This is a genomic window from Rhodanobacter sp. AS-Z3, assembly GCF_029224025.1.
Classification (GTDB): Bacteria; Pseudomonadota; Gammaproteobacteria; order Xanthomonadales; family Rhodanobacteraceae; genus Rhodanobacter.
Genome location: NZ_CP119392.1, coordinates 971714 through 1028729 on the forward strand (window position 1 = coordinate 971714; position 57016 = coordinate 1028729).

At 63.3% G+C, this 57016-nt stretch carries 48 protein-coding genes (2 of these 48 cut by a window edge); 21 read left to right on the forward strand and 27 right to left on the reverse strand.

Annotated features, from left to right (window positions below; translation table 11 throughout):
• Positions 1-36 carry the final stretch of a DUF4156 domain-containing protein gene (locus PY254_RS04060; protein WP_281014194.1) on the forward strand. It extends 366 nt beyond the left edge of the window, so only the last 36 of its 402 coding nucleotides appear in the window; the start codon falls outside the window, past its left edge; the stop codon is at positions 34-36.
• Between the two features lie 55 nt (positions 37-91).
• Here the strand turns inward: PY254_RS04060 and PY254_RS04065 are convergent, their stop codons facing one another.
• Complete coding sequence (locus tag PY254_RS04065; protein WP_281014195.1) at positions 92-3649, reverse strand: patatin-like phospholipase family protein; 3558 nt, start codon at positions 3647-3649, stop codon at positions 92-94.
• A 201-nt stretch (positions 3650-3850) separates the two neighbouring features.
• On the opposite strand from PY254_RS04065, the gene pssA reads away from it, so the two are divergent.
• Complete coding sequence (pssA, locus tag PY254_RS04070; RefSeq protein WP_281014196.1) at positions 3851-5251, forward strand: CDP-diacylglycerol--serine O-phosphatidyltransferase; 1401 nt, start codon at positions 3851-3853, stop codon at positions 5249-5251.
• A gap of 66 nt (positions 5252-5317) precedes the next feature.
• Here the strand turns inward: pssA and PY254_RS04075 are convergent, their stop codons facing one another.
• The gene (locus PY254_RS04075) at positions 5318-5920 is read right to left on the reverse strand and encodes a GNAT family N-acetyltransferase (protein ID WP_281014197.1); all 603 of its coding nucleotides are present in this window, start codon (positions 5918-5920) and stop codon (positions 5318-5320) included.
• Between the two features lie 20 nt (positions 5921-5940).
• The gene (locus PY254_RS04080) at positions 5941-6147 is read right to left on the reverse strand and encodes a YdcH family protein (RefSeq protein WP_281014198.1); all 207 of its coding nucleotides are present in this window, start codon (positions 6145-6147) and stop codon (positions 5941-5943) included.
• A 136-nt stretch (positions 6148-6283) separates the two neighbouring features.
• Between PY254_RS04080 and ttcA the strand changes: the two genes are divergently transcribed.
• From ttcA to PY254_RS04100, 4 genes are all read left to right on the forward strand, one after another.
• Positions 6284-7144, forward strand: coding sequence for a tRNA 2-thiocytidine(32) synthetase TtcA (gene ttcA, locus PY254_RS04085; RefSeq protein WP_281014199.1), 861 nt, complete (start codon positions 6284-6286; stop codon positions 7142-7144).
• 35 nt (positions 7145-7179) lie between these two features.
• The gene (locus PY254_RS04090) at positions 7180-8382 is read left to right on the forward strand and encodes an amino acid aminotransferase (RefSeq protein WP_281014200.1); all 1203 of its coding nucleotides are present in this window, start codon (positions 7180-7182) and stop codon (positions 8380-8382) included.
• 83 nt (positions 8383-8465) lie between these two features.
• Positions 8466-9383 (forward strand): recombination-associated protein RdgC, encoded by a 918-nt coding sequence (locus PY254_RS04095; RefSeq protein ID WP_281014201.1) that lies wholly within the window; start codon positions 8466-8468, stop codon positions 9381-9383.
• Between the two features lie 115 nt (positions 9384-9498).
• Positions 9499-10269 (forward strand): M48 family metallopeptidase, encoded by a 771-nt coding sequence (locus PY254_RS04100; RefSeq protein ID WP_281014202.1) that lies wholly within the window; start codon positions 9499-9501, stop codon positions 10267-10269.
• 23 nt (positions 10270-10292) lie between these two features.
• On the opposite strand, the gene PY254_RS04105 is transcribed toward PY254_RS04100, so the two are convergent.
• The 7 genes from PY254_RS04105 to PY254_RS04135 all read right to left on the reverse strand — a co-directional run bounded on the left by PY254_RS04105 (position 10293) and on the right by PY254_RS04135 (position 19954).
• Complete coding sequence (locus PY254_RS04105) at positions 10293-10937, reverse strand: sterol desaturase family protein (protein ID WP_281014204.1); 645 nt, start codon at positions 10935-10937, stop codon at positions 10293-10295.
• Positions 10938-11035: 98 nt separating this feature from the next.
• Entirely contained in the window at positions 11036-11980 is a 945-nt protein-coding gene (locus tag PY254_RS04110; RefSeq protein WP_281015152.1) for an alpha/beta fold hydrolase, read from the reverse strand.
• A 110-nt stretch (positions 11981-12090) separates the two neighbouring features.
• Positions 12091-13944, reverse strand: a complete 1854-nt coding sequence (locus PY254_RS04115; protein WP_281014205.1) for a M1 family metallopeptidase — start codon at positions 13942-13944, stop codon at positions 12091-12093.
• Positions 13945-14142: 198 nt separating this feature from the next.
• Complete coding sequence (pip, locus tag PY254_RS04120) at positions 14143-15096, reverse strand: prolyl aminopeptidase (protein WP_281014207.1); 954 nt, start codon at positions 15094-15096, stop codon at positions 14143-14145.
• 13 nt (positions 15097-15109) lie between these two features.
• Positions 15110-16798, reverse strand: a complete 1689-nt coding sequence (acpA, locus tag PY254_RS04125; RefSeq protein WP_281014209.1) for an acid phosphatase — start codon at positions 16796-16798, stop codon at positions 15110-15112.
• Between the two features lie 25 nt (positions 16799-16823).
• Complete coding sequence (locus PY254_RS04130; protein WP_281014210.1) at positions 16824-18377, reverse strand: S10 family peptidase; 1554 nt, start codon at positions 18375-18377, stop codon at positions 16824-16826.
• Positions 18378-18391: 14 nt separating this feature from the next.
• The gene (locus PY254_RS04135; RefSeq protein ID WP_281014211.1) at positions 18392-19954 is read right to left on the reverse strand and encodes a S10 family peptidase; all 1563 of its coding nucleotides are present in this window, start codon (positions 19952-19954) and stop codon (positions 18392-18394) included.
• A gap of 147 nt (positions 19955-20101) precedes the next feature.
• Between PY254_RS04135 and PY254_RS04140 the strand changes: the two genes are divergently transcribed.
• Positions 20102-21019: a DMT family transporter gene (locus tag PY254_RS04140; RefSeq protein WP_281014212.1), complete on the forward strand. Its 918-nt coding sequence runs from the start codon at positions 20102-20104 to the stop codon at positions 21017-21019.
• 22 nt (positions 21020-21041) lie between these two features.
• Entirely contained in the window at positions 21042-21740 is a 699-nt protein-coding gene (locus PY254_RS04145; RefSeq protein ID WP_281014213.1) for a glutathione S-transferase family protein, read from the forward strand.
• A gap of 64 nt (positions 21741-21804) precedes the next feature.
• Here PY254_RS04145 and PY254_RS04150 read toward each other — a convergent pair whose 3' ends face one another.
• The 6 genes from PY254_RS04150 to PY254_RS04175 all read right to left on the reverse strand — a co-directional run bounded on the left by PY254_RS04150 (position 21805) and on the right by PY254_RS04175 (position 28886).
• The gene (locus PY254_RS04150; RefSeq protein ID WP_281014214.1) at positions 21805-22419 is read right to left on the reverse strand and encodes an FmdE family protein; all 615 of its coding nucleotides are present in this window, start codon (positions 22417-22419) and stop codon (positions 21805-21807) included.
• Complete coding sequence (locus PY254_RS04155) at positions 22419-22685, reverse strand: DUF2249 domain-containing protein (RefSeq protein WP_281014215.1); 267 nt, start codon at positions 22683-22685, stop codon at positions 22419-22421. Before PY254_RS04155 ends, PY254_RS04150 begins: the two co-directional genes overlap by 1 nt.
• A gap of 77 nt (positions 22686-22762) precedes the next feature.
• Positions 22763-23530, reverse strand: coding sequence for a bifunctional demethylmenaquinone methyltransferase/2-methoxy-6-polyprenyl-1,4-benzoquinol methylase UbiE (ubiE, locus tag PY254_RS04160; protein ID WP_281014216.1), 768 nt, complete (start codon positions 23528-23530; stop codon positions 22763-22765).
• A gap of 47 nt (positions 23531-23577) precedes the next feature.
• Entirely contained in the window at positions 23578-24948 is a 1371-nt protein-coding gene (locus PY254_RS04165; protein WP_281014217.1) for a metal-dependent hydrolase family protein, read from the reverse strand.
• A 74-nt stretch (positions 24949-25022) separates the two neighbouring features.
• Positions 25023-27686, reverse strand: a complete 2664-nt coding sequence (gene plsB, locus PY254_RS04170) for a glycerol-3-phosphate 1-O-acyltransferase PlsB (RefSeq protein ID WP_281014218.1) — start codon at positions 27684-27686, stop codon at positions 25023-25025.
• Positions 27687-27986: 300 nt separating this feature from the next.
• The gene (locus tag PY254_RS04175) at positions 27987-28886 is read right to left on the reverse strand and encodes an HAD family acid phosphatase (RefSeq protein ID WP_281014219.1); all 900 of its coding nucleotides are present in this window, start codon (positions 28884-28886) and stop codon (positions 27987-27989) included.
• A 135-nt stretch (positions 28887-29021) separates the two neighbouring features.
• On the opposite strand from PY254_RS04175, the gene PY254_RS04180 reads away from it, so the two are divergent.
• The 3 genes from PY254_RS04180 (at position 29022) to PY254_RS04190 (ending at position 35364) form a co-directional block, all read left to right on the forward strand.
• Entirely contained in the window at positions 29022-30053 is a 1032-nt protein-coding gene (locus PY254_RS04180; protein ID WP_281014220.1) for an AI-2E family transporter, read from the forward strand.
• Positions 30054-30297: 244 nt separating this feature from the next.
• On the forward strand, positions 30298-32325 hold the full coding sequence (locus PY254_RS04185) for an alpha/beta hydrolase family protein (RefSeq protein ID WP_281014221.1): 2028 nt from the start codon (positions 30298-30300) through the stop codon (positions 32323-32325).
• 120 nt (positions 32326-32445) lie between these two features.
• Positions 32446-35364, forward strand: coding sequence for a TonB-dependent receptor domain-containing protein (locus tag PY254_RS04190; RefSeq protein WP_281014222.1), 2919 nt, complete (start codon positions 32446-32448; stop codon positions 35362-35364).
• A gap of 207 nt (positions 35365-35571) precedes the next feature.
• On the opposite strand, the gene PY254_RS04195 is transcribed toward PY254_RS04190, so the two are convergent.
• Positions 35572-37554, reverse strand: a complete 1983-nt coding sequence (locus PY254_RS04195; protein ID WP_281014223.1) for a UvrD-helicase domain-containing protein — start codon at positions 37552-37554, stop codon at positions 35572-35574.
• A gap of 174 nt (positions 37555-37728) precedes the next feature.
• Between PY254_RS04195 and PY254_RS04200 the strand changes: the two genes are divergently transcribed.
• Both PY254_RS04200 and PY254_RS04205 read left to right on the forward strand, forming a co-directional pair.
• Positions 37729-38361 carry a thymidine kinase gene (locus tag PY254_RS04200; protein ID WP_281014224.1) on the forward strand — a complete coding sequence of 211 codons (633 nt, stop codon included), beginning with the start codon at positions 37729-37731 and terminating at the stop codon, positions 38359-38361.
• Between the two features lie 22 nt (positions 38362-38383).
• Positions 38384-39154: a hypothetical protein gene (locus tag PY254_RS04205; RefSeq protein WP_281014225.1), complete on the forward strand. Its 771-nt coding sequence runs from the start codon at positions 38384-38386 to the stop codon at positions 39152-39154.
• 59 nt (positions 39155-39213) lie between these two features.
• On the opposite strand, the gene PY254_RS04210 is transcribed toward PY254_RS04205, so the two are convergent.
• From PY254_RS04210 to PY254_RS04235, 6 genes are all read right to left on the reverse strand, one after another.
• Positions 39214-39813 (reverse strand): nitroreductase family protein, encoded by a 600-nt coding sequence (locus PY254_RS04210; protein WP_281014226.1) that lies wholly within the window; start codon positions 39811-39813, stop codon positions 39214-39216.
• A 247-nt stretch (positions 39814-40060) separates the two neighbouring features.
• The gene (gene mutM / locus PY254_RS04215; RefSeq protein ID WP_281014227.1) at positions 40061-40888 is read right to left on the reverse strand and encodes a bifunctional DNA-formamidopyrimidine glycosylase/DNA-(apurinic or apyrimidinic site) lyase; all 828 of its coding nucleotides are present in this window, start codon (positions 40886-40888) and stop codon (positions 40061-40063) included.
• Positions 40889-40901: 13 nt separating this feature from the next.
• Positions 40902-41399, reverse strand: coding sequence for a hypothetical protein (locus PY254_RS04220; protein WP_281014228.1), 498 nt, complete (start codon positions 41397-41399; stop codon positions 40902-40904).
• 3 nt (positions 41400-41402) lie between these two features.
• Positions 41403-42758 (reverse strand): GldG family protein, encoded by a 1356-nt coding sequence (locus PY254_RS04225; protein WP_281014229.1) that lies wholly within the window; start codon positions 42756-42758, stop codon positions 41403-41405.
• Positions 42758-43528 (reverse strand): ABC transporter permease, encoded by a 771-nt coding sequence (locus PY254_RS04230; RefSeq protein ID WP_281014230.1) that lies wholly within the window; start codon positions 43526-43528, stop codon positions 42758-42760. The genes PY254_RS04225 and PY254_RS04230 overlap by 1 nt, the downstream gene beginning before the upstream one ends.
• Positions 43525-44286: an ABC transporter ATP-binding protein gene (locus tag PY254_RS04235; RefSeq protein ID WP_281014231.1), complete on the reverse strand. Its 762-nt coding sequence runs from the start codon at positions 44284-44286 to the stop codon at positions 43525-43527. The genes PY254_RS04230 and PY254_RS04235 overlap by 4 nt, the downstream gene beginning before the upstream one ends.
• 173 nt (positions 44287-44459) lie before the next feature.
• Between PY254_RS04235 and PY254_RS04240 the strand changes: the two genes are divergently transcribed.
• A complete protein-coding gene (locus PY254_RS04240) occupies positions 44460-45653 on the forward strand; it encodes a DesA family fatty acid desaturase (protein WP_281014232.1) in 1194 nt (397 codons plus the stop codon).
• Positions 45654-45728: 75 nt separating this feature from the next.
• Positions 45729-46841 (forward strand): saccharopine dehydrogenase family protein, encoded by a 1113-nt coding sequence (locus tag PY254_RS04245; RefSeq protein ID WP_281014234.1) that lies wholly within the window; start codon positions 45729-45731, stop codon positions 46839-46841.
• On the opposite strand, the gene PY254_RS04250 is transcribed toward PY254_RS04245, so the two are convergent.
• From PY254_RS04250 to rpmB, 4 genes are all read right to left on the reverse strand, one after another.
• The gene (locus PY254_RS04250; protein ID WP_281014235.1) at positions 46831-47247 is read right to left on the reverse strand and encodes a thiol-disulfide oxidoreductase DCC family protein; all 417 of its coding nucleotides are present in this window, start codon (positions 47245-47247) and stop codon (positions 46831-46833) included. The genes PY254_RS04245 and PY254_RS04250 overlap by 11 nt on opposite strands.
• Positions 47237-47812, reverse strand: coding sequence for a DUF4166 domain-containing protein (locus PY254_RS04255; protein ID WP_281014236.1), 576 nt, complete (start codon positions 47810-47812; stop codon positions 47237-47239). The genes PY254_RS04250 and PY254_RS04255 overlap by 11 nt, the downstream gene beginning before the upstream one ends.
• 86 nt (positions 47813-47898) lie before the next feature.
• On the reverse strand, positions 47899-48066 hold the full coding sequence (gene rpmG / locus PY254_RS04260; RefSeq protein WP_007810357.1) for a 50S ribosomal protein L33: 168 nt from the start codon (positions 48064-48066) through the stop codon (positions 47899-47901).
• A 10-nt stretch (positions 48067-48076) separates the two neighbouring features.
• Positions 48077-48313: a 50S ribosomal protein L28 gene (rpmB, locus tag PY254_RS04265; protein ID WP_281014237.1), complete on the reverse strand. Its 237-nt coding sequence runs from the start codon at positions 48311-48313 to the stop codon at positions 48077-48079.
• Positions 48314-48606: 293 nt separating this feature from the next.
• On the opposite strand from rpmB, the gene secB reads away from it, so the two are divergent.
• From secB to PY254_RS04295, 6 genes are all read left to right on the forward strand, one after another.
• Entirely contained in the window at positions 48607-49113 is a 507-nt protein-coding gene (gene secB, locus PY254_RS04270; RefSeq protein WP_281014238.1) for a protein-export chaperone SecB, read from the forward strand.
• A 7-nt stretch (positions 49114-49120) separates the two neighbouring features.
• Positions 49121-50146 carry an NAD(P)H-dependent glycerol-3-phosphate dehydrogenase gene (locus tag PY254_RS04275; RefSeq protein ID WP_281014239.1) on the forward strand — a complete coding sequence of 342 codons (1026 nt, stop codon included), beginning with the start codon at positions 49121-49123 and terminating at the stop codon, positions 50144-50146.
• 110 nt (positions 50147-50256) lie between these two features.
• Positions 50257-53274 (forward strand): DEAD/DEAH box helicase, encoded by a 3018-nt coding sequence (locus tag PY254_RS04280; RefSeq protein ID WP_281014240.1) that lies wholly within the window; start codon positions 50257-50259, stop codon positions 53272-53274.
• Positions 53275-53289: 15 nt separating this feature from the next.
• Positions 53290-54030, forward strand: a complete 741-nt coding sequence (locus PY254_RS04285; protein WP_281014241.1) for an ABC transporter ATP-binding protein — start codon at positions 53290-53292, stop codon at positions 54028-54030.
• Positions 54014-55909 (forward strand): HlyD family secretion protein, encoded by a 1896-nt coding sequence (locus PY254_RS04290; RefSeq protein ID WP_281014242.1) that lies wholly within the window; start codon positions 54014-54016, stop codon positions 55907-55909. Before PY254_RS04285 ends, PY254_RS04290 begins: the two co-directional genes overlap by 17 nt.
• Positions 55906-57016 carry the 5' portion of an efflux RND transporter periplasmic adaptor subunit gene (locus PY254_RS04295; protein WP_281014243.1) on the forward strand. 92 nt of this gene lie beyond the right edge of the window, so the window shows 1111 of its 1203 coding nt (coding positions 1-1111); its start codon is at positions 55906-55908; its stop codon lies off the right edge, out of view. The genes PY254_RS04290 and PY254_RS04295 overlap by 4 nt, the downstream gene beginning before the upstream one ends.

A 57016-nucleotide genomic window follows, 5' to 3' on the forward strand; every position in this document is an offset into this window, starting at 1 on the left:
GCGGGCAACGCGCAAACCTTCCCGATCAAGCATTGAACCCACTCGTCGGCTGACCGCGCCGATGCTGGGTGGCGTGGTCTGCTCGGTCAGTTCATGGCGTCTTCGCGCTGGGAATCCATAGCTCGATGACGTTCGGCTCGCCGCGGATGGATAGCGGGAACGGCACGGCTTGGGCCGGCTTGGTCGAGGCGAAGGGCCGGGTGCCATCAAGCCAGGCACTGATGGCCGAGGCGCATTGGGTACCGCTGCCGCTGTAGAGCACCGTCGGCGTGTGCCACTGGAACGGCAGGTTGCGACCGTGGCTGGCTGCGCTGGCGGTAACGTTTTCGATGCCTGGTGTGGCCACGCCAAGATCGCGCAGTTGCGGCAACACCGCCTCGGCGCTGGCGCGTTCCGTCTCGTCATAGATCTGCGTGTAGACCACGAAACGCCGCGATACCCCCTGGGTGCAGGCGCGACGCGCCGCTTCGGCCAGCGCGGCGGGATCGGCCCGCGATGTGGGCGCGACGGCGACAGTCGCCGCGCCGCCGTGCTCAGCGGAAGTTCGATCCGGCCGCAAGGAACGCGTCGGTGCGGGTTCTGCCGGCGCGGCTGCCATTGGCGGCGGTGGCGGTGGCGGCATCGGCATCGGCTCAGCATCCGCTGCTGGCATCGGTGCTGCTGCGACGCTGTCAGCGTGCCCTTGCCTCACCACGCCCGGTGCGGTCTCAGTCGGTACGTCGTGCGTGGGCAACGGCGGGACCGGCATCGTATTGGTTGCGATGGATGCGTCGGGATTGAGCGCAACCACGGGCGGCCAATCACGGTAGCCGACCATGGCGCGGTCCCAGCGCGTCAGCGTCGGCCCGTCGCCGAGAAGGGTGAGGTCGTTGTTGCACGCGATGGCAAGCTTGCCGGGCGACAGCTCGGCGCATTTCGTCTGCAGCGTATCGAGCAGGCCGTCGACCATCAGTCGAATAGAGTCGGGATAAGGTGGTGCGCCGGCCTGCGAGCGGAACAGCTGCACCGAGGCGTCCATCTCGGCATCGAAACCCATGTCGGAGCCGATCTCCTTGCCAAGATCGCGTGCCGCGTCGGTAACCAGCTTCTGCTGCTCGATGCCTTGTTGCAGGTGCGCATCCCATGCCTGCCAGCCAGCCAGCGCCAGGCCGATGATGGCACTCAGGCCCAGCGATGCGCCGACCGTTGCAGTAACCCGCTGGCGCAACGACATCGCGCCCTGCTGCACTTCCGGCGCAAGCGGGCCGATGCGAGCGGCATCGCCGGCCAGTACCAACGCCGGAAACGCATCCAGCGCCGCGCCGTTCAGCGGTCGGCCGAGCAGTTCGCCGAGCTGGCAGTAGCTTTCCCACTGTGCCTCGTCGAAAAACTGGTCATCCGTGCCTTGCTGCGGAAAACGCGTATCCCGATTGGCGTAACCGACCAGGTCCAGCGGAGAATCCGGCGGTTGGCGCGGCTTTACCACCAGCAGCGCGCCGGTGTTGCCACTGCGATAACGGATGCGGGCAAGCAACAGGCTTTGCTCACCCGGCCCCGGCATCACGCTGTCCGGTGTGCCAAGACGAGCAAGCAGCGCCGGATCAATGCGATCCGCTGGCAGTGTGGCCGGATCAATGAATTCAATCGTGGCGGCGTAGTCGATGCGGGCCTTGCGAATCAGGCTTTCGGCGTCGGCAAACAGGTAGTTCGGATCGGCGCCACAGTCGGCGAGCACGATCAGTTTCAACTCGCGTTTGAGCAGGGCGTACACGCCGGTGTTGTCAAAATGGCCGCCGTCAGACAGATACCACACCGGCCCCTGCAGGCCCGGAAAGCGCGCCAGCATTTCCTGCAGCGCCGCGCGCGATTTGCCGAGCAGCGACCATGACAGGGATGGCTTGCCGAGCCGATTGCGCCACCAGTAACCCAGTCGGAATCCGCTCAGGAAGGTGAGCACGGCGATTCCGGGACGCGTCATCGAGCCCATGCCGGAGCCGGCAGCCGCGCCGGAAATGGCGATCCACTCCGCCAGCGTGGTGCCGCGCAGCGGTTCGACACTTCCGACGGCGACGGCGACGGTGCGCGCCGGCTGGGTGCCGGTTTCCACGCCGAACGGGCCGATGGTAAGACAGATGCCCTTGCGGTCGGCGTTGAACGCTTCGGTACGATCGTCGACGGTCTGGTTGATGCAGCAATTGATCAGATGGATCGGGCCACCGTGCACATGCGGTGCGTAATCGGTCAGCGCCACGTCGTCGTGATCGAGCAGTTCGGTCACCTTGACCACCGCCTGCGCCGCGGCCGAGTCTTTTGACTGCAAGGGCGAGAACGGGAAGCGGGTCGGTCCCGCGGCGGCTGCCGGCTGGTTGCCGACGGCGACATAAGTGCGTGCGATGCGTGAGCGGTAGAACGCATGCAGCGACGAGCGGTTGATTGCCTGCAAATTGCGCCCGGTCAGTCCCGCATAAGCCAGGCACGGCAGCACCACCGCCAGCCAGCGCATCCAGGCTTGCGCGGCCGAGGTGGTCGTGCCCATGAAGAACAACAGGTATTGCAGTGCGCTCAACCAGCACAGCAACAACAGGCCTAGCAGCAGCAAGCCACACAGATTGGCGATCAAGGCCAGCGGCAGGCGCGCCAGACTGGGCTTGTCGTTACGTGGTTGCAGCGCCGGCAGGGCGAAACGGGCTACCGCCACCAGCAGTGCCAGCAGGCCTGCACCGCTCAACGCCGGGCTGCTCAAGGTGCCCGATTGCAGCAGCCAGGCAAGAAACCAGCTGAGCAGATCGGCCACTCCCAGCACCAGCAACAACAACAACCCCTTCAGCACGAAGGTGAGACTGATCGTGTAGCGCACCCGCTGCTGGGCGGGATGGCTGCCGCGGATTCGTGTCCACAGCCAGGTCAGCGGAATCGCCAGCAGGATCACGCCAACCGTCGGCAACAGTCCGGGGCCGTGATTGGCGTCGAGCGGCCCGGCCTGCCACACCAGATAGCCGCCCAGTGTGGCAGTAACGAAGACGATCGCCAGATCGCCCGCCAGCGATCCGTCTTCCGGGTCGCGCGACCACCAGTAGGCGAAAGCACAGGCCGCCGCCAGCCAGCCAAGCATAGCCATCCCCAACCACCACAGATTCATGGTCAGCCACGGCAGGTGCTGCGCGTAAACCGGATAGCAAATGAGGTGCGGCAACACCACGATGGAGGCCACCAGCGCCAGCAGCACGGCGACCTCGAACTGGGTGGCGACGAAACCGCGCAACTGTCCGGCCGCCGCCTGCAGCAGGTCGCTGGCGCCAGCCGGCGTGAGATAACGGCCATTGCTGCGCAACCACCACAGCAACAGCGAGCGATCATTGGCCAGTCCTTGCTCAACTTGCTGCGGCGTCGTACTCGCATTGAACAGACGTCCAAACGCCGCGCCGATATAGCCGCCGCCAGAGACCGTCGACAAATAGTCGAAACGGTGCAGCACGCCATTGCGCGCCAGCGCCCGCAACAGGCCAAGGCAGAAGGTGGCGCTACGCACGCCGCCGCCCGAAAGCGCCAGACCGATGGTGGGTGCCTGAGGATCAACCGCGGCCCGCTCGCGCCGGGTCTCCAACGATCGCTGTTCCGCCATTGCCGCCGATGCGTCAGGCGGCGCCAGTGCTTCCTTCGTCTGACTCATCGCTCGCTCTCCCCGGGCGTTGTCATCCATGCCATGCGGCAGGAGAGGTTATGCGCCTGCGCCATGCTTCCGACAAGTGTCGTGGAAGGTATGCCCAGCCTTCCCATCCGGGTGTCGGCTCCAGCGGTGAAGATGCGGCACGGCGGTAGGCGTAGCCGTCGCAGTTTGCGATCATTCGCGCTGTCATCCATGCTCGTACCCATGAACAAGCTGATGTCCGCACCCGGTCGCCTCGCGCGGCGCATGTTGCCTTTTCCACGCAAGCACAAGCCAGGCCTGCTTCCGCTGGCGCTGCCGTCATTCGCTGTTCCGGCGACTGCCATCGAGGTACTGCCTGATCCTGTGGCGTTCCGCGAAATACTGCTGCAGCGCATCGCTCAGGCCACTCGCCGCATCGTGATCGTGACGCTGTACCTGCAGGACGATGATGCCGGGCGTGAGTTGCTGGAAGCCTTGTATGCGGCCAAAGCACGTGCCCCCGGTGTGCAGATATCCGTGTTCGTCGACTGGCACCGGGCACAGCGTGGCCTGATCGGCAAGCAGAAGAGCGAAGGCAATGCGGGCATGTATCGCGAGTACGCCCGTCGGCTCGGCCCGGGCGTCGAGATTTATGGTGTGCCGGTGCAAACCCGTGAAGTGTTCGGCGTGCTGCACCTGAAGGGCTACGTGATTGACGACACCGTGCTGTACAGCGGCGCCAGCCTCAACGACGTGTACCTCGCACGGCACGGGCGCTACCGCCTCGATCGTTATCACCTGCTGCAACACGCCGGTTTGGCCGACGCGATGGCCGCCTTTGTGCAGACGTATTTTGTCGACAGCGCCGCGGTGCGCAGGTTGAATGTCGCCGAGGTGCCTTCCACGAAGTCGCTGCAACCGGCGATTCGCGAATTTCGTCAGGGCTTGCAGCGGGCGAGCTATACGGTGCCGCAGGACGTGCTGACGGCAGGTCAGGTGGCGGTGACGCCGCTGCTCGGCTTCGGTCGCAGTGACAACGCCTTGAACGATGCGCTGCTGGCCTTGCTGCGCGGCACGCGCGAGCGGCTGATCGTGTTGACACCGTACTTCAATCTGCCGCGACCGGTGCGGCTGGTGCTGGGCCAGTTGCTGCGGCGTGGTTGCCGCATCGACATCATGGTCGGCGACAAGACCGCCAACGATTTCTACATCCCGCCGGGTGAGCCGTTCAAGACCATCGGCTTGCTGCCCTATCTCTACGAAAACAATCTGCGCCGGTTTGCTCGTGCGCATCGTCGGCAGATCGACAGCGGACAGCTCAACCTGCATCTGTGGCGCGACGGCGACAACAGCTACCACCTGAAAGGGTTGTTCATTGACGACGACGTCGCCGTGTTGACCGGCAACAATCTCAATCCGCGCGCGTGGTCACTGGATCTGGAGAATGGCTTGTTGCTGCGTGATCCGGAACATCTTTTGCACGCCAAGCACGCGGCGGAATGGGCGGCATTGCGCAAGCATGCGACGCGTCTGGACGGCTATCAGTCGCTGGAAAGCCCGCGGCACTATCCGCCCGAGGTACGCAAGTTGCTGAAGCGGCTCAAGCGCACCCAGCTCGATCGGCTGCTCAACCGACTGTTGTAGGAGCGCATCCTGTGCGCGAACGCTTTTGTGTCACGTCACGAAAAAGCTCGCGCACAGGGTGCGCTCCTACGAGTTGGCGGCCAACCTGTTCAAGCGCATGCCCAGCCAGTTCTCCACGTTCGGCCACTCTTCGGCGAGGATGCTGAAACACACGGTGTTGCGCAGGCTGCCGTCGCCGCGGCGCTTGTGTGCACGCAAGACGCCTTCACGCTGCGCGCCGAGGCGCTCGATCGCACGCTGGGAATCCTCATTCAGTTCGTCGGTGTGGAAGGCCACCGCGGCGCAGTCCAGGGTTTCGAACGCGTGCTCGAGCAACAGGCGCTTGCAGGCGGTGTTGAGATGGCTTTTCTGCCAGCGTTTCGCATACCACGTGTAACCGATGGCGAGCCGGGGCAGGCTGGCGTCGATCTCGTAATAGCGCGTGCTGCCAACGATGTCGCCGCTGCTGACCTCACGCACCGCGAAGGGCAGCATGTGGCCATCGAGCTGGCCTTGCAGCGCCCTTGCCACGTAATCGTGGGTGTGGCCGGGCGCGGGCACGCTGGTGACATGGAAATTCCACAATTCGCCGTCGGCAGCGGCGGCTTCCAGTGCGGGCACGTGGTCCAGGCACAGCGGTTCCAGCACGACGTAATCGTCATGCAGGCGGGTCGGGGTAAACGGGTTCATCGGAAGTCCAGGCAGGCGGTTCAGGCGTCGAGATCGGGGATCAGCTTGCTCTCGAGCCGCGCAATATGGTCTTTCAGCAGCAACTTCCGCTTCTTCAGCCGGGTCAGCTGCAATTCGTCGTTGCCAAAGGCAAAAGTGCGCTGGTTGATGGTGGCATCAAGATCACGATGCTCCAGCCGCAACTCGGCGAGCAAATGGACGATTTCGGCGTGATCCTGAACCGGCATGATGACGATAAGGCTGGCTGGTAATCCCCCAAGTGTAGCGCTGATTAACCCTCTTGTTTCAGTGACCTGCCGGAAGCCCGGTGGCGCGGCGTCGGGGCCGCTACAATGGCAGGCTCACGCCTTTCGATCGGTTGTCATGTCCACCCCGCTACAGATCTTTCGCCCACCCGCTGTGGATACCGGCAAGCTGGCCCGCCGCCTGCGTCGTCAGGTGGGGCAGGCCGTGGGCGATTTCGGCATGATCGACGACGGCGACAAGGTGATGGTGTGCCTGTCCGGTGGCAAGGATTCGTACACCTTGCTGGACCTGCTGCTGCAATTGCAGGCGAAGGCGCCGGTGCGCTTCGAGCTGATCGCGGTGAACCTGGACCAGAAGCAGCCGGGCTTTCCCGAGCATGTGCTGCCGGATTACCTGCGCGCCCGCGGCGTGCCGTTCCATATCATCGAGCAGGATACCTACAGCACGGTGACGCGGGTGATTCCCGCGGGCAAGACCATGTGCAGCCTGTGCTCGCGGCTGCGTCGTGGCGCGCTGTATACGTGGGCGGCGGCGAACGGCATCAGCAAGATCGCGCTCGGCCATCATCGCGACGATATCCTCGCCACGTTTTTCCTGAACATGTTCTACCAGGCGCAACTGAAGGCGATGCCGCCGAAGCTGCGTTCGGACGATGGTCGCCATGTGGTGATTCGCCCGCTGGCGTATTGCCGCGAAGACGACATTGCAGAATACGCCGCGCAGCAGCAGTTTCCGATCATTCCGTGCAACCTGTGCGGCACGCAGGACAACCTGCAGCGGCAGGCGGTGCGGCGCATGCTGGGCGAATGGGAACAGCAACAACCCGGCCGCAGCGAGAACATCTTTCGCTCGCTGACCCATGTGTCGCCCTCGCAACTGGCCGATCGCCAGCTGTTCGATTTCAACTTCGGTGCATCGGCCGTCCCGTTCGAATGGGCCGCCGACGCAGCCGATGAGACCACCATCACGCAGGCTTGAACCCTCCACTCCCACCTCACCGTCGAGTAACCGCCGTGTCCTTCTTTGCTTCCGTTGAAATGGCTCCGGGCGATCCTATCCTGGGCCTTACCGAGACTTACGTTGCCGATCCGCGGCCGGGCAAGATCAATCTTGGCGTGGGTATTTATGTCGACGAACAGGGGCGTATTCCGCTGTTGCCGACCGTGCGTGAAGTGGAGCAGGCGCTGGCTGCGGACGCCAAACCGCGTGGCTATCTGCCGATTGAAGGTCTGGCTGCCTACAACCAGCTGACCCAGCAACTGGTGTTCGGTGCGGAATCACCGCTGCTGGCCGCTGGCCGCGTGGCCACCGCGCAAACCATCGGCGGCAGCGCGGCGTTGCGCGTGGCGGCCGACTTGCTCAAGCTGGTTCGCGGTGCCGGCGCCAAGATCGCGATCAGCAACCCGAGCTGGGGCAATCATCATGTGGTCTTCCGCACGGCCGGCTTCGAACTGCTGGAATACCGCTACTACGACGCCGCCACGCATGGTCTGGATTTCGCCGGCATGTTGGAAGACCTGGGTCGGCTGGAGCCGGGTACAGTGGTGCTGCTGCACGCCTGCTGTCACAACCCAACTGGCGTCGATCTGGACGCGACGCAATGGAAGCAGCTGATCGAGCTGCTGAAGGAGCGCAAGCTGCTGCCGTTCGTCGATATGGCCTATCAAGGCTTCGACAAAAGCACCGAGGCCGACGCCATGGCCGTCCGTCTGCTAGGCGAGTCCGGTATCGACGCGTTCGTGGTCGCCAACTCGTATTCGAAATCGTTCTCGCTGTACGGCGAACGTGTTGGTGCATTGTCGATGGTGGGCGCGGATCGTGACGAAGCCGCACGGCTGCAGTCGAAGATCAAGCAAGTCATCCGCACGATCTATTCCAGCCCGTCGACGCACGGTGCCGCGCTGGTGGCTGGGGTACTCGGCAGCAGCGAACTGCGGGTACGCTGGGAACAGGAGCTCGGTGAAATGCGTGGACGCATTCACACGATGCGCGCGGGCCTAGTCGATAAACTGGCCGCGCTTGGTGCGCCGGAGTTTGGTTTCATCAATCGCCAGGCCGGCATGTTTTCGTACTCCGGCCTGAGCAAGGCCCAGGTGCATCGGCTGCGCGACGAGTTCGCCATCTACGCGCTGGACAGCGGCCGTATCTGCGTGGCCGCATTGAATCATTCGAATCTCGACACTGTGGCTGCCGCCGTGGCTGCCGTGACACGTTGAGTTTCTCCTATGCCCGTCGTTCCGGCTTGCGCTGGAGCGGCGTTGGAAAATCTGCCTGACGGCCATACACACCCGGATACTGAATGTTCTTTCGCAATCTCACGCTGTTCCGCTTTTCCCCCGCCGTTGCCACCGATCTCGACCGTCTCGACGAGGCGCTGGCCGAACATCGGCTGCGTCCGTGCGGCCCGATGGAAATGTTCACCAAAGGTTTTGTGCCGCCGGTGGGCCGCGGTGAGCATGAGCCGCTCACTCACTCGGTAAAGCAATGCACCCTGCTTACGGTCGGTGGTGAAGACAAGCTGCTGCCGGCCGCGGTAATCAACGACGAGCTGCATCGCAAGGTGCAGAAAATCGCCGAGGAAGAGGACCGCAAGGTTGGCGGCCGCGAGCGCAAGCGGATCAAGGAAGACCTGCTCAACGAACTCTTGCCGCGCGCCTTCGTGCGCAACTCGCGCATGTCGGCCTATGTCGACAAGAAGAATGGCTGGCTGGTGCTGGATACCTCCAGTCGCAAGTCGGCCGAAAACGCGCTGAGCCAGGTGCGCGAGGCGCTGGGCAGTTTCCCCGCGGTGCCGCTGGCGCCGGAAGAAGGCCCGCGTGTGCTGATGACCGATTGGCTGGCCACCGGCAACCTGCCGGCCGGGTTGACCCTGGGCGACGAATGCGAGCTGCGCGACCCGGCCACTGCCACCGGCGCGATCGCGCGCTGCCGCCGGCAGGATCTGGATGCGGAGGAGGTCAAGGAGCACCTGCGCAACGGCAAGCAGGTGTTCATGCTTGGTCTCACCTTCGATGAGCGCATTACCTTTGTGCTGGGTGAGGATCTGATCGTTCGCAAGCTGAAATTCCTCGACGTGGTGATGGATGAAATGGGCGACAGCCAGCAGGACGCCCAGGCCGAGCTGGACGCCAGTTTTGCCTTGCTGACGCTGGAACTCGAGCGCCTGCTGGGCAAACTCGAAGAGTGGTTCGGCCTGCCGCGTCCTGCCGATAGCTGAACGAAATATCCATACCCGTTTCACCTGCGCCCGCGCCATACTGGGAACCCCGCCGCCTTCCGGCAGCGGGGTTCCCGTTCGATCAACATGAGCCCAGGCGAGAGCAGGCAGGATCATGGCGCAGCATCTGGAAGGCGACTGGCTGGAACTGGCCACGGTGGGCGGCAGCCTGATCCGGGTGCTGAAGTCCGCCCATCCGCGCGCGCGCCGTCTGCGACTCACCATCACGCCGCAAGGTGCGCGGGTGACCTATCCGGTGGGCACGCATCCGGCCCAGGTCAGTGCGTTCCTGCGTACCCACGCCGAGTGGCTGGAGCAGAAGCTCGACGAGTTGCATCTGATCGTCGAGCCGTTGCCACCATTGCGGGTGGGCTATCCGTGCAGCTTCCCGCTGCGCGGCGAGACGATGTCACTGGATTGGGCTGAAGGTCCGTATCCGAAGATCGAGGCGCAGGCCGAAGGGCTCACCTTGGTGATTCCGCGACCGCATACGCGCGCACTGCCGATCGCCCGTGGACTGCTGGCTTCGCATCTGGAATCGCTGATTCGGCGCGATGTCTCGCGCTGGCTGGCGGGCTATGTGCCGCTGCTGGGGCTGGCGCCTACCTCACTGCGCATCCGTCCGATGAAAAGCCTGTGGGGCAGTCTGGACACGCGCGACCGCATCAACCTCGACCTCTCGCTGGCGCTGGCACCGCCCGCCGCGCTGCGTTATGTGCTGGTGCACGAGTTGTGTCACCTGAAGGTGCGCAATCATTCGCCGCGTTTCTGGAATCAGGTGGAAAACCTGTTGCCAGGCTGGCGCGAACAGCGTGACTGGCTGCGCCAGCACGGCGCGATGCTCAAGGCGGAACTCGACCGGCTGGTCGATGACATGGCCGACTGATATCCAGCCGGCCTGGATGCAACTCAGTCCAGCTTGCGCGCCTGCCGCACGTACTTCGTGCCCAGCAACACATCCCACAGCGACGAAGTCACCCCGAAATTCGTTTCCGGGTGATAGTGGTGCACGTGGTGCGCACCGGCCCAGCGCCGCAGCAAGGGCTGCTTGAAGCGCACGTGGTGAATGATGAAATGGCTGAGGCCGTAGAGGATGTAGCCAAAGGTGATCGCGCTGGCCAGCAGCAGGCCAAAACCCGTCGGCATGATCAGCACGAACAGGCCGGCCAGCAGCAGCAGCACCACCGGCGGCAGGAAGAACGGCAGCGAGTCGTAGCCCAGCGGCCTGGCGTGGTGCAGGTCATGACCCTGGGTGAACAGCGGGATGCGGGTGTGGAACATCCAGCGGTGGAAAAAGTATTCGATGAAGCTGAAGGCGAACAGGCCGATCGCCAGCGCCAGCAGCGCCGTCAGCGCACCGCCGGTGTGCCGGTTCCAGCCAACCACCAGCAACAGCAGGCACAGCGCGCTGTCCAACACGACTTCGGCCCAGTAATTGGTCCGCGTGGAAGACATGCGCACGATGGCGTCCACGCCCGTGCTCCAGATGCTTTGCTCGATCGGTCGCTGCATTGTTCCCTTGCCGTGCGTCGACACGCCGGGATGCGGCGCCATTGGGCATTCTCCCATGATGTCAGCTGCAATTCACGTTACCTGCACCGCCTAATTGGACTTTATTCAGCATTGGAAGCACGTGTCTGCGGCCCGGATCGTCAGTGTGACAGCGCAAAGCCGGTGAGAATTTGCGCCGTCTGCTCGGGTTTTTCCAGCATCGGCATGTGATTGCAGCCATTGATCGTGCTGCTGCTGATCGCGCTGGAGGCGCTCAATCCGCTGCGCAGGCTGTCCAGTGCGGAGACGTCGATGATCCGGTCATCGTGGCACCACAAACCCAATACCGGCATGGTCAGCTGGCCCAGCCGGTTCTGCACGGAAAGCGATTGCGACGGCTGCAGCAGTGCCGCAAAAGTACGGCGGATGAAGTCCTGATCGCGCTGGTTACGCTTCACCATGACGTCGACGAAACGTCCGGGGAGCTCGGGCGGCTGTTCGAACGCGAGCGACTCCAGATGCATGAAGCCGGCGCGATCGTTGTAGACGAACGGGTTTTTCCCGGCCACGACCTCGCGCCCGAGTGCACTTTCAGCGGATTTCAGACCGAACGCATCGACCAAGGCCAATTCGGCGACATGATCAGCGTGGTCGGCGGCATACACGGCCGCCACGGCACCGCCCATCGAATGGCCGACCAGGACGAAACGGCCCAAGTGCAGCGTCTGCACAAAGGTATCCAGACGCGCTGCCTGCGCATCGATGCCGTAGTCGGCGCCGGCAATGCGCGAAGAATCCCCCCAGCCAGGCAGATCCGGAATCACCAGATGGAAATGGGCCGTAAGCAATTTCGCCACGGGCAGCCACACGGTGTTGTCGGAAGTGAAACCGTGCAACAGCACGATGGTTGGCCCTTCACCGCCTTCGTAATAGCTCCAGCGGGTATCGCCGGCCTGCACCGAATGCTTCTCCAGATGTGCAGCCATCGCCTCACGCTTGATGTTCGCCTGCAGCAGCCATTGCGGCGCAAAGACATAGCTGCCGCCCAGCACAATCACCAGCAAGGCAACCAGCCACGCCAGAAATTTCAGACGCCGAAACAGCATGCGCTTCCAGAGTGGGGTGGTCTTGTTCGTCGATGCTTGCATGGGATTTGGTGTCGGCTGGTGGATGGATCACAGAACGTCCCCCTGCAGCGCAGGGGGACGTTCTGTGCTTACTTGGCTTTCTTCGCCTTGGCGATGACGCTTTCTACCACCTGCTGGGTCAGCGGGTGATAGCCGTCCTTCGCCTGGGCATAAACCTGCTCCGCAAAAGCGAGGCCTTCCGGTGCGTTCACCAACGCCTTGTACAGCGGCACCGTGAGATACATCCGGCCGATCCGCGTCATGTGTTCGGCAGCCGCCGGCCATACCGTCTTGTCGCCGGCGGCGATCGCGTGGATGTACCAGCGCATGCCGATCTCGGCGTTCGGTGTGCCGGTGAGGTGCCAGGCGGCGTCGAGCTGCTGCATCTTCGCCAGCGGCGGCGCATCGGGCAGGCGGTCGAGGAAGTACATCCATTCCTGCGTGTTCCAGCCTTTCGCGTCGAGTTTGTCGGCGGCGAGCGTGCCGGCGAGGAAGTCGCTGCGCTCCTGGTCGATCGTGTTGAAGCGTGGCGAGGCGGGTAGTGGCGCATCCTTCGGAATACCTTCGCCATAGACCCAGGCCTTGACCTCGTCCCAGCTCATCTTGCCGGGATACTTTTCGATCAGGTTCGGCTTCATGTAGTCGAGCATCTGCTCGGTGGTGATGCTGTGCCAGGCGAAGTGCGCGAAGTAGCCCTTGAGATAGTTGTCGAAGTTCTCGCGGCCGAAGCGTTGCTCCAGGGTGCGCAGGAACCACGAACCCTTGTCGTAGGCCACGTCGGACAGCGAATCATCTGCGCCGACACCACGCGGATCGGGGGCCAGTTTCTGCGAATTGGCCGCCATGCCGCCGATACTCTTCTGCAGTGCGCGCGCCGACAGCAGTGCCTCCTCGTCCGCCAGCACCTTGCCGTAGACCGCCTCGGTGATGCGACCCTGCACGTAGGTGGTGAAGCCTTCGTTGAGCCAGATGTCGCGCCACGCGGCAGACGTCACCAGGTTGCCCGACCACGAATGTGCCAGCTCATGCGAAACCAGTGAGACCAGACTCTTGTCGCCGACCAGTACGGTTGGCGTCGCGAACGTCATGTTCGGGTTTTCCATGCCGCCGTACGGGAACGACGGTGGCAGCACGAGGATGTCGTAGCGACCCCAGGCATAGGGGCCGTAAAGCTGTTCGGTGGTGGCGATCAGCTTCTCGGTGTCCTCGAACTCGTGGGCGGCCTTGGCGACCACCGACGGTTCGGCGTAGACGGCCGAACGCGGCCCGGTCTCCTTCACTGCGATATCGCCGGCGGCAATCGCCAACAGGTACGACGGGATCGGATGCGGCTGGTCGAAGCGGAAGTCGCCATCCAGCGGATGCTTGGCGTCGTTGATCGCGCTCATCACCACGCGCACGTCCTTCGGCGCCTTGACGTGGGCGTCGTAGGTGAAGCGGATCGCCGGTGAATCCTGCAGCGGCACCCACGAGCGCGCGTGGATCGATTCGGACTGCGAGAACATGAACGGCAATTTCTTGTCCGCCGTCTGCGCCGGGGTCAGCCACTGCAGGCCGGAGGCCTCAGGCGACGTGGTGTAGGCGATGCGTACCTGCGCCGGATGCTTCGGCGCGGTGATGGTCAATTTGCTGCCGAGCTGTTTGTCGCGCGGCGCCAGCGCATATGGCAGCGCGCGCGTCTTGCCACTCGCCTCCACGGCCTCGACTTTTGCAATCTTCAGGTCGCGCGTATCCAGCACCAGCGAGGATGCGGCGGAATTCTTCCAGTCCAGCTTGAGCGTGGCCACGCCATCGAGCTGCTTGTGTGCGAAATCAATCTTCAGATCAAGATCGAGATGCTTCACTACCACCTGGTCGGGCTGGGCGTAGGAATTCGGATCGGTGGCCTGGGCTGCCAGCGGCAGTACCAGCGTAGCAAGGGCGAGAACGGGAAGCAGGCGCATGGAATGGGACACTCTCGGCTCAATGAATCCCGAGTATGCCATCGCTGCTGCGGGCGCCGCCTGTGACAAAAGCACCGCACGGAGGCGCAATGAAGTTCTACCGGCGCTCTGGGCTGAGCGCAGGCTGGTCGGTTAGCTGGCTCTGATCGAAGGCCGCACCATTGAGGCATCGCGCGGCCGTTGACCCGCGCGACAAGCTCAGGCGTAGCGATCCGCCAGCCGGTCGGCTGCTTGCACGAGTTGATCGACGATTGCCGGGTCGGCCGCGCTGTGACCGGCCAGCACCATGTGCAACTCGGCTTCCGGCCAGGCCTGGCTCAGGTCCCACGCGCTGACGGCGGGGCAAATAATGTCGTAGCGGCCCTGCACGATGGTGGCGGGGATGTGACGGATGCGATCGATGTCACGCAACAGCTGGTTGGGTTGCAGAAACAACGCATGGCGGAAGTAGTGCGCTTCCATCAGGGCGAGGCTGACGGCATGGTGCGGGTCCTCGAAAATGCCGCCCGCATCGGGTTCATGCACGAGCGTGGTACTGCCGCCTTCCCATGCGCTCCATGCCTGCGCCGCGGCGAGTCGGGTGGCTTCGTCGTTGCTGTTGAGCCGGCGCCAGTACGCATCCAGCATCGAGCCGCGTTCGGCTTCGGGAATGAAGGCGAGGAAGCGCGCCCACCGTTCCGGAAAAATTTGTGCGGCGCCGCCATCGAGTTCGTTGAACCAGCGCAGTTCCGGCTCACGGCCGAGGAAGATGCCGCGCAGCACGATACCCAGAGCGCGCTCGGGATGCGTTTCCGCGTAGGCCAGCGCCAGTGTGGAACCCCACGAGCCGCCGAACACCACCCAGCGTTCGATGCCGAGCTTTTCGCGGATCGCTTCGATGTCGGCGACCAGATGCCAGGTGGTGTTGTCGGTGAGTTCGGCGAACGGCGTGGACTGACCGGCACCGCGCTGATCGAACAGCACAATGCGATAGCGCGCCGGGTCGAAGAAACGGCGATGGTAAGTGGACAGGCCGGCACCCGGACCACCATGCAGAAAGATCACCGGCAGGCCATCCGGATTGCCGCACTCCTCGACATGCAAGGTGTGCAGCGCATCGACAGCGATGCGCTGGGTCCGGTACGGTTCGATTGCGGGATAGAAGTCGCGCATGGCTTTTCCTGGTTCAGCTGAACTGCAGTGCCGCGGTGAGATCACCGGGCGGCGGGCCGCCGGCAGCGATCATCGAGGCATCGCGCAGTTTCAGACCCGGCAGTTGCCGCAGGCTGAAGCGACGGGTGATGAAGCGCAGGATCGAGCCGGTGTCGTAGATAGTGTGGTCGACGAAACCTTTCTTTGCGTGCGGTGACACGATGATTGCCGGAACCCGCGTGCCCGGTCCCCAGCGGTCGCCCTTGGGCGGCGCCACATGGTCCCACCAGCCGCCGTTCTCGTCGACGGTGATCACCACCAGCATGTTCGGCCACTGTGGGCTGGCCTGCAATGCCTCGATCACTTGCGTGAGGTGTTCGTCACCAGCCGCCACGCTGGCGTAGCCAGCGTGCATATTGAGGTCACCTTGCGGCTTGTAGAACGCCACCGGAGGCAGCGTGCCGGCTTGGATCGCGGCAATGAAATGGTTGCTGTCGGCACCGCTGCCCACGCCGGCATCGCGCAGATGCTGCTGACGCGCTGGCGTGCCGGGCGCAAAGTTGCGGAAATAGTTGAACGGCTGGTGATGGGGTTGAAAGTTGGGGACTTCCGGGAACACCTTGTGATCGCCGTCGCCATGCCCGTCCAGCGCCAGCTGCCAGCCGCCCGCGTACCAGGCCCAGTCGATGCCCGCCTCGGACAGTACATCACCGATGCTGGCATGAATCTGCGGTGGCAAGGTGTTGTGCTTGTCCGGATCGGCGAAGCGCGGATCGTGCGGGTCCTGACTGAATGCAGGTGCATACGCCGGCCCCAGCGTGTTGACTGCCCACAGATCCGGCGTCAGTGCATCGCGCGAGGCGAACGTTGGCCGTCCCTGCATCGCGCTGGCCGGCGAGTCATCGGCCAGTACCAGACGCGTACCGCCCGGATCATTGCCCTCGACCCGGGCGATCTCCGTTTTCGCGGCGTGCTGATCGGCATGCGGAAAATACGGCGGTTGCGCAGCCGCGAGGTATTGATGATTGAGGAACGAACCGCCGAACGCGCCCATGAAGAAGTTGTCGCACAAGGTGTATTGGCTGGCTAGCGTCCACAGCCGCAGGTTGCCCGCATTGTCGGCGTAATGACCCATCGTCATCGCACCGGTGTTGCCCCAGGCGACGAAACCGTCGTTCTTTCCCCCGTTGATCTGCTGCTGGTTTTCATAGAAGCGATGCACCAGGTCGCGGGTCACCACGCCATGTGGCAGCGTAGCGCCGTCAGGTGTGTGCAAGGCGAACGGTCGGTTGGGCAGGCCGGTGATCGCGTCTTCACCGATCTGGTAGTGACGCCCGTTCACTGTTTGCGCATGCGGCGCCAGACCACCCCATATCGGCGGCAACTCGTTGAGCCACTGGCCATCGCGGTCGCGCTGGCGATACTCGGGCGAGTCAAGTGCTTTCAAAGGTTGCTGCAGGCCCGGGAAGCCGGCGAACAGATTGTTGAAGCTGCGATTCTCGGCGTACAACACCACCACCGTCTGGATGTGCTCGCGCAGTTGGGCGTCGACTACGGCATCGTTCGCTGTCGTCGACGTATCGCGCGTGCCATCGATGCGGCAGCCAGCCAGCGTGGCTGCCGCCGCCCCCGCCAGCGCCAGACCGCCGAGCAGGCGGCGGCGTTCCGGATTGCTGGGTGCTTCCTCGGAAGCGCTGGTGGGAGCGTCTGTTTTGTCAGTCATCAGTGGCAGGCTTTGGCAGGAAACGTCAGGAATGAGGCGTGGCCTCGTCGTAGAAACGCGCCAGGTCAGCCTTGACCTGCTTCAGCGCGTCGACATCAAAGTAGATCATGTGGCCGGATTGATAGAAACCGAACTCGATGTTCTTGCGGATCGCCGGGTCCAGGCCGAGATGGCCGAGATCAAACTCGGTGGCGTAGAACGGTGTGGCCAGATCGTAGTATCCGTTCGCGGAAAACACCTTCAAATGCGGGTTTTGGCGCATGGCCGTGGCCAGATCACGGCCCACGTACGGTGAGCTGGTGAACTGCTGGCCCTTGCGCTTCCAGTCCCAGCTACGGCCGACCACCGGATAATTATTCGGCAGGTAGGCATCGTCACTGCTGTAGTGCAGCGTGCCATCGATGTACTGATTGAATGCCGCATTGTAGGCGCCGGTTGCGGCATCGCTGGCGGCATCGCCGTCAGGCGTTTCGCCAGCGGCATCGCCGTCGATACCTTCGAAACGGCCGTCCAGACGGCCGACCGTGCGGCGCTGGTCGCGCAGCAGTTCCTTGCGGAAGCGGCTGGGATCAATGCGCAGGTTGGCTTGCTTGATGTAGCTGGTGGAAAGGCCGGTGTATTGGTTGAGCTGGTCGGCAATGCGATCGGCTTCCGCGGGCGAAAGCGCATCGCCTTTGGCCAGCGCCAGCATGTAATCCGTACTGGCAAAACGGCGCACGCCATCAATGAAGCTGGCGATGTCGGCCGGTTTGTTGGGAACCTTGTTGTGATACCAGGCGATCGCCGCCTCGGTGGGCAGGTTCACGATATAGGCATGGTCGACACCGGTGGTGGACCAGACATTGAAATCGAGGATCGACGACATCAGCACGATGCCGTTGAGCTCCATGCCCTGCTCCTGCAGTACCTGCGCGAGCACCGCCGAACGCGTGGTGCCATAGCTTTCACCGAACAGGAACTTCGGTGAGTTCCAGCGATGGTTGTCGCCGACGTAGCGGGTGATGAATTTCGCGAACGCAACGGCGTCCTGATCGATGCCGTAGAAGTCCTTGCCCTTGGCGTCGCCGACCAGTCGTGAATAGCCGGTGCCGGGTGCGTCGATGAACACCAGGTCGGACTTGTCCAGCAGGCTGTACTGATTAGGCACGGTGTCGTAAGGCGGTGGCGGGATCGGCTTGTCGCCCTGGTTGGCCACGCGCACCGGCCCGAACGAACCCATGTGCAACCACATGCTGGAGGAGCCGGGGCCGCCGTTGTACAGGAAGGTCACCGGTCGATTGGCTGCTTTGCCGCCATCGACGGTGTACGCCACGTAGAACACGCTGACCGTGGGCTTGCCCTTGTCGTCCTTGATCAGCAAGGTGCCGGCCGTCGCCTTGTAGGCGATGCTGCGACCGTCAATGGTGACGCTGTGCGAGGTCACTGCACTGTGTTCGGGCGGGATCGGCAGTTCGGCCTTCTTGTCGGCTTTATCTGGCTGGACCTTGGCGTCGTGTTTGGATGTGTCGGCGGCGTGGAGTGGTGCGGCCAGACCGATCAGTGCGGTCAGCGCGAGAGGTGCGAGCAGGGCGTGGCGCATGGTCATCTCCGTAATCAGCGCTGCGGCGCGGTGTGGTCGTAGAAACGGCCGAGATCGCTCTTCAGCTGCTTCAGCGCTTCGGTGTTGAGATAGATCATGTGTCCTGACGGGTAGTACAGGAACGACAGGTTGCCGCGCAGCGACGGGTCCAGGTTCATGTGCGACAGGTCGTATTCGGTATTGGTGAACGGCGTGGCGAAGTCGTAATAGCCATTGACCGACAGCACTTTCAGATTGGGGTTGGTACGCATCGCATGCGCCAGGTCACCTGCCACATAGGGCAACGGCATCGCACGTCGGCTGCCGGCAGCCTTGTGCTTCCAGTCCCAGCCCTTGCCGATCTCGCCGTAGGTCGGGCGATAGTCGAGCTGGCTGTGATAGTTGAGCTGACCTTCCAGATACTCGTGGAACGCCGCGACGAAGGCGCCGCTGATGCCGGTATCGGAGGCGTCGTAGTCCGGTGTTTCGCCAGCGGCATCCGGATCTGTGCCGGTGAAGCGGCTGTCGTAGCGACCCAGGGTCAGGCGCTGATCGCGCAACAGTTCCTTGCGGAAACGGCTGGGGTCGACGCGCAAGTTGGCGTCCTGGATGTATTGCACCGACAAGCCGGTATAGGCGGCCATTTGCGCAGCGATGGCGTCGAACTGTGCGGCGGGCAGGTCCTGGCCCTGTGCCAGTGCAGCCGCATACGGACCGCGCGCCCAAGTGCGTGCCTGGTCGACGAAGGTCTTCAGGTCGGCCGGTTTGTTCGGGATCTTGTTGTGATACCACGCGGCGGCCGCGTAGCTGGGCAGGTAGCCCAGATAGATTTCGTCGTAGCCGGGCATGCGCACGGCGTAGTTGAGAATCGACGACATCAGGATCACGCCGTTGAAGCTCATGCCCTTTTCCTGCAGCGCGTCGACCAGTGCCGCCGAACGGGTGGTGCCGTAGCTTTCGCCGTAGAGGAACTTCGGCGAGTTCCAGCGCTTGTTGAGGGTGACGTAACGCTGGATCGCACGACTGAACGCGGAGATGTCCTGATCGACGCCCCAGAAGTCCTTGCCGGTGGCTTTGCCCAGCGGACGCGAGTAGCCGGCACCGATCGCATCGATGAAGACCAGGTCGGTCTTGTCGAGCAGGCTGTCGCTGTTCGCGACCAGGTGGTACGGCGGCGGCGCGGTGGCTTCCGGGCTGGCCGTTTCGATCCGCACCGGAGCAAACGAGCCCATGTGCAGCCACACGCTGGAGGAGCCGGGGCCGCCGTTGTACAGGAAGGTCACCGGACGTTTCGATGGCTTGCCGTCGTCGACCGTATAGGCGACATAGAACACGCTGGCCTGCGGCTGGTTCTTGTCGTCGCGAATGATCACGGTGCCGGCGGTGGCGGTGTATTTGATGGCGCGACCACCGATGCTGACGCTGTGCTCGGTGCGCACGACGGTTTCGGTAGTGGGGATTCTCGCGTCGACGGCGGCTTCGGGCGCGGCGCTGGAAGCTGCCTTGGCCGGTGCGTCGGGTTCGTCGGCGTGGCCGGTAGCAGGCAGGCAACCCAGTGCAAGCGCACCGGTCAGCAACAACGAAACAAGGTGGCGCATGGCAATCCCCTGATTGAGCAGACACAGCGTCTGAGTATGGGTTGCCCACGCGAGCGTTGATTGTGACAAAAGTAATGGGTAAGGCGGCGACCACGTTTGCCGTACGAAGAGCGTACGATGCGCGCTCCCCTGCGATGAAAGCCTGCCATGGATACCCACGCGCGTCTCGACGCACGCACGCTCGCGGCGATTGCCGTCGCCCTGCTTACGTGGTCGTCGGCGTATGCCGCGATCGCCTACGCGCTGGCTTCGTTCACGCCGGGCGAGGTGGCGTTTTCGCGGCTGGCGATTGGTTCGCTGTGTTTCGCCGCGTTGCTGGCGATTCGGCGCGTGCCGTTGCCGGCGCGACGCGATTGGCCGCAACTGGCCCTGCTCGGGGTGATCGGCTTGAGCGTCTATCACCTGTGCCTCAACTACGCGGAAACGCGGATTGCCAGCGGTACCGCTTCGATCCTGATCGCGCTGGTGCCGGCAGCCACCGCGGCGGTGTCGGCGATCTGGCTGCATGAGCGCCTGTCGCCGCGCATGTTGACCGGACTGGGCATGGCCCTGGTCGGCGTGCTGCTGGTCGTGCTGGCCAGTGGCAAGGAAGTGAAGTTCCAGCCGATGGCGGCGCTGGTACTGCTCAGCGTGCTGGCCTCGGCCGTGTTCTTCGTCGGGCAGAAGCCGTTGTTCGCGCGCAACAGCATGCTTGGCGTTACGGCTTTTACCTTCTTTGCCGGCACGCTGGGCGCGTTGCCGTTTGCCGGTGGTCTGGTCAGCGCCGTGCACTTGGCGCCGTGGTCGCATGTGGCTGCGCTGGCCTATCTGGGCGTTGCACCGACTTTCGTGGGCTACCTGGCGTGGAATATCGCTTTGCGCCGCGCGTCAGCTTCGCAGTTGTCCAGCTTCATCTATTTTTCGCCACCGATCGCGGTGTTCATCGGCTGGCTATGGCTGGGCGAGCATCCGGGCCTGTTGACCCTGGTGGGCGGGGCAATCACGGTGGCTGGCGTAGCGCTGGCGAACACGCGGCGGCGTGCATTGCCGATCATTCCGCCAACCGAGACCTGCAAACAGGTCTGACTTCCACGAGAGGTTTTGCGCCATGTACCAGTTGCATATTGCCAACAAGAACTACTCGTCGTGGTCGTTGCGGCCGTGGTTGCTGCTCAGCGAGTTGGGCATTCCGTTCGAAGAGCAGCTGGTGACGTTTGCCCAGGGTAGCGGCTCCAGTTGGCAGGTGTTTCGCGCGTTCTCGCCGAACGGCAAGGTGCCGTGCCTGCACGATGGCGAGCGCGTAGTGTGGGATTCACTGGCCATCGTCGAGTATCTGGCCGATCGCCATGTAGACGTCTGGCCGTCTGATCCGGACGCTCGCGCGTGGGCGCGTTGTGCTGCTGCGGAAATGCACGCGGGCTTTGCGGCCTTGCGCAACCAGTGCGGTATGAACTGCGGGCTGCGGATTCATCTGCCGGATGCGTTACCGGCGGCGCTGCATGCCGACGTCTCGCGTATCGATGAGCTGTGGGGCGAAGGGCTGACACGATTCGGTGGGCCGTTCCTCGCTGGCGTGAAGTTTGGTGCCGTCGATGCGTTCTTCGCACCGGTGGCCTTTCGTATCCAGACGTATGGGCTGAACCTTGGCGCGGCGTCGATGGCGTACGTGCGGCGCGTGCTGGCGTTGCCCGGCATGCAGCGCTGGTATGCCGCCGCACTGCAGGAAAGTTGGCGCGACGAGGAGCACGAAACGGAGGCGCAGCAGTCGGGCCGCGTGTGGCAGGATTTGCGCGTACCGACAGCTTGAAGTCTCTGGTCCGTGTGTCGCTGGTGCCGACGCAACGAGGCTGATGCATGCGGCGCCGTGCCGGTCAGTTCAGCCGGGTTACCCGAACCACGGCAGGATCGTCAGCATGCTTCAGCAGCAAGCACTCCACGCGCGCCTGCCAAGCCTGTCCGAACGCGGCACGTTGCTCCTTGCTGGCATTCGGATCGAGTGCAGCTCCCAGCAGCGGTCGCATATTGGGCGGCGCGGGTACGTCGCTCATGTCCAGTTCCACCGACACGCTGGCACCGGTATCGCGCCGGCTGACCTGCAAGGTTGCGCCGTCGATGGGTGCGTCGAAGTGCAGCAGGGACTGACGCGCAAACTGGCCGGCAATGCCATGGAAACCATTGGCGGCGGCCGCCCCGGTGATCAGCGTGAACACCTGGGTGATGACGCCGTTGACACCTTCGCTTTCCGGGCCGGCCATCTGCACGGTGATACCCCCACGTTCGGCCGGGCCATCCGGATACAGCGCGTGCAGTGCGGCACGCGCCATCAAATAAGCGCCGGCCACCGTGGGGCAGGAGTGGCCAGCCAGGCGCACGGCGTCGATGTAGTGGTAGTCGATCAGCCCGTCATCGGCGGCACCAAGCAGTTCCGCCAGTGGATCACGCACGGTGATCACCGGAGCGTGGTCGAAGAAGGTGGGGTAATGCATCACTCCACCGGCAAACCGGTAATGCCAAAGTCGATCACCACCGCGTCCGCATCGCGCTGGCGATAGGTCACGGTGAGGTTGTCGCCGAGGCGCTCGCGCAGCTGGGCGATCAGCGGGATCGGGTCATGGTCGTTGACGAAACGCATGGTCTCGCCCGAACGCAGCGCACCGATCGCACCGAAGATGGCCGAGTGGCGAAAGCGACGAGCCACCCCCCGTGCATCAAAAAGATGGGTGTTCTGTTCTGCAACAAGTTCGACGGTCATGCGGCTGGGCTCGTGGGATGGGGAGTCCAACATACGCCGCAGGCCGCGGCGGACCACTGATCTGGATCAGCGTTCGCCTAGAATTTGTACGCGCGATGGATTGCCACGACACCGTTGGTGAGGTTGCGCACCTCGACGCGACCAAAGCCGGCGCGCTCCATCATGCCTTTCAGCGTTTCCTGGTCCGGATGCTTGCGAATCGACTCGGCCAGGTATTGATAGCTGTCGGCGTCACCGGCGAACAGCTGGCCAAGTTTCGGCAGGATCTTGAACGAGTGGAAATCGTAGAGCTTGCTGAAAAGCTCGCTCTGCACCTTGGAGAACTCCAGCACCAGCGCACGGCCGCCAGGTTTCAACACGCGGTAGATGTCCGCTAGCGCCTTGTCCTTGTCAGTGACATTGCGCAGGCCGAACGCCATCGTCACTGCATCGAAACTGTTGTCCGGGAACGGCAGCGCCTCGGCATTGAGCTGAGCCCAGCGCAGGCCGGACACCAGCCCCCGATCGGTCAGCCGGTCACGGCCGACGCCGAGCATCGCCGCGTTGATGTCACCGACCACCACGTCGCCGGTATCGCCGACGACCGGCTTGAGCAGGGCGGCGATGTCTCCGGTGCCACCAGCCAGATCCAGCACGCGGTCACCACGACGTACGCCACTGGTCGCCACGAAATGGCGTTTCCACAAGCGGTGCGTGCCGAACGACATCAAATCGTTCATCAGGTCGTAGCTGCGCGCCACCGAGGTGAATACCTGGCCGACCAGCTTCTGCTTGTCGCCGACCGGCACGTCGCGGAAGCCGAAGTGGGTGGTGGATTCAGTGCTGGATTTGCTGGGCTCGTTCATCCGGCAATATTACAGGATCACCCCTGGCCACCAGTGAATGCCGTACTTCATTGCAGCGTGGCTGCCCCGTCTTCCTTGTAGACCACGCCATCCTTCATGACGAAGCTGACGTGCTGCATCACGGTGATGTCGTCCAGGGGATTGCCCGGCACCGCGATCACGTCGGCGCCACGGCCTGCAACGATCTGGCCGTACTGATCCTGCTTGTGCAGCAGTTCGGCGGCATGCGTGGTAGCCGCCTGCAGCACGAACATCGGCGGCATGCCGGCTTGCACCATGTATTCGAATTCCTTCGCGTTGTCGCCGTGCGGATAGACACCGGCGTCGGTGCCGAAGGCGATCTTCACGCCCGCCTTGTACGCCTTGCCGGCAGTGGCCATGATCACCGGACCGACCTGCTCGGCCTTGCGTGCCACCTGCGGCGGATACCAGCCTTCCTTCGCCTTCTCCATCACGAACTGGCCGGCGATGATGGTGGGCACGTACCAGGTGCCGTGTTCCTTCATCAGTTTCATGTCCTGCGCGTCCATGAAGGTGCCGTGCTCGATCGAGTCGACACCGCCAAGCACTGCGCGGCGGATCGCTTCGGCACCGTGCGCGTGGGCGGCCACGGTGAAGCCGTAGTCGTGCGCCGCATCAACCACCGCTTTGATTTCTTCCAGCGTCATCTGCGGATTCTCGGAGCTGGAGCTTTCGTCCAGCACGCCGCCGGACGGCATGATCTTGATCAGGTCGGCGCCATCTTTGTAGTGCTGGCGTACGGCTTTCCACGCGTCGGCGGGTGAGTTGATGATGCCTTCTTTCGGGCCTGGGTCGCCCTGCAGATCCCAGCGGAAGCCGTTGGTGGGATCGGCGTGGCCACCGGTGGTGCCGATGAACTGGCCTGCAGTGAAAATGTGCGGGCCGGGAACGAGGCCGGCGTTGACCGCATTGCGCAGCGCGATCGACGCGTTGTCGCCGTCACCGAGATTGCGCACGGTGGTGAAGCCGGCCAGCAGGGTGCGCCTGGCGTAGACCGTTCCGCGGATGGCGCTGTCGGCAGGATTCAGTCGGAACTTGTCGCTGTACGTGCTCTTGCTGAACTCCATGGTCAGGTGCGTGTGCGTGTCGATCAGGCCTGGCATGCAGGTGGAGTCGGCCAGCTTGATGTAGTGGAACGCCGAGCCGGTGTCGTTCGCCGCCTGTTGATAAGGTGCGGGGTCGATCGAGCCGGCGTGCATTTCCTTGATCTGGCCGTCAACCACCACCAGGCTGGTTTCGCCGAGCATCTTGCCGGCGACCGGGTCGAGCAGGCGCGGGCAATCGAGCACGCTGACCGGGTGTGTGCCGGCGCCCGCATGACTGGGCGCGTCGGCGATGGAAGCCAGGGGCAGGCACGCCAGAACGGCGCTGAACAACAGGCGGTGTGGCGAGGTCATGGGCAGGCCTTTGGTTGAAGGTGCGGCCATCCTACTCGGCTGCTTCCCCGCTGGGGAGGCAAGGCCAGATGCGCTCAGACGCCCGGCGGTTGGGTGCGCCGTTCTTCACCGCTGCGCCGCTCATGTTCAAGCTTTTCGGCATCGACGTGACGCTGGTGCAGGTCGCTCGCCGAAGCGTCGTCTGGCACTGAGTCGATTGGTGGCACGGCCGTGTCGCCGGTTGCGGCCGGGTCGATCTCGGCCAGGTCGGACTCTTTGTCGCCACCCGGCGTGATCTTGAGGATCGAGTGACGCACCTCGCGCGACAGGATCACCCGTGCGTCGCGCACCATGTTTTCCAGCGCGCTGTCGTATTCGATCTTGCCGTCGGTGTCGGTCCAGATGATGCGCCGCTCGCGCAACTTCTGGATGAAGCCGCGGAACAGTGCCTTGTCGAAGAATTCCGGTGCGGTCAGTTCGTTCAACAGGGACAACCGCTGCGCAGTGAGCGTGCAGGCGCTTTCAAGTTCACCGCCACTCATCGTGTGCGGCCCGTTCTTGGCCAGCGCGGCGATGGTGATGTAGTAACGCTCGAACGCCTGGATCAGGCTGCGCGCGATCACCTTCAGCTGGAAGGCGCCATCGTCCTGGCCGGGGCTGCGTTCGAGCGTGCGGCCATCATTGGTGCATTCAAGCAGGCCGCGGCGCACGAAGAAGTCGATGGTGGCTTCTATCTGGGCGACAAAGCCGTCGGCATTCCACGGCAGGAACAGCTCAGCCTGGATGAACGGATAAATGATGTGACCCAGGCGCAGTACCGACGCGCGCGCCATCCGGCGATTGTTGAGGAAACAGCAGGCCACCCACGCGGCGGTGGCATTGAGATGCAGCACGTTGTTGCGGAAGTAGCTGAGCAGCACGGCCTGCTCGGCGCTCACGGTGAGCACGTCGCCGAGCGGATGCTGTACGCGCTGAATCCAGCCCATCTGCTCGCCGTAGGCGATGATCGCGGTCGGGTTCATCGGGGTCAGCGTGACGCGGTCCGAATACGGCAGTTCCTCCAGCATCGCCTTGCTGAGTTCCAGCTGGGTCAGCAAGTCGTTCTCGGCCATCGCGTGTTTCGGCGTGGCCAGCAGGGCCAGTGCCAGCAGGTTGATCGGGTTCACATCTGCCGCGCGGTTGATGTTGATCTGGATCTGCTCGGCCAGACCGTCGGCCACCGAGTTCAGCCATTCGGGTTTCGTATCCGGATCAGCAGCGGCCGCGCGCCAGTCGCTGCTGGCGGCGTCCAGCAACGGCGTCAGCTCGATCGGTTCGCCGAAATTCAGCGCCACATGACCGTAGCGTTGGCGCAGCACCTTCAACCCGCGCAGCAGGCCGATCAGCGACTCCTTCTCTTTCGCCTTGCCGCTCAATTCACCGGCGTAGGAGGCGCCTTCCATCAATTTTTCATAGCCGATGTAAACCGGCTGGAACAGCACCGGCCGACGCGGGGCACGCAGGAACGCACGTATGGTCATCATCAGCATGCCCGCGCGCGGTGCCAGCAGGCGACCTGTACGCGAACGGCCACCTTCGATGAAATATTCCATCGGTACGCCGCGGTCGATCAGCTGCGCCACATATTCGTTGAACACCACCGAATACAGTGCGTTGCCGCGGAAGCTGCGGCGCAGGAAGAACGCGCCGCCACGGCGCAGGATCGGCCCGATCACGGGCAGGTTGAGGTTGACGCCCGCCGCAATGTGCGGCACCACGACGCCGGATACATGCAGCTGATAGCTCATCAGCAAATAGTCGGCATGGCTGCGGTGGCAGGGCACATAGATCACTTCATGACCGGGCGCCGCGGCACGGGCCTTGTCGAAGTGATGCATGGCGATGCCGTCGTACAGCTTGTTCCAGAAGTTGCTGAGCAGGAACGAAGCCGAGCGCACCACCGGATGCGAATAGTCGGCGGCGATTTCCAGCAGCAGCTTGTTTGCCTTGCGCCAGGCCTTGGCCGGGGTGATTTTTTCCTTGCTGGCGGTAGCGGCGATCGCCGCGCGCACCGGCTCGGCGTTCAACACGGCATCGACCACCGTGCGCTTGTGCGACAGGTCCGGTCCGATCACCGCCGCGCGAATGCGGTGGAAATGGGTGCGCAGTACGCGGGCGACCTTGCGCGCGAAACGCTCCGGCGCAATCGTGCCGGAGTCGTCCAGCATCTGGCGCAGCGATACCGGTGCGGAAAAGTGCACCACGGTGTCGCGCCCATTCAACAGCAAGGCCAGCAAGCGTCCGAAGCGGCCAACCATGACCCAGTTTTCCGAGAACAGCACGCGGAACCAGCCGGATTCACGACTCGGCGCGCGGCCTACATAAATCGACACCGGCACCACCTGGATGTCGAAATCCGGACGGTTTTGCAGCGCCTGCGCCAGTTGCCGTAGCGGCTCGCTGGCGGCACGTTTGCGGTTGCGTCCGAAGATCCAGCCATCGCGGCGGGACAGCGCAAATACCGAGCGGCGCCGACGTGTGCCGGGTAACGCCTGCATCGGGCTGGGCAGGCCAGCGTCGCGGCAGGCGCGTTGCAGGATCAGCGCGTCGGAGAAACCATCACGCTCGATCACGTAGCACACCGGTGCGCCGACCTGCAGCAGCGTGGCCGGCTCGGCCGGATCTCGGCGGATACGTACCCACGGCTGCAGCAGTTGGCCGGCGAGGTTGAACCACCAGGGTGCGGGTTGGCGGGCGGGAGTGTCCGCAGAACTGATCATGGGCATCCGCCTATTCTAACGGGTGTGCCATTCGGTCTCGCGTTACGGCGGCGTTGGAGCATGGCGGCGGCATCAGGTTGCCGGGCGCGCAACGCGGAAGATGGGCGAAATTCCGGGGGCCGCATAAAAGAAAACCCCGCGGGCGTTGGCCTCGCGGGGAAATCCGGCAAAGCCGGAAGGGAAATGGCCTTGCCTGCAAAGCACGTTGGTCAGCAGGTGTTGGCAGGAAGAGCATAAGGCTTTGCCGAAGTTCAGGCAACACTTTTCTTATGTTCCATAACTCATTGATATAAATGCATTTCAATTAATCTTGAGTGACTCAATCTTGCGCTGGCGGCGCTGCGCCGGCGTACCGGAGCGGTCATTGCCAAACATCGCCGACTCCCAAGCGCCGTACGTAGGGTTGGGCAAGACGAACCAGCGGGTACCAATCCACGGCAGATAAGCGGCGACAGCCTGGCGGTGTCCGGCAAAGGTGTTGGCGCTCGGGTCGACGAAATCACCGAGCTGGTCGCCGAACTGCATCAATACGCGGTAGTGCCGGGCGACCCACTGGCGACGGCAACCTTTTGCCGAGCCTTTCTGCTGGCAGCCCTCGACCACGGTACCGAGGCCAAGGAACGATGCTGCGCTGCTGACTGGCAGGCCGACCTTGCGCAGATTGGCCAGGGTGGGCTGGTCCAGCTCCTTGGCCCGGTTGGAGATGTAAATCACGGCGATGCCGTGTTTCGCTGCGAACTGGGTGAACTCCACCGCACCTGGCAGGGCGCGTGCCACTTCCTCGCGACACCATGCAGCCCATTCGGCCTCGCTGTATTCGTGGCCGTTTTGCACCATGCGTGCCTCGAACGGCGAGTTGTCCAGCACGGTTTCGTCAATATCCAGCACGATGGCCGGCTTGAGTCCGTTCAGTGGCGTGGTGCGATCAGACTTCGCCAGCGCATCCCAATGACGGTCGTGCAGCGCGGTCAGCAGGCGTGATTGTGCGTCACGGTAGGTCTGCAGATAGATGAGGTCATGTTCGATCGCGCGCTGGGTCCAGCCCACCGCGTTGAGGTTGTCGTTCGCCGCAACGCTCGGCGCCGCGGCCGGTGCGGGTGTTGCGGTCGGTATGGCAACCACGGGCTGCTGGTGTGGCGCCGTGGCACAGCCGGCCAGTAGCGCGAACGCGAGCAAGGTGGAGGGCAGGCGCAGTGACATCGGTAATCCTCGGGCGAGATAGGGGGCAATCGGAACGGCAGCATGAACAAAGTCTACGACAGTCACCGCGCAGGGCTGGCAGGGGCGGCGGGCTGCTGACAGACTGGCTGCCCCGCTTTCACGGTCTTGCCCAGCATGGATTGTTCCTTGCCCGCCTTGCGCGCGCCTTCGCCGCTTATTCGCTACGCAAGCTATGTATTGGCCGCTGTCACGCTGCTGCTGGTCATCGAAATCCATTTGCTGCCGACGTTACTGGCCGGATTGCTGGTGTTCGAACTGGTTCAGACGATGGTGCCGCTGCTGGGTCGACGTATCTCCGGCGACCGTGCGCGCGTGGTGGTGGTGGCCGCGCTTGGCGCCGTAGTGGTTGGCTTGCTGATTCTGTTGATCCTCGGTGCGATCAGCCTGTTCCACAATGAAATCGGCAATCCGCAATTGTTGTGGCAGGAACAATTGATGCCGCTGGTGGAGAAGGCGCGGCAGCAATTGCCGGCCATGCTGGTGAACAATTTGCCGTCCAGTGTGGACGACCTGCGGGTCGGTGCGATCGAGCTGGCGCGCAAGCATGCAGCGACCTTGCAACTGGCCGGCAAGGGCGCGGTGCGGGCGTTCGTGCACATCATCATCGGGCTGATTCTGGGCGCGATCGTGGCGCTGGGCCGCACCCGGCCGGCTCATCAGATGGGGCCGTTGTCGGCGGCGCTGAGTTTGCGTTGTCAGCGACTGGCTGAGGCGTTCCACAATATCGTGTTCGCGCAGATCAAGATCTCGCTTATCAATACCGCGTTCACTGCCGTCTTCCTGCTTGGCGTGCTGCCGTTGATGGGTATTCATGTGCCGCTGGCCAAGACGTTGGTGGTGGTGACCTTCGTGTTCGGCCTGCTGCCGGTGCTGGGCAACCTGATCTCGAACACCGCCATCGCGGTGGCCGGCCTGTCGGTGTCGCTCGGCGTAGGTATTGCGGCGTTGGTGTTCCTGATCCTGATCCACAAGCTGGAATATTTCCTCAATGCACGCATCGTCGGCACGCAAATCCGTGCCCGCGCGTGGGAGTTGCTGGTGGCCATGCTGGTGATGGAAGCGGCCTTCGGCCTGCCGGGCGTGATCGCCGCGCCGATTTACTACGCCTACCTGAAGTGTGAGCTGGAAGCGGAAAAGCTGATCTGAGGCGTCCGGCCGGTTACAGCCTTCAGACCAGGATTGCCCAAGGGGTGGTCAAGCGCATTGCTGCGCCTCTTGGCGCCGTCTTTTCGCAAGTCTCTCGCTGCGGCGCTTCTTCTTGCGCGGCCTAGGAATTTGTCGTGTTCAATCTGCGGGCAAGTTCCTGCTATCGTCGAACGTAAATTTGTCGTTATGCTGCGATGGCGTACTAACAAGTTGGGGCTGGGCCACTTTTTTGGGGAGTAGAAAGATGCGGTATACGTTCTTCCAGGCATTACTGGGCGGCATTCTTGCGACTGCCTTGGCGCAAGGCACGGCGCAGGCCGCTGAACCGATTCCGGTGGAATCGCTGGCGCGCTTGCCGGCACTTCAGTCGGTGTCGATGAGCCCGGATGGCAAGCATCTGGTCGGGTTGATTCCATCACCGAAGAATGCCGACGTCACCGCGTTGGCCACATGGGATACCGACTCCCTCTCCTCCGGCCCGAAAATGGTGACGCCATCGGGTCACATGGAGTTCATCGCGGCGTTTGCCCTGAAGGCGGACAAAGTTCTGGCGGTTGCGCGCCAGGAGTGGACCGGCGACCTTGGCGGTTGCGGTGAAGGCAAGAGCATGGGCGCCACGGAAACCTTCGTGGTCAAGAATTACCTGACCAGCATTGACCAGAAGGAATTTGGCGAGGCTTTCGCCAATGACAAGCGTCAGGTGGGTGTGAGCAAGGCGACCGAGCGCTGTCTGGAACTGGCGGGTACGTCGTCGCTGGTAGACATGCTTCCGCTGGACCCGGACCGGGTCATCATCAGTCAGTTGAGCCAGATCACCTGGACCTCCAACTACTATCTGTACAACTTGAAAACCAAGGAGCGTGAGCTGCTGTTCAAGGGTGGCAATCGTGCTTCGCCGAGCCTGTTCGACTCGCGTACCGGCAAGGTGCTGGCCAAATCGCAGATCGAGCCCATCGGCGGTGGTTACGAGCAGCAGGTGTTGTTGCTGAATGCCAAGACTGGCCAGTTTGACCTGCAGCCGGCGCTGACCACCAAGCTTTCGGATCGCTACTCGGTGACCGTGAATGGCATCGACGACGCCACCGGCAAGTACTACGTCCTGACCGATCAGTTCTCGGACAAGATGCAGGTACGCATGTATGACCCGGTTGCAAAGAAATACGATCCGGAAGCGGTTGTTGCCGACAAGAATTTTTCCATCGGCGGCCTGTTGTTCAGCACGCGCGTCAGCAACTTCAACCAGATCGTGGGCTTCGTGGTCGATGGCCCGCATCGTCAGGTGGTTTACGTCGAGCCGGCCCTCAAAGGGATTCAGGATTCCATCAAGCAGGCGTTTCCGGGCCAGCAAGTCGGTATTTCCAGTTATAACGACGACCTCTCCAGGGTGCTGTTCACCACCGAGAGCGCCAGTGACCCGGTGGCTTACCACCTGTTGCTGGACAAGAAGCAGGTGGCCAACCTGGGCAGTTCGCGTTCGTGGATCGGGAAAGATCTCACCATTGATGAGAGCTGGGTAACTTATCAGGCCCGCGACGGTCGCCAGATTCCCGCGATCCTCGATCTGCCCGTGGGCTGGAAGCAAGGTGACGCGCCGGCACCCGCCATCGTGATGCCGCACGGTGGTCCGTGGGCCCGCGACTATGAGGGTTGGGATGTGTCGGGTTGGATACCCATGCTGACTTCGCGTGGCTATGCCGTGCTTCGGCCGCAGTATCGGGGTACGGAAGGTCTGGGTCGCGAACTGTGGCTGGCCGGCGACAAGGAGTGGGGCCTGAAGATGTCCGATGACCTGGACGACGGCGCCGCCTGGCTGGTTTCGCAGCATATTGCCGCCAAGAACCGCATGGCCATCTTTGGTTACTCGTACGGTGGTTTTGCTGCCGTGGCTGCCAGCGTTCGTTCACCCTCGCCGTTCCAGTGTGCTATCGCCGGCGCTCCGGTGGCCAATCTTGGCCGCTTGGGTACGTCGTGGAGCGACAACCGTCTGCAGCGCATTCTGCAGGGACAGACGGTCAAGGGCATGGACCCGATGAAGAACGCCGACAAGGCGCATCTTCCGATCATGCTGTTCGACGGTACCCGCGACGTGCGCACACCGCCGGCGATCCACGCCCATCCGTTCTATGAGGCGGTGAAGGACAAGGTCCCGGCCCAGTTCCACTGGATTGCCGACATGCCGCACAGCATGCCGTGGTATCCACGTCAGCAGCGCGAAACGCTGAATTTGATCTTGAACTACCTTGCAAAGGACTGCGGCCAGGTCTCCCAGTAAGGGAGGAAATCTTGCGGTCGAAGCGCAAGGTTGCATGTGTTGCGAACATCGGGTTACAGTCATTTAACCGCAAAATAATGCGGTTAAAACAATTTGTTTTGCTTAGGGGGAGGGGATTACATGAGCAAGTTCGTGCAACGTGGGCTTCAGCGTCTGCCGCTGACTGTGGCAGTCATTGCGGCGCTTCAAATCATGCCTGTTTTCGCGCAGGATCAGGCGCCAGCGGCCAATGCCGCCAGCCAGTCGACCAGCAGCACCACGACTGACAAGCAGGCTGACAAGGCCAAAGACGCGCAGAAGGTCAAGGACCTCGAGTCCGTCAGTGTCACGGGCAGCTTGTTGAAGCGCCCGGAATATCAAAGCACCTCGCCAATCCAGGTGATCGAGGTCAAGAACAACATTGCGGCTGGCCAGTTCGACACGGCTGACTTCCTGCAGACGACCACGGTGGCTGCCGGTTCGACGCAGATCAACGGTCAGTTCGGCGGCTATATCGTCGAAGGCGGCACCGGTGTGCAGACGGTCAACCTGCGTGGTCTGGGTGCTGGCCGCACTCTGGTGCTGCTTGACGGCCAGCGACCGGGTCCGGCAGGTACACGTGGCCAGGTCGGTGCATTCGACCTCAACGTTATCCCGCAGGTCATCCTGTCGCGCATTGAAATCGTCAAGGACGGTTCCTCTTCCCTGTATGGCTCCGATGCACTTGCCGGCGTGGTCAACCTGATCACCCGGAAGCGCATGGACCGCCCGGAAGTGAGCTTTGCCGCCAGCGTGCCGGAGCATGGCGGTGGCGAGCAGTACTCCGCGTCGTTCGGTACCGGCTGGAACTTCAGCAAGGGCAGCGTCGTGGTGGCAGCGCAGCTGGACAAGCTCGAAGCGCTTTCGGTTGGTGACCGCGACTTCCTGAGCTGCAGTCAGGATCGGGTCTGGGGTACGGACGGCCAGCGGATTGATCGTGCGGATCACTCGGTTCTGCAAGGTTCAAATCTGGCCGGCTGCAATAATCTGTATGCCAACTCGATCATTGATTACTTCAAATCCACGAAGCGCTACGTGCCGTCGGCGGACGGCAGCACGGTTGGTCCGTTCCCGGGCTACCACCCGCGTCCGTATCCCACCAAGACGTATGCCAATTCTCCGCAGGCCTACTACGAAGATCAGCTGAACTTCCCGTTTGTCGGTAGCTCGGATGCGATCAGCCAGCGTCAGCGCGCCACCCTTTACGGCGCCAGCAATTTCAGCTTTGGCGCGGTGAACTGGGACACCCAGTGGCTGTTCAACCGTCGTGAAAGCAAGACGCACAGCTATCGGCAGTTCTTCCCGATCGTCTTCAACGAGACGGATGGCCGCTACTACGAGCCGATCATGCCGTTCCCGTCGGACGGCAAGGAGACGGTGGATTACTTCTACGGCACCACCAAGCTGAGCGGCCTGTTCGAGTCGACCGACAGCTGGTCGTGGGAAGCCAACGCGGGCTTCAGTCGCTCCAGCGGTGATTACAGCCAGCTGGCCATCGACGCTCGCAAGACGGGTGACCTGAACAACGCGGCAAATCTTGCCGCTACGCCGCCGGTGAGCTACTTCGACCCGGGTATTTTGAATGGCAGCAAGATGTCTGACCTGGTCGGCGCCATCGGCACCCAGATCCACGGCAACACGCTGTACAAGCAGGCCACTGCCAATGCGGTGGTGACTGGCAATCTGTTCGCGCTGCCGGCTGGTGACGTGGGTGCCGCGTTTGGCGCGGAGTTCCGTCATTACTCGATCGACGACCAGCCGTCCGATTTCTCCAAGAACGGCTGGCTGTGGGGTTCCACGTCGGCTCAGGTGACCAAGGGCAGCGACCACGTCACCGAGGTCTTCAGCGAAATCGACGTGCCGTTGCTGAAAGCATTGCCGGCGATCGAGTCGCTGTCGCTCAACCTGTCTGGCCGCGCGTTCAAGTACGCCAGCACGCCCGGTACCGACAACGTCTGGAAAATGGGTCTGAACTGGCAGCTCACGCCGACCTTCCGTCTGCGTGGAACGCTCGGTACGTCCTTCCGTGCGCCAGGCCTGTATGAGCTGTACCTAGGCAACCAGACCGGCTTCCAGGGTCAGCTCGCGGTTGACCCCTGCATTCTGTGGGGCGACAGCAGCAATGATCGCATTCGTGCGAACTGCGCCGCAGCGGGCATTCCGGCAGACTACGCGGCCAGTGGCAGTTCGTCGGCGACGATCTACTCGGGTGGCGGCAAGGGCTTCCTGAAGCCCGAGACGTCCAGGGCCAAATCCGCGGGTCTGGTGTGGACGCCGACCTTCGCCAACATCAACCTGGCAGTCGACTATTTCGACTATGACGTGCGTGGCGAGATCACCCAGCTGGGTGCTGGCGACATCGTGTTTGGTTGCTACGGTTCGACGGTCTATCCGAACGCGTTCTGCAACCAGCTCAAGCGCAACTCGCCGTCCGATGCCGGTCATCCGAACATGATCACGGAAATCTACAGCACGTACGTGAACATCAATCGTGAGCGGACTCGTGGCTACGATCTGCAGATGAACTACAGCAACGACTTCTCGTTCGGCAAGCTGACGGCTGATGCGCAGGTCACGTACACGATGTCGGATACCTACCAGTTGTTTGACTCGGCGGCGGCAGGTGGTTTCAGCTCCGCAGAGCAGATCGGCTATGTCGGCCGTCCGCGCACCGTGGGTGTTTCTGACCTGAGCCTCAAGCGTGGCGACTGGACCTACACCTGGCAGGGTCGCTATGTCAGCACCACCAAGAACCTGGATCTCAGCAACACCTACACCTATCTGGGTTACGTGGGTGCCAAGCGCGATATCAAGGCGGGCTGGCAAATGCTGAACAGTGTCTCGGCGACGTATGACCAGCCGCACTGGAGCCTCATGCTGGGTGTTCGCAACTTGTTCGACAAGCAGCCGGACCTGATCTCACCCAGTTCGGGCACGGTTGTCGGCAATACACCGCTGTATGCCTCGCAGTACGACTGGTACGGTCGCACGATCTTCGCCCGCTTCAATTACAAGTTCTGATTCGGGTGTAACAACGTGCATGAAGAGGGGGCGACGTCAGTCGCCCCCTTTTTTTTGCCCAAATTCAGTTCTCGGCAGCGCTGGCACTCTCGTCGGGTCGACAACACCATCGTCCGCACACGGTCATCCGGCTTCGGTCGGAGCGGTGGTGATCTGTTGCGCCGGCATTCTGCGGCCGGTCAGAGACTGTGCGACCCGAGGGAAGTATCAGCCGCCAGCCAGCATCGCCTTGATCCGCGCCATATGCGACTCGGCGGTTTCGCGAGTCACTTCCTTGTCCGCCTCCGGGTCCTTGCCTTGCCAGTGCAGGTCGTCTTGCGGCAGCTCGTGCAGGAAGCGGCTGGGCTGGTTGCGGTGGACTTCGCCGTAGCGTTTGGTCTGTGCGTTCCACGACAGGGTCAGCAATTCCTTCGCACGGGTAATGCCGACATACATGAGCCGGCGTTCTTCTTCGATGCGGCCTTCGTCGATCGCGCCTTCGTGCGGCAGGGTGCCGTCTTCGCAGCCGACGATGAAGACGAAGCGGAACTCCAGGCCTTTGGCTGCGTGCATGGTCATCATGCGCACGGCATTGCCCGGCTCATCGCGATCGGCGTGACTGAGCAGGGCCAGTTGCGAGGCGAGGTCGCCGGCCGTGTTGCCACCCTTCTGCATCGCGCGGAACCAGTCGGCGAGTTCCTTGAGGTTGCCCAGTTTGCGCTCGCGCACGCTGGCGTCCGGTGTGCTGGCAGCAATCTGCGCGGCGTAGCCGGTACGCTTGAGGATCAACTCGACCAGGTCGGCCGCGCTTTCGTGCAGCGAGGCGCTGCGTAGCTCGTCGAGCAGGTTCGCGAATGAGGCGAGTGCTGCCGCCGGGCGCGGAGTGAGTTGGCGCAGCACGCCGTCGCTGCGCGTCGCGTCGAGTAGCGACGACTGCCGCGATTGCGCCATCTGCCCGAGCTTCTCCAGCGTAGTCGAGCCTATCTCGCGCTTGGGCACGTTGATTACGCGCAGGAAGGCCGCGTCATCACTGGGGTTGGTCAGCAGGCGCAGATAGCACAGCAAGTCCTTCACTTCGGCGCGATCAAGGAAGCTGAGCGCGCCGGTAAGGTGATACGGCACGCGGGCGAGGCGTAGCGCCTTTTCCAGCGGGCGCGCCTGGAAGTTGCCGCGATACAGGATGGCCATGTCATCCCAGCGTGTCTTGTGTTTCTCGGCCAGGGTGGTGGCGATGGCCGCAACGCGTTCGGCTTCGTGTTCGGCTTCCTTGCATTCCAGTACGCGGATCGCTGCACCCTCTGGGAGCTCGCTCCACAGCTGTTTCTCGTGCAGATGCGGGTTGTTCGCGATCAGCTTGTTCGCCGTGCGCAGGATGCGTTTGCCGCAGCGGTAGTTTTGCTCCAGCTTGATCACGCGCAGGTTCGGCCAGTCGCGACCGAGCTGGTCGATGTTCTCCGGGTTCGCGCCGCGCCAGGCGTAGATCGACTGGTCGTCGTCGCCCACGCAGGTAATACCACCGCGCTCGCCGGTCAGTGCTTTCAGCAGCCGATACTGCGCGTCGTTGGTGTCCTGGTATTCGTCTACCAGCAAATAGCGGAAGCGCTCTTGCCACTCTGCACGGCATGCGGCGTCGCTTTCCAGAATACGCAACGGCAGCCGGATCAAGTCATCGAAATCCACCGCATTGAACGCGCTGAGGCGCTGCTGGTACAGGTCGTAGATGGTGGCGGCCTCGATCTCGCGCGGGCTGCGTGCAGCGGCCAGCGCTTCTTCCGGCGAGAGGCCGCCATTCTTGGCGCGACTGAGCAGGTTGCGCAGGTTGAACAACACGTCGTTCTTCACACCTTTCGGCGCCAGCTCCTTTACGATGCCGCCGCTGTCGTCGGCATCCATGACCGAGAACCCGCGGCGCAAGCCGGCGCGTGCGTGTTCAATCTGCAGGAATTTCAGCCCCAGCGCGTGGAAGGTGCTCACGGTGAGCGCAGCGGCATCTTCACTACTGACCAGCTTGGCCACGCGCTCGCGCATTTCACGTGCGGCCTTGTTGGTGAAGGTGATCGCGGCGATCTTGTGCGCGCTGAGTTTGCGACGCTGGATCAGGTACGCGATCTTCTGCGTGATCACGCTGGTCTTGCCGGAACCGGCGCCGGCCAGCACGAGCAGCGGCCCCTCGCAATGTTCGACGGCGGCCTGTTGTTGGGGGTTGAGCATGGATCGGAACAGTACGAAATGCGGAGGCTGATGTTAGCAGAGCCTCCCGCTTGGCCCGTCAGCGGCGGGTCACGTCGGCGTCAGGGAGCTGGCGGGTGTGAGAAACTGCGCTGCGGAACCTGGCCTTTGCACGACTCTGGCCACATTCCCTTTCCCATCTCGAATGCTGGCGCCATGGCCAAACTCTATTTCTATTACTCGGCAATGAACGCCGGCAAGACCACCACACTGCTGCAAAGTGCGTACAACTATCACGAGCGCGGCATGCGCACGTTGATCCTCACGCCGGCGCTGGACAATCGTTTCGGCGAAGGCGTGGTGGCGTCGCGGATCGGCCTGAAGGCGAACGCGCGGCGCTTCGCCGGCAGCGAAGATCTGTTCGCCATGGTTGAGCAGGACATCGCCGCACGTGGCGCGATGCATTGCGTGTTTGTCGACGAGGCGCAATTCCTGAGCAAGGCGCAGGTATGGCAGATCAGCGACGTGGTCGACCGCTTGAATATCCCGGTACTGGCGTACGGCCTGCGTACCGATTTTCGCGGTGAACTGTTCGAGGGTAGTCGCCACCTGTTGGCCTGGGCCGACAATCTCGAAGAGATCAAGACGATCTGTCACAGCGGGCGCAAGGCCACCATGGTGGTGCGTGTGGATGAGCTGGGCCGCGCGGTCACCGATGGTCCGCAGGTTGAGATCGGCGGCAATGAACGCTATGTCTCGGTGAGCCGCGCCGAATTCAAGAAAATCAGCGCCGGCCAGGGCCGTATCGAGTTGCAGCAAACGGTGCTGCCGCTGGGCGAGCGCGAATGAATCGACTTCACAAGGAAACCGCATGAACGATCCCACCTCGTCTGCCAGCTGGCCGCGCCCTTATTGGCAGGCCGGCCATGAAGAAGCCATGCTGCAGTTCTATGTATTCGGCAAGTTCGACGCCGAACTGCTGATTCCGTCGCCACGTTACGGCAGCCCGGGCTTGCCGGAGGGCGTCGAGATCCAGCGCTTCCAGAACGCAGTTTTGCGCCAGTGGGAAGGCTATCCGTTGAATGGCGCGCTGGGTCAGTTGATCAAGGATGACGCGCCAGAAGCCTATGAGAACGCGCGAATTGCCCCTGAAGTGCTGGTAGTGCGCGGCGTATTGAAGGATGCAGAGACGCTGGATTACCTGCGCGATACGTTGGGTGTATTGGCCGGCATGCTTGATATTGGCGGCACCTCGATCCTCGATCCGCAGATTCTCACCTTGTTCGATGCGGACCAGTGGCGCAGCCACTACCTGGTGAAAGGTGGCGCGCCGCCGCGCAACCATGTGCTGATCCTGCGCAGCGCGGACAAGCTGCCCGACCGTTCATGGGTGCACACGCGCGGTATGCGCAAGTTCGCCCGTCCGGACATCAGCCTGCGCAACGTGCCCGATAGCGAACTCAATCGGGTCGGCGTGCTGTGCGAGCGGCTGGTGGAGTTGATGTCGCTGGGCGTGAATTTCGCCGCAGGCCATGAGGTGGAGGTTGATGGCCTGGCCGAGGCCCTGGTCGGGCAGCCCGGCGGTAGCCTTGATGACCCGGACTTCAACAACACGCACGTTGCGTTCCACTGGCCGCAGTAGGCGCCGCAAACACAAAGGGCGACACCGAAGTGTCGCCCTTTGTGTGAGGCGAGTCGTGCTCAGCCCTTGACGATGAAGCGCTGGCTGTCGTCCATGAAAGCCTTCTCGCCAAAGCCGCCTTCGTGCGAACCAAACGGCATCTGCGCGCGCAGCTTCCACGACGCCGGCACGTTCCACTCCTGCAGCGCGGCGTCATCCACCACCGGGTTGTAGTGCTGCAGGCTGGCGCCCACGCCGGCCTCGGTCAGTGCCAGCCACACGGCGAACTGCGCCATGCCGCCCGCCTGCTCGGACCACACCGGGAAGTTGTCTGCATACAGCGCGAATTTCTCCTGCATGCCGGTGACCACCGCCTGATCTTCATAGAACAGCACGGTGCCGATACCGGCGGCGAAGCTATCCATCTTGGCGGCGGTTGCGGCGAACGCTTCTGCCGGCACAATTTTCGCCAGCGCCTGCTTGGTCAGCTCCCAGAACTTCTCACTCTGTTCGCCGAACAGGATCACCGCGCGCGAACTCTGCGAGTTGAACGACGAAGGCGTGTGCCGCATCGCATCCTTGATGCGCTGGGTCAGTGAGTCCTTGTCCATCGACACGTTCCTGCCCAGCGCGTACTGGGTGCGGCGCTGCTTCAGCGATTCGATCAGGCTGCTGTTCATGGTGATTCCTCGGGCAATAGGGTTCGGTGCGTGGGAATCGCGGTGTTTGATAGGCGCTTTCAGGAAACAGTAGTTTCGAATCCTCTGCTGCCTGAGACGTCGGACTGAGGTCAGGCTGGATGCCTGATCCACCGCACTTCGCGATCCATGGCAAGCATGTTAGGCGCGAAAGTCGGCGTGACTAGCCGGTCGCTCGTGGCTAGTCTGTTTCCAGAAAGAAACGATGAGGCGTGAACTGGGTTGCGCCTCAACGCTGGCAGTGCGGGCACCAGAACGTCGAGCGTTGGCCCAGCGTGACTTGCCGGATTGGTGTGCTGCATACGCGGCAGGGTTCGCCGGTGCGGCCGTAAACCGTCAGTTCGCGAAAGAAATAGCCGGGTGCGCCGTCCGGGCTGAGGAAGTCGCGCAAGGTGGTGCCACCGCGTTCGATCGCCCAGGCCAGCAGGCGTTTCACTTCCATGGCCAGTCGCGCGTAGCGCGGCCGCGAGACGTTGCCGGCAGCGCGGCGTGGATCAATACCGGCGTAGAACAGCGCTTCACTGGCGTAGATATTGCCCACGCCAACAACAATCGCGTTATCCATCAGGAACAGCTTCACTGCTGCCTTGCGTCCGCGTGAGAGACGCCACATCAGGTCGCCATCGAACGCATCAGTGAGTGGTTCCGGCCCCAGCTTCGCCAGTAATTCGTGAGTCTCACCCGGCGCTTGCCACAACAGACAGCCGAAGCGTCGTGGATCAGTGAAACGCAGGATGCGTGGCGCTTGCGCGTCGGTGCGTTCGAGCGCGATGTCGACGTGATCGTGTTTGCCGAGCGGGGCATCTGGCGGCAACACGCGCAGCACGCCACTCATGCCCAGGTGCAGCAGCGCGCTACCTGCTTCGGTGTGCAGCAGCAGATACTTCGCGCGACGTTCCACCGCGTCGATCCGCTGACCGGGCAGCAGCGTGCTGATCTCCGGCGGAATCGGCCAGCGCAGATCGGGACGACGCAGAATCACGCCGGTCACGCGGCGACCGATCAGGTACGGCGCGATGCCGCGACGGGTGGTTTCAACTTCGGGCAGTTCGGGCATGCGATCTGACCGGTCAGTGCAGTTGGGTAGTTGCGATTTCTGGTGATCGTGGCATGTAGCGCGACGACACCAAGGCCACGCGTGTGCCGATGCGCACGTAATGCTGCGGTCCGGTGACCGAGCTTTCGCCGAATTCCAGCTTCTGTCCGTTAAGTACCAACACAGCACGCGGTGGCGTCAGGCCAATTTTTGCCGACTCAAAGTCGCTGGCTGGACGCCAGCTCAGCACATGTGCCGCCGCGATTTCGCTGAGGTCATTGAGTCGGTCATCGTCGGCGACGCGGCTGGGCGTGCCATCCGTACGCCACCAGTGGCCGCCGGCGTGCTTGGCGTAGTTCAGCGCGGGTGCGCCGGGCAAGGTGAGACTGATCTGCGTGATCGCACTCGGGTCCAGTGCGGTCAGATTGCCGGTTTCCTGGCTGGTATCGCGCAGCCACTGCCAACCGGCCAGCGCCAGCAGGGCCAGCACGACCAGCAGCAACAACAGGTTTTGACGATGAGCGCGCTTCATCGCTCAGCGCCGACGCCGGCGCCACACAATGCCGCCGCCGATCAGCAACAGCAGCAACGGCAGCGCGATCAGGAAGCCGAAACTCAGTGCGTTCAGTTCGCCCTGCGATATCTGCAGCAGGCGATCGGGTGCGCCGCGCGGCGGCAGATTCACCAGCTTGTCGTCGCCCAGCAGCCAGTCGAACACGCGCTCGCCCAGTGCTCGATTGCCGCCATTGCCGAGGAAAGTATTGGACAGGAAATCGCCGTCGCCGATCACCACCGCGCGTTGCTCGCTCTTGTCCGGGCTGGGCGAGAGTCGACTCAGCGCGAAGCCGAAATCCAGTGGCCCCTTCAATTCGCCCGCCGCCGCATCGAAACGGATGTCCGAGGGTTTGCTGTTGTCGATCGGTGAGAACTCGGTCCAGCTTTGCGGGCTGGAACGCAGGAAGGCTTTCACTCCCCATTGGCTGCTCGCGACCTGAGCAAGAGCGGAGACCTGCGGGAACAGGGTGGTCAGCTGGAAGCCGGTGGTGATCGCCTGCGGCGGATAGTCGCCCAGCGTGATCAGGCGTGGGTCATGCAGGCCCAGCGCCGTGCCGGACCCGTCGACCAGCACGCCGGGCAGCACGCGCACGCCCAGCACGTCAGCCAGTGGCTTCAGTCCGAGCTCGTTGTTTGCCGGTTCGGTCAGCCACAGCAGGTTGCCACCGTTCTGCACGTAAGTGACCAGCGCCTGCACCGCCGCAGGCGGCAGCGCAACTTCCGGGCTCGCCAGCACGACCAGATCGGTGTGCTCGGGCACCGCGCTGACTTGAGTGAAGTTCAGTGGCACCGCGCGCATGCCGCGGCTTTCGAGCTGGGTGATGAACATGCCCAGGTCGGCGTTGCCCTGACCGTCGGCGCGACGCTCGCCATCGCCGGTGACAAAGGCAACAATGCGGTCGCTGCCACGCAGCAGGCGTTCCAGTGCATTGGTCAAGCTGCGTTCGGACAACTCGTCCAGCCGTTGCTCACGATCCTGGTAATGCAGGATCAACGCGCCGTCGACAGTGACGCCCAGCTCTCGCATCTTCGCGGGGTCGAGTTGCGGGTCCACGAAGCGCACGCTTAGGTCGGTTTTCACCGCCTGATAGCGCTGCAGGAAGCCGGCGACGGTCTGGCGCAGGTCGCCTTGTGGATTGGCGTAACTGATGATTTCCACCGGACCTTGCAGTTGCGTCAGTACGGCGCGGCTTTCCGCGGACAGGCTGGTGCGGCCATCGGCGGTCCAGTCCGACTGTTTCGCATAGCGAGTGGACAGATAGCCGAGCGCGGCAACGGCAAGCACCAGCAGCGCGGCGAACAGCCAGCCGCCCAGACGTCTGAAAATACTTTTCATCAGCCACGCTCCCGGTCGGCATCGAGTCGGCGCGTAGCCAGCGCCAGCGAGAGTGTGGTGAACAGCACGAACCACACGATGTCCGTGCTCGACATCAGCCCGCGCAGCATGGGTTGCAGGTGTGTACTCATCGCCAGCCAGTTGATCGCGCCGCCGTTGATGCCAGCCATCTGCGCGCCGAAATTCACGCCCCACAGCGCCAGCGCGATGATTAGTGCCGCCGCCGCCGCAATCGCCGGATGCGAGGCGAAGCTGGAACAAGCGACCGCGATCGCGGCGAGCGTGGCCAGCATCAACGCGAGGCCCAGCGTGGCAGCGGCAAGCTTGCCCCAGTCGAAGTGGGTGGCATGCATCAGCACCAGCGGCATCGCCAGCGTGAGTGCCAGCCACAGCAGCAGCCAGCCGAGTATCGCCAGATACTTGCCCAACACGATGCGCGAGGCCGGCACGCCGGCGGCGAACATGAGCGGCAGGGTGCCATTGCGCCGTTCGCCGGCGATCACCGACATGCCGAGCAACGGCACCACCAGGAACGCGAGTTGTGCGAGTTGGCCCAGTAGCGGCACGCCAACCAGATCAATGAAGCCGGGACCGTCGGGCTGCGCGGCGCGCTGGATTTGTCCGCCCAGGAAGCTGCCCAGCAACAGGGTGAAGTTCCATGCCAGCCAGGCCACGGTCAGCGCCGCCAGCACCCACGCCAGTGGGCGCACCAGCAGGCGCCGCCACTCCAGTCGCGCCACCGCAGCGGTATTCATCAGCAACTGACTCATGCGGCCTGCGCCTTGCTTGTGCCGCTCATCGCAATTCCGAAAAACGTCTGTTCCAGCGCGGCGTGGTCATCGACAAGCACCGGGCCGTCATGGCGCAGCGTGCCCTCGTGCAGGATCGCCACGCGATCGCATACGGCGGTCACCTCCGCCAGAAGATGGGTAGACAGGATCACTGCGGTGCCTGCCGCCGCCTGTTCACGGATCAGTGTGCGCAGCGAGGCGACCTGCACCGGATCGAGTGCATTGGCCGGCTCATCCAGTACCAACAGTGTGGGCCGATGCACCAGCGCACAGGCCAGCCCCAGCCGCTGACGCTGTCCCTGCGACAGTACGCCGGCCAGACGGCGGGCCAGCGGCTGCAATTCCAGCCGCTCGATGATCGCGGTGCGAGCGGCGCGCAGAGTGCTGCCACGGATGCCGCGCAGTCGCCCATGTGCGTCGAGATGTTCCTCGACGGTGAGTTCGGCCCACACCGGCGCCCGCTCCGGCAACCAGCCGATCTGCCGGCGAGCCAGTTCCGGGTGCTCGAGGAAATCCTCGCCGTTCAGCTGGATGCCGCCGCTGTCAGGGCGCAGCGCGCCGGCAATCATCGACAAGGTGGTCGACTTGCCGGCGCCGTTGACGCCCAGCAAGCCCATCACCTGGCCGCTTTTCAACGAGAGGCTGAGGTCGTGTACCGCCAGACGACCGGCGCGTCGGCGACTGAGGTGGTCGAGTTGCAGAACGGTCTGGGGAGACGCAGGGAGGGTCGTTGTCATTGCCTGATTGTCATGGCGGTCCCACTTTGAGACAACAGGCACAGTCAGCGCTTGTGAATAACGCGCGTTTAGCTTCCAGCGCTTGACGGGCTGTTATCATTCGTGGTGTCAAATATGCTGGCGGGTAAGGACGCCCTCATTTCCCCTGACTCGTTCCCCATTTGGTGTGCCCCATGCTCGACGCGGTAATCAATTTCCTCAACGATGGTCTGACCGGCGCAAGCTGGGGCCAGATCGCCGTGTACGTGCTGGTGATGACCCAGCTGACCATCTTCACGGTGACCTTGTACCTGCATCGCAGTCAGACCCATCGTGGCGTGGACTTCCATCCGGTGCTGGCGCATTTCTTCCGCTTCTGGGGCTGGCTGACCACCGGCATGGTCACTCGCGAGTGGGTGGCGGTGCATCGCAAGCACCACGCCAAGGTCGAGACGGTGGATGACCCGCACAGCCCGATGATCCATGGCATCAAGAAGGTGTTCTGGGACGGCGTGTCGCTGTATCGCGACGCCTGCGAGAACAAGCAGGACATGGAGCAATACGGTCGTGGCACGCCCGACGACTGGGTCGAGAGGAACGTCTACGGCGCGCATCCGTATTGGGGCCCGACCCTGATGCTGTTCATCAGCATAGCGCTGTTCGGCGTGATCGGTGCAGCGCTGTGGGCGCTGCAGATGGTCTGGATTCCGTTCTGGGCCGCCGGCTTCGTCAACGGTATCGGCCACTGGGCCGGCTACCGCAATTTCGAAAGTGCCGATACCGCGCGCAATCTGATTCCGTGGGCGTTCTGGATCGGCGGTGAAGAGCTGCACAACAATCATCATGCGTTCCCCAGTTCGGCCAAGTTCGCCCTGCGCAAGTGGGAATTCGACATTGGCTGGGCGGCGATCTGCGGCCTGCGTGCGGTCGGTCTGGCCAAGGTGATGCGCGTGGCGCCGACGCTGGATATTCGTCCGAACGTGCGTTTGCCCGACGCCGAAACGCTGCGGGCCGTACTGACCCACCGTTTCCAGGCGATGACCGACTACTACCGTGGCGTGATCCTGCCGACGTTCGCCGATGAAGCCGCGCAGGCTGGCGAGAACCTCAAGTCGATGCCGCGCCGGCTGCGCCGCGCGCTGGCCGACGGAGGCCGCTGGCTGGACAACGAAGGCCGCGACCGCATGCAAGCCGTGCTGGCCAAACGTCCGACTCTGGCCACCGTGATCGAGTTCCGCAGCCGTCTGGTGGCGTTGATGGAACAGCGTGGTGCCGACCAGGCGCTGAAGGGTTTGCAGCAGTGGATTCACGAGGCGGAAGAAAGCGGCATCCGCGCGCTGCAGGAATTTGCCCAGCGCTTGAAGGGCTACGGCGTCGCCACGGCCTGATCGCATCAGCCATGATTCAACAAAACCCGCCAGCTGGCGGGTTTTGTTTTTTGGGATCGTCACGAGGACGGCTAGATGACCTTGCGCGTAACACTGATCGGCGCCAGCGGCGTGTTTGGCTCACGCATCGCCAGTCAGCTCGCCGGTGATCCCCGCTTCCTGCTGACTCTCGCTGGTCGCAATGTGGGAAGTCTTGCGGTGCTGCGGGACGCCTTGGGTGATGCGTCAGTGCAACTGGCTGCGCTCGACGTGACTGCGCCTGATCTTCTGGATGCGTTTGCCGCGCTGCAGTCACAACTGGTGATCCATGCCGCCGGCCCGTTTCAGGGGCGGGATTATCGCGTGGCCGAGGCTTGCCTGACCTGCGGCAGCGACTACATTGATCTTGCCGATGGGCGTGACTTCGTCAGTGGTTTTGGCCGTCTGGACGTCCAGGCAAAAAAGAACAATCGCCTGTTGATCAGCGGTGCGTCTACCGTGCCGGCGCTCAGCAGCGCCGTGGTGGATAGCCTGTTGCCACGCTTCGCCGAGCTTGACGTGATTGAACACGCCATCAGTCCCGGTAATCGAACTCCGCGCGGAGACGCCACGGTGGCGGCGATTCTCGGGTACTGCGGACGGCCAGTGAAGCTATGGCGCGATGGCCGTTGGCAGCAAGGTCATGGCTGGATGTTGACGCGCCGCGCTGTGTTTCCGTTTGGCCGGCGTTGGGTTGGTCTGTGCGACGTGCCGGATCTTGAACTGTTCCCCGTGCGCTATCCCGGAGTGCGCACGGTGGTTTTCCGTGCCGGCCTTGAGCTGAAGCTGTTGCATTTCGGCACACTGGCCGCGGCGTGGCTGGTGCGACTTGGCGTCGTGCGCAACCTCGCGCGCCACGCCACGCGGTTGCGCCGGCTCAGTGAATGGTTTCTCGCTGCGGGCAGCGATGTGGGTGGAATGCAGGTGGCGCTCAGCGGGCGCGATGCGCAGGGGCAATCGCTGACGCTACGCTGGTCGTTGCGCGCAGCGGCAGGTGACGGCCCGCAGATTCCGGCCACGCCGGCGGTTGTGCTGGCGCGCAAACTTGCCGATGGCAGCTTGTCGTCCAAAGGCGCCATGCCGTGCATGGGGCTGTTCACGCTGGAGGAGGCATTGTCCGCGCTGGATGGTTTCGCGATCGACACGCAGCTGGACAACCCTACGGGCTGAAACGCGCGCGTTGCTCCGGCGTGGGTAGGAAACAACGGCGGCTTTGCCCGAAGATCCGGTAACGGTGGCGAGCCACGAATCGGTAGGCGGGATCGCTGAGCCAGCGTGGCACGAGGCGCAAGCCATGACCGAGCCAGCGCCAGCGGCGCTGTCCAAGCCCATGCAAGATCTTCACGATGGCGCGGGTGTCGGTGTAGTCATGGCCGTCTTCGACCAGCAGAAATGACAGCGGTGAGTCGGGGTCCAGTCCATGCGTCAGCAGCAAGGCGCGGCCTTTTTCTGATTGCATCGATGCGAAGTGATAGCGCTCTGCGTGGTCGTGTTTCAGCAGGAAGCGCACCCAGCGACTGCACAACAGGCAGATGCCGTCGAACACGATGACCGGTGGGTTGGTTTCAAGCTTCATCAGTGGGCGGTTCGTTGTGTGAGGGCTCCAGCCATCCTTGGTACGCAACCAGTTGTCCCAGCCACGGCAGTCGCACATCGATGCGGAAATGATAGCGCCCGTCACGGGCGGTGCTGCGCGAAAGCAGCTGGCCGCACAGCGCGCTTGGGCAGGGCAGGCCGAGGAAGTGCACGCTGCGCAGCTGCCAGTCGATCGCGTCACCGTCGCGATGCAGGGCAAAGCCCAGACGTGCCGGTCCCAACTGCTCGTAGAGCAGGGTTGAACCAGCACGTCGTCCCAGCCGCGAACGCATCTGGCGGCCCACAAAATGACGGGTCCAGACTTCGCTGCCGCCGTGTCGCTCGATGGTCAATGTCAGTGTCTGCGCAGGACCGGGTGGCGGCAGGCCAAGCAGCCGTCGCAGCCAGCGGGCCGGCAGGCGTGGGTCGCCGGTGATATCGGCCATGCCACTGGCTTGCAATAGTTGGGCGCCACCGTGCATGGCTTGCACAGCGCGAGGCAATTGCCGCCATGTCTCGTCACCGAGCAGGTGCGGGAATAATGCAGGAGGCGCGCTGGATGTCATCGGGCGATGATGCGGGCCATGTGCCTGCTCGGCAAGCGGGCAAAAAAAACCCGCCACAGGGGCGGGTTTTTCGGGGCGGCGATCAATTACTTGATCTTGCCTTCCTTGTACATCACGTGCTTGCGCACTACCGGATCGTACTTCTTGAACTCGAACTTTTCCGGCGTGTTCTTCTTGTTCTTCTGCGTGGTGTAGAAGTGGCCGGTGCCGGCCGTGGAGATCATGCGGATCTTGTCTTGGGTCTTGTTAGCCATGGTTTGATCCTCAGACCTTGTCGCCGCGGGCGCGCATGTCGGCAATCACGGCCTCGATGCCATTCTTGTCGATGGTGCGCAGGGCGTTGTTGGAAACGCGCAACTTGATCCAGCGATTCTCGCTGGCCACCCAGAAACGACGCTCATGCAGGTTGGGCAACCAGCGGCGACGGGTGCGGTTGTTGGCGTGCGAGACGTTGTTACCGCTCATCACACCCTTACCAGTGACTTGACATACACGGGCCATGACGACCTCCGTAATTATTTGCTGACACCCGTTGGCCAGGGTGTGATCGGCCCAGCGGCGCCATGCGCCACGCGATGCTGGAGGTCTTGCGTCGCATGATCATGAGGTCCGTACCGCGTGGCGGACCGCCCGGAAATACCGGGTCAACAGAGGCGAGCCGCGTATTGTTGCAGGAAAACAGGGGCCTGCGCAATCTTCGCGGCATTCTGTCATGCCCGCCGACGTGCGCGGGGCGGGGATGTATGGAACAATCGTGCTCTTTTATCCAAACGCCCCGACTCGAGGAACACCCGATGGCACAAGAGATCACCAACGACCAGGCCAATGGCCAAGCCAGTCAGCCGCAGCTGGTGATGCAGAAGATCTACGTGAAGGACGTGTCCTTCGAGGCGCCGAATGCGCCGCAGATCTTTCAGGAAATCGACGAGAAGGATCAGCCGCAGGTACAGCTGAACCTGGGCCAGAAGGCTACCGATCTGGGCAACAGCCTGTATGAAGTGGTGCTCAGCCTGACCCTGACCTGCACCATCGGTCAGCGCACCGCGTACCTGGCGGAAGTGGAGCAGGCCGGTGTGTTCGGCATTGCCGGCTTCAGCGAAGCCGACCAGGCCGGCATCATCGGCAGCTATTGCCCGAATTTGCTGTTTCCGTATGCCCGCCAGGTCATTTCGTCGCTGGTGCTGGAGGGCGGCTTCCCGCCGTTCCTGCTGCAGCCGATCAACTTCGATGCGCTGTTCGCCGAACAGCAGCGCCGTGGTGCGATGGGCGGCGATGAAGTTCCGGCCACGCTGAACAGCTGAGTCCGGCATGCCTGATCACCCGAAGCTGACCGTTCTCGGCGCCGGCTCCTGGGGCACGGCGCTGGCAGCACTGATCGCGCGCAACGGCGTGCCCACCACGTTGTGGGGGCGCGACGGCGAAGCCCTGGCCGCGATGGCGGCCACGGGTGTCAACCAGCGCTACCTGCCGGACATCGCGTTACCGGCCGAGCTGACCTACGAAAGCGATCTGGCTCGCGCCGTCCGTGGTGCCGGCGTGGTGTTGATCGTGGTGCCCAGTCACGCGTTCGCCAGCATGCTGGTCGATCTGGCGCCGCTGCTCGATGCCGATACAGCGATTGCGTGGGCGACCAAGGGTTTTGAGCCGGGTACCGGCCGCTTCCTGCATGAACTGGTGGCCGAACAACTGCCCGGTCGCCCGGCGGCGGTGGTCACCGGTCCGTCGTTTGCGAAGGAAGTGGCCTCGGGCCTGCCCAGTGCGGTCACCGTGCACTCGGAAGACCCCGCATTCGCCAAACGACTGGCGACGCTGCTGCACGCGCCGAACCTGCGCGCCTACTCCGGCGGCGACGTGATCGGCGCCGAACTCGGTGGCGCGATGAAGAACGTGCTGGCGGTGGCCACCGGCATTGCCGACGGCATGGAGCTCGGCTTGAACGCGCGAGCGGGTCTGATCACGCGCGGCATGAACGAGATGCTGCGGCTGGGTGTGGCACTGGGTGCGCGTCCGGAAACGCTGATCGGTCTTTCTGGCCTCGGCGATCTGGTGCTGACCTGCACCGGCGACCTGTCGCGCAATCGGCGGCTGGGTCTGGCGCTGGGTCAGGGCATCGCGATCGATGAAGCGGTGCGCCGGATCGGTCAGGTGGTGGAGAGCATTCTCACCGCCGACGAAGTGGCGCGACTGGCCGACAAGCATGGACTCGACTTGCCCATCAGTGCTGGCGTGCGTGCCGTGCTGCATGGCGAAGTCACTCCGGTCGATGGCCTGAAGGCCTTGATGGCCCGCGAACAGAAGCCGGAATATCCCCACGGTCTGTTCGGCAACGCCTGAGTTGTTCCTGCATTCCGGTCATCGCGGCCGGCAATGCGATCACAACGGTCGCATCAGGCTCGTGCGCTGGTAAGCTCAGTGTTTTGGTCATCGCCACGGACCGCATGCGCATGCCGCAACCGGACGAGAAACAGCACGCCGCCAACGCAACATCCGGCGACGACGAAGCCCTGCCACCTGCATGGCGACGGCTGCTGGCTGCGCCCAAACCGGCGGTTGCCGAAGAGCATGGTGTGCTCGGTTTCTTCCTCGAAGTCATGCCCGAAGAAGGTGCCGCCTTCGTACGGCTGGAAGTGGCACCCGTGCTGCTCGGCGTTGCCGAGCATGGCCGCTATGTGCGGCCGGTACCGCTGGATAGCCGTCACCTGGCGCAGTCGCCGTTGCAGCCGCATGAGCAGCGCCTCGCCGCGACCATGCTCGGTTTGCCGCAGAGCGTGCGCAAGGGCCGCAGTTACGCGCGACTTGCAGGTCATGTCGGTGACACCCTGCTCGCTGAAATTCTCGATACCGCGCCCAGCTTCCTCGGTGGTCTGGCCGGCTTGCGGTTGTCGCGTGGAAAGTCACACCAACTCAACTGGCATTGGCAGATGGAGCAGGACGGCAGTCAGCGCCTGCTGCCGGTGTTGCCGCACAGTCAGCGTCTGCTGCGCATTGATAGTCTGTGGTATCTCGATGTCGAGCGCGCGACCGTCGGTCGTTTCGATGCCGCCAGCGAAGAAACTCACTGGCTTGATCTGCCGCCGCTGAAGCACGAACACGGCCGCCGCCTACGCAGTCGCCTCAGTGGCAGTCGACTGGCCACTCGCGTGCCGCTGCCGCAGGTGTTCAACGAGGTGCGTCGTTCCGAGCTGCCGCCCAAACCCATCCTGATTTTGCACGCGCTGACCCGACATGCGCGGCTGGCCGCCGGCACGCCCCCGCTGGGTTACGCGCGGCTGACCTTCGACTACGCCGGTGAACGCCTGCCCGGGCGCGGTGGTGAACCGCTGGTGCGTCGCGTACGCAATGGGCAACTGGTCGAGATCAACCGTCGCCGTGCCGAAGAACTGACCGCGATGGAGCAACTGGAACGCGCCGGCCTCACGCCTGGCGTGGACACCGAAGGCTTGCCGTGGGATGTGGCCGAAACCCTGCCCGATGATGCATGGCTGTTCCCCGGCACCGGCTATGCCGGCGCACTGGAGGTCAACACGCCGGCACGCTGGCTGGCACTGCGACCCAAGCTGGAGACCGAAAATTTCCAGATCGAATACGCGCCCAGTTTTCCGTTCGAGGTACTGGAAGGTCCGGTGAAGTGGTACGGCCACGCGGTGGAGGATGTCGACGATCACGCTTTCGATCTGGAAATCGGCATCGAGCTGGACGGTGAGCGGCACAACCTGTTGCCCGCCGTGGCGCAGGCGCTGGCCGAGCATCAGTTGAATTTGAGTCCGGCACCGAACGAGCCGGAAGATGCTGTGTGGTATGCGCCCGTCGATGCGCGTCGACGCGTGCCGGTGCGGCTGAAGGAGTTGCGTGGATTGTTGGCGCCGCTGGCGGAATACCTGGAGAAGCCGCGCAAGAAGCTCCATCTGCCGCGCGTGCAGGCCGGCCGGCTGGAAGAGCTGGCCGCAGCGATGCCCAGCGGCAGCCAGCTGGAAGCAGCCGATCCGCTATTCGGCTTCGCCAAGCGCCTGCGTGATGCCGCCGAGCGCGCCAGCGACGCGGTGCCCGAAGGCCTCACGGTCGAGATGCGCCCGTACCAGCGCGAAGGTCTGCGCTGGTTGAACGCGCTGGCCGAAGCCGGTGTCGGCGGTGTGCTCGCCGACGACATGGGTCTGGGCAAGACGCTGCAACTGATCACCCATTTGCTGTCGCTGAAACAGAGTGGCGCGTTGAGCCAGCCCGCGCTGATCGTGGTGCCGACCAGCCTGATCCCGAACTGGCAGTCGGAGATCGCCCGCTTCGCGCCGATGCTGCGGGTGTTGACCCTGCACGGCCCGCAACGCGCCGAAGAATTCGATCAACTGGGCGCGCAGGATATCGTGCTGACCAGCTACGCGTTATTGCCACGCGATGTAGTGGCGTTGCGTCAGCAACCGTTCGCGCTGATCGTGCTGGACGAGGCGCAGCAGGTGAAAAACCCGCGTACGCAGGCACGGCGCGCGCTGCTCAGCCTGCGCACGCCGCGTTATGTCTGCCTGACCGGCACGCCGCTGGAAAATCATCTGGGCGAGTTGTGGTCGCAGGTCGATCTGGCGGTACCGGGCCTGCTTGGTGACGAGAGTGCGTTCCGCCGTTTCTACCGCATACCGATCGAGAAGCAGCACGACGAGGAATGCCAGCAGCGCTTGAATCTGCGCATTTCGCCATTCATCCTGCGCCGGACCAAATCGCAGGTGGCGAAAGAGCTGCCGCCAAAAACCGAGATCACTCGCCGCGTAGTGCTCGACGGCCGCCAGCGCGAACTGTACGAAGGCTTGCGCCTGACACTCGCGGAGGAACTGCGCGAAGTGATCGCCCAGCGCGGCATTTCGCATTCCGGCATCGTGGTGCTGGATGCTTTGCTCAAGCTGCGTCAGGTCTGCTGCGATCCGCGTCTGGTGAAACTGGAAGCGGCGCGCGGCGTGACCGAATCGGCGAAGTTCGAATTGCTGATGGACATGCTGCCGGCGCTGCTCGACGAAGGCCGCAAGGTGCTGCTGTTCTCGCAGTTCACCGGCATGCTGAAACTGATCGCTGCCGAACTCGATCGCCGCCGCATTCGCTACGTCACCCTCACCGGCGACACCCGCGATCGCGCCGAGCCGGTGCAGCGGTTCCAGAACGGCGACGTACCGTTGTTCCTGCTGTCGCTGAAAGCCGGTGGCGTGGGCTTGAACCTCACCGCCGCCGACACCGTGATCCACTACGACCCATGGTGGAACCCCGCCGCCGAAGCGCAGGCCAGCGATCGCGCGCATCGCATCGGCCAGGACAAGCCAGTGTTCGTGTTCCGTCTGATCACCTCAGGTACGGTCGAAGAGCGCATCGAGGAACTGAAAAAGCGCAAGGCCGAACTTGCTGCGGCGGTGCTGGAAGGCGGTGGCAGTCGGCAGAAACTCAGCTTCGACGAAGGCGATCTGGACGCGTTGCTCGCGCCAGGCTGAGCGAGTTGGTTGCCCATGCTTGTCAAAGCAGGCATCAGCGGCAAGACTGGAGCTTCGGTGCTCGAAAAGGAAGGCGACACGATGGTGCGCATGGAGGCGGTGACGCGGCATTACCGGATCGGCGGGCAAACCATTGCCGCCTTGGATGGTGTCAACTTCGAGGTGCCACAAGGCCAGTTCATGGCCATCGTCGGGCCATCGGGGTCGGGCAAGTCCACCCTGCTCAACATGCTTGGATGCCTCGATCGACCCGACAGCGGACGCTACCTGCTCGATGACGTCGACGTGTCGACTTTCGATGACGAGCGCTCCAGCGATTTCCGCAATCGCCGCATCGGTTTCGTGTTCCAGTCGTTCCACTTGTTGCCGCGTTTGAGCGTGCTGGAAAACGCGCTGTTGCCACGGCGGTTCCTGCGCGGGTCGGATCAAGGGCTGGAAGCGCGCGCCCACGAATTGCTGGAGCGGATGGGCTTGCAACGGCATCTGGCGCATCGTCCCGGGCAGCTGTCCGGCGGCCAGATGCAGCGCGTGGCAATCGCTCGTGCGTTGTTGATGAAGCCGGCACTGTTGCTGGCCGACGAACCTACCGGCAACCTCGATTCGAAGAGCGCGGCCGACGTGTTGGCGCTGCTGGCCGAAGTGCATGCTGCAGGCCAGACCGTGGTGCTGGTTACCCACGATGCCGAGGTTGCCGCGCGTGCGCAGCGACAGATCAGCCTGCGTGACGGGAGGATCGAACATGATTCGGCGGTTTGAGGCGCTGTTGCTGGTCATGGCGCTGTTGCCGGCACCGCTGCTGGCCACGGTATTCAGCGGTGAAGTGCAAGTTGCCGGCGCGCAGGATATTTTTACGCCGCCCTCGATGAGTTCGCCGGTAGTGCTGCGTTATTACATCGCCGACGGAACGACGGTGAAGCCGGGCGACGTATTGCTGCGCATCGACGCTGGCCAGGCCGAGACCGAGCTGCGCACCTTGCAGGCGCAACTCGACCAGATGGAAGCGAAGAGCGCGAAGGAGATCGCCGAGCTGGAGCTGAAGCAGGCCGATGCCGAACTGGCGCTGGCCGATGCACAGGCCGAGCGCGACACCGCTGCGGTAGATGCGGTAATTCCGAAGTCGCTGATTTCGGCACTCGACTACGACCGTCATCAAGGCGAGATCGAGCGCACCGAGAGTGCGCTGGCACTGAAGAGGCTGCAAGTCGAACAGGCTGTCGCCGCAGTGGTGCGCCGGCGGCAAGACGGCCAGCTGGAGGTCGACAAGCAACACGCAGCGCTGAGCTTCTACCAAAAGCAGGTAGCCGGTGCCGTGGTGCGCGCCGATCACGCCGGTACGGTGGTGCATGGCTTCGACAATATGTTTGGCAGTGGCGGTCGCTATGAGGAAGGCTCGACCAGCTTTCCCGGCAGCAAGGTCGGCGAGGTGGTGGGTGAGGCCAGCGGCTACACCGTGCAGGCATGGGTTCTCGAACCCGATCGCGTGGGTTTGCGCCTGGGGCAATCGTTGCAGCTGCATGTCGATGCGCTGCCCGACAGTCTATTGCAAGGCCGTATCACCAGCATCGCCGGCGCCTCTGCCAGCCGCGAGGCCTGGGGCGATGGTCGCTATTTCGAGGTGGGCATCGCCTTGCCCGCTGGCGTGAAGCTGCCCTTGCGGCAAGGCATGAGCGTGCGTGTCGATAGCGACCTGCATGATGAGCAAGCACATGCGGGCCGGTCAGGTGCCGGTGAGTCCACTCCCTTGAAGGCCGATGGCGAGGTGTTCGCGCAGCGCAGTCTGGCGATCTCGCCGCCCTCGGTGGATGGTCTGTGGCAGATGACCGTAAGCCAGATGGCCAGCGACGGGCAGTCGGTGAAGAAGGGCGACATGCTGGTCGCTTTCGAAGCCTCCGACGTGATCAAGAACCTCACCGCCAAACGCGGCGAGCTGGCCGAGAAACGGCGCAAGCAGGAGCAACTCAAACTCGATCTCGCGGATCGTGCACGCGAAGCCGAGCTGGCCACCGCGCAGGCGCGTGCCGAGATGGAGAAGGCGCAACGCAAGGCCGATCAGCCGAAGGATTACATCGCGCGAGTCGACTACCAGAAACTGGTGGTAGCGCGGGTCAAGGCAGAGCATCGACTGAAGCTCACCGCGCATCGACAGCAGGTAGCCATACGCGAACGCAATGCCGAGCAGGCCATGGCCGATGCGGAAGTGACTGCGCTGCAGACCGAAGTGAACAAGTTGCAGGAGTCGCTCGACGCGCTGACCGTCAAGGCACCGCGTGACGGCATCGTGGTGCACCAGGAAAGTTGGCAAGGCGGCAAGGTCGATGTCGGTTCGCAGATCTGGCGTGGCCAGTCGGTGGCACAGATGCCCGACTTGTCGACGTTGGCGGTGCGCGCCGCACTGCCCGAGCGCGAGCTCACCCGGGTGGCCACGAGTCAGCGTGTACGCGTGCTTGTTTCCGGCGGTGATCGCAGGTTGTCCGGCGTCATCGCTGAAGTGGGCGGCACCGTGCACAGCAAGTCGCGGGTAGAAGCGGTGCCGGTGGTCGATCTGATCATCCACCTGGATCAGGCCGGCTCCGGTCTCAAGCCCGGCCAACCGGTGCAGGTCGAGGTTGTCACGCCAGCGGGAGCAAAACGATGATGCGCCGCGGCGGATGGTTGCTGCTGATTCTGCTCGCAGGCTGCACCCAGCCGGCAACGGATCGTACGGTGCTGGAACAGGCCCGTTCCGGCCCGCTGGAATTCAGCGTGCAGGGTGAGGGCGAGCTGCATTCGACCAAGCCGACGCCGTTGCTGGTGCCGGGTCGGCAATGGAGTTCGCGCCAGTTGAACTGGATGCTGGCCGATGGCAGCGCCGTGAAGAAGGGTGAACTGGTGGCACGCTTCTCCGCCGATCAGAGCAAGCAGGATTTGCTGGAAGCGCAGATCGACCTGCAGCGCAATGCGCTAGCGCGCGTCGGCAAGCAGGCCGAGCTTGCCGACAAGAACGGTCAGCTGGCTGTCGACCTGATCCAGGTGCGGGCGCAACATGCCATCGCCGCGCGCTATGCCAACGCGAGTCTTGACGCGATGGCACGCAACGACATTCTCGATGCCGTGCAGGACGTGCACTATCTCGACGTGCGCCAGCACATCCTGCAGTGGCGTGAAGACCAATCCGCATCGCGCGGCGTCGCCGAGCTGGCCGTACTCGATGCACAACGAAACAGTTTCGACACGCTGGCCACGCAGAAGCAGGCCGATCTGGATGCGCTGGAGTTGCGCGCGCCGCATGCCGGCGTACTGGTACTGGAACGGGACTGGACCGACCAGGTGCCGCATGTAGGTGGCAGCCTCTACGCCGGTAATACGTTCGCCAGCCTGCCCGATCTGGACGCGCTGGAAGTGGAGCTGAGCGTGCCGCAGATCGAAGCCCAGGGCATTCGCGTCGGCGATGTCGTTGAGCTGCATCGCTGGGGCCTTCCCGCACAAACCGTGAAATCCGCGATCAGCTGGATCGGCTCGGCGGCGCAGCCGCGCAGTCGCCAGAATCCAGTGAAGTACCTCGCCCTCAAAACCACGGTGCCGGCTGAAGTGGCTCGACGTTATGGCTGGATGCCGGGGCAGCGCTTCGTCGGCAAGATCATCCTGCTGCAGGCGGCGCAGGGCTACAGCGTGCCGAACATGGCCTTGCTGCATGACGGTGGACACGACAGCGTGCAGGTCATCGCGGGCGATGACCTGCAAACCCGATCCTTGAAGCTGGGCG

Excerpts from the sequence above, each read along its gene's own strand:
- PY254_RS04065 (WP_281014195.1), bottom strand. The coding sequence starts at position 3,649 with ATGAGTCAGACGAAGGAAGCACTGGCGCCGCCTGACGCATCGGCGGCA.
- pssA (WP_281014196.1), top strand. The coding sequence starts at position 3,851 with ATGAACAAGCTGATGTCCGCACCCGGTCGCCTCGCGCGGCGCATGTTG.
- PY254_RS04075 (WP_281014197.1), bottom strand. The coding sequence starts at position 5,920 with ATGAACCCGTTTACCCCGACCCGCCTGCATGACGATTACGTCGTGCTG.
- PY254_RS04080 (WP_281014198.1), bottom strand. The coding sequence starts at position 6,147 with ATGCCGGTTCAGGATCACGCCGAAATCGTCCATTTGCTCGCCGAGTTG.
- ttcA (WP_281014199.1), top strand. The coding sequence starts at position 6,284 with ATGTCCACCCCGCTACAGATCTTTCGCCCACCCGCTGTGGATACCGGC.
- PY254_RS04095 (WP_281014201.1), top strand. The coding sequence starts at position 8,466 with ATGTTCTTTCGCAATCTCACGCTGTTCCGCTTTTCCCCCGCCGTTGCC.
- PY254_RS04100 (WP_281014202.1), top strand. The coding sequence starts at position 9,499 with ATGGCGCAGCATCTGGAAGGCGACTGGCTGGAACTGGCCACGGTGGGC.
- PY254_RS04105 (WP_281014204.1), bottom strand. The coding sequence starts at position 10,937 with ATGGCGCCGCATCCCGGCGTGTCGACGCACGGCAAGGGAACAATGCAG.
- PY254_RS04110 (WP_281015152.1), bottom strand. The coding sequence starts at position 11,980 with ATGCTGTTTCGGCGTCTGAAATTTCTGGCGTGGCTGGTTGCCTTGCTG.
- PY254_RS04115 (WP_281014205.1), bottom strand. The coding sequence starts at position 13,944 with ATGCGCCTGCTTCCCGTTCTCGCCCTTGCTACGCTGGTACTGCCGCTG.
- pip (WP_281014207.1), bottom strand. The coding sequence starts at position 15,096 with ATGCGCGACTTCTATCCCGCAATCGAACCGTACCGGACCCAGCGCATC.
- acpA (WP_281014209.1), bottom strand. The coding sequence starts at position 16,798 with ATGACTGACAAAACAGACGCTCCCACCAGCGCTTCCGAGGAAGCACCC.
- PY254_RS04130 (WP_281014210.1), bottom strand. The coding sequence starts at position 18,377 with ATGCGCCACGCCCTGCTCGCACCTCTCGCGCTGACCGCACTGATCGGT.
- PY254_RS04135 (WP_281014211.1), bottom strand. The coding sequence starts at position 19,954 with ATGCGCCACCTTGTTTCGTTGTTGCTGACCGGTGCGCTTGCACTGGGT.
- PY254_RS04140 (WP_281014212.1), top strand. The coding sequence starts at position 20,102 with ATGGATACCCACGCGCGTCTCGACGCACGCACGCTCGCGGCGATTGCC.
- PY254_RS04145 (WP_281014213.1), top strand. The coding sequence starts at position 21,042 with ATGTACCAGTTGCATATTGCCAACAAGAACTACTCGTCGTGGTCGTTG.
- PY254_RS04150 (WP_281014214.1), bottom strand. The coding sequence starts at position 22,419 with ATGCATTACCCCACCTTCTTCGACCACGCTCCGGTGATCACCGTGCGT.
- PY254_RS04155 (WP_281014215.1), bottom strand. The coding sequence starts at position 22,685 with ATGACCGTCGAACTTGTTGCAGAACAGAACACCCATCTTTTTGATGCA.
- ubiE (WP_281014216.1), bottom strand. The coding sequence starts at position 23,530 with ATGAACGAGCCCAGCAAATCCAGCACTGAATCCACCACCCACTTCGGC.
- PY254_RS04165 (WP_281014217.1), bottom strand. The coding sequence starts at position 24,948 with ATGACCTCGCCACACCGCCTGTTGTTCAGCGCCGTTCTGGCGTGCCTG.
- plsB (WP_281014218.1), bottom strand. The coding sequence starts at position 27,686 with ATGATCAGTTCTGCGGACACTCCCGCCCGCCAACCCGCACCCTGGTGG.
- PY254_RS04175 (WP_281014219.1), bottom strand. The coding sequence starts at position 28,886 with ATGTCACTGCGCCTGCCCTCCACCTTGCTCGCGTTCGCGCTACTGGCC.
- PY254_RS04180 (WP_281014220.1), top strand. The coding sequence starts at position 29,022 with ATGGATTGTTCCTTGCCCGCCTTGCGCGCGCCTTCGCCGCTTATTCGC.
- PY254_RS04185 (WP_281014221.1), top strand. The coding sequence starts at position 30,298 with ATGCGGTATACGTTCTTCCAGGCATTACTGGGCGGCATTCTTGCGACT.
- PY254_RS04190 (WP_281014222.1), top strand. The coding sequence starts at position 32,446 with ATGAGCAAGTTCGTGCAACGTGGGCTTCAGCGTCTGCCGCTGACTGTG.
- PY254_RS04195 (WP_281014223.1), bottom strand. The coding sequence starts at position 37,554 with ATGCTCAACCCCCAACAACAGGCCGCCGTCGAACATTGCGAGGGGCCG.
- PY254_RS04200 (WP_281014224.1), top strand. The coding sequence starts at position 37,729 with ATGGCCAAACTCTATTTCTATTACTCGGCAATGAACGCCGGCAAGACC.
- PY254_RS04205 (WP_281014225.1), top strand. The coding sequence starts at position 38,384 with ATGAACGATCCCACCTCGTCTGCCAGCTGGCCGCGCCCTTATTGGCAG.
- PY254_RS04210 (WP_281014226.1), bottom strand. The coding sequence starts at position 39,813 with ATGAACAGCAGCCTGATCGAATCGCTGAAGCAGCGCCGCACCCAGTAC.
- mutM (WP_281014227.1), bottom strand. The coding sequence starts at position 40,888 with ATGCCCGAACTGCCCGAAGTTGAAACCACCCGTCGCGGCATCGCGCCG.
- PY254_RS04220 (WP_281014228.1), bottom strand. The coding sequence starts at position 41,399 with ATGAAGCGCGCTCATCGTCAAAACCTGTTGTTGCTGCTGGTCGTGCTG.
- PY254_RS04225 (WP_281014229.1), bottom strand. The coding sequence starts at position 42,758 with ATGAAAAGTATTTTCAGACGTCTGGGCGGCTGGCTGTTCGCCGCGCTG.
- PY254_RS04230 (WP_281014230.1), bottom strand. The coding sequence starts at position 43,528 with ATGAGTCAGTTGCTGATGAATACCGCTGCGGTGGCGCGACTGGAGTGG.
- PY254_RS04235 (WP_281014231.1), bottom strand. The coding sequence starts at position 44,286 with ATGACAACGACCCTCCCTGCGTCTCCCCAGACCGTTCTGCAACTCGAC.
- PY254_RS04240 (WP_281014232.1), top strand. The coding sequence starts at position 44,460 with ATGCTCGACGCGGTAATCAATTTCCTCAACGATGGTCTGACCGGCGCA.
- PY254_RS04245 (WP_281014234.1), top strand. The coding sequence starts at position 45,729 with ATGACCTTGCGCGTAACACTGATCGGCGCCAGCGGCGTGTTTGGCTCA.
- PY254_RS04250 (WP_281014235.1), bottom strand. The coding sequence starts at position 47,247 with ATGAAGCTTGAAACCAACCCACCGGTCATCGTGTTCGACGGCATCTGC.
- PY254_RS04255 (WP_281014236.1), bottom strand. The coding sequence starts at position 47,812 with ATGACATCCAGCGCGCCTCCTGCATTATTCCCGCACCTGCTCGGTGAC.
- rpmG (WP_007810357.1), bottom strand. The coding sequence starts at position 48,066 with ATGGCTAACAAGACCCAAGACAAGATCCGCATGATCTCCACGGCCGGC.
- rpmB (WP_281014237.1), bottom strand. The coding sequence starts at position 48,313 with ATGGCCCGTGTATGTCAAGTCACTGGTAAGGGTGTGATGAGCGGTAAC.
- secB (WP_281014238.1), top strand. The coding sequence starts at position 48,607 with ATGGCACAAGAGATCACCAACGACCAGGCCAATGGCCAAGCCAGTCAG.
- PY254_RS04275 (WP_281014239.1), top strand. The coding sequence starts at position 49,121 with ATGCCTGATCACCCGAAGCTGACCGTTCTCGGCGCCGGCTCCTGGGGC.
- PY254_RS04280 (WP_281014240.1), top strand. The coding sequence starts at position 50,257 with ATGCCGCAACCGGACGAGAAACAGCACGCCGCCAACGCAACATCCGGC.
- PY254_RS04285 (WP_281014241.1), top strand. The coding sequence starts at position 53,290 with ATGCTTGTCAAAGCAGGCATCAGCGGCAAGACTGGAGCTTCGGTGCTC.
- PY254_RS04290 (WP_281014242.1), top strand. The coding sequence starts at position 54,014 with ATGATTCGGCGGTTTGAGGCGCTGTTGCTGGTCATGGCGCTGTTGCCG.